Below are 57,671 nucleotides of genomic sequence, written 5' to 3'. Positions count from 1 at the left end.
CCTCCGCGGTCTGGCGCCGAGGGTGTTCAGACGCCTGCTGAACCGCTTCGGCTGACCGGGGCCGCACACTCCGTGCCCTGTGCCACCGCTTCGGCTGCTCCGGCCTCGCACCCGGGGCAGGTTCCGCCGTTCCGGTCACTTCGGCCGGATCCTCCGTTCAGGTGACCGCCTCCCCGTGGTAGGGCATGGGCATGACTCCCCGGCGTCGCGTCTTCTCCCGCCGTACGGCTCAGGCCGCCGCCCTGCCGCACCCTGGCCGCCGCGCCCTGCTGCTCGCGGCCGCGGCCCTGGCGGCGACCGGCGGCGCCACGCCCACGCCCCGCGGCGCCGACGCTCCGGACGCCGGCACCGACCCGTACGAGACCCTCCGCCGTCGCTGGCTCGGCATCGCCCTCGGCACCGGCTACGACCCGGCCGCGCAGCCGTACGCCTCCCGCCTCGCGGAGACCGGCGAACTCGCCCGCGGTCTGCACGCCACCATGGCCCCGGCGGCGGACTCCCTCTGGCCCGGCCACCCCTTCGACCCGCCGGCCGGCATCACCATGAGCTACAGACGCCTGTGGACCATGACCCAGGCCTACGTTCAGCAGGGCACCGGCTCGACCGCCGACCCGGACCTCCTCGCCGGCATCCTGCGCGGCCTCGACCACCTCTCCGCCACCGTCTACCACCCCGCCACCACCCGCTACGGCAACTGGTGGGAATGGCAGATCGGCAGCCCGCGCCTGCTCACCGACATCACGGCCGCCCTGTACGAGCAGCTGGGCGGCACCCGCGTCAACGCGGCCTGCGCCGCCGTCGACCACTTCGTCCCCGACTCGGCCCTCGGCGACTACTCCGGCACGTCCACCGGAGCCAACCGCGTCGACCTGTGCCGCTCCGTCGCCCTGCGCGGCATCCTCGGCCGCGCCCCGGACAAGATCGCCCTCGCCCGCGACGCGCTCTCCCCGGTCTTCCCGTACGTCACCCGGGGCGACGGCCTCTACGCCGACGGCTCCTTCGTCCAGCACACCTGGGTCGCCTATTCGGGCACGTACGGTCAGGTCATGCTCGACGGCCTCGGCCGCCTCTTCGCCCTGCTCGCCGGATCCGACTGGGAGGTCACCGACCCGAACCGGCAGATCATCCTCGACAGCGTCGAGCACGCCTACGCACCGCTCATCCACGACGGCCTGGTCATGGACAGCGTCAACGGCCGGGCCATCAGCCGCGGTCACCTCACCGCCGACGACCGTGAGGTCATGCGCAGCGACCACTTCCACGGCCAGCAGCTCATCGCCGCCATCGCGCTCCTCGCGGCCGGCGCGAGGCCGGCGGAACGCGACCGCTGGCACGCCCGTGTCAAGGGCTGGATCGAACGGGACACGGTCACCCCGATCCTGACGGCACGCCAGTTCGGCGTGGCCGACCTGGCCCGGCTGCACGCGATCGCGGCCTCGCCCCTCCCGGCCGCACCCGAGCCGACCGGCCACCGCCTCTTCGCCGCCATGGACCGCGCCGTCCACCGCCGCCCCGGCTTCACCGCGAACATCGCCATGGCCAGCGACCGCATCGCCCACTACGAGTGCGGCAACGGCGAGAACCCACGCGGCTGGCACACCGGCGCCGGCATGGTGAGCTGGTGGTCAGGCGCGAGCGATCAGTACACCGACTGGTTCTGGCCGACCGTCGACTGGTACCGCCTGCCCGGCACCACCGTCTCCACCAAGCGCCTCGCCGACCGGGAAGGCGGCGAGTGGGGCACGGCCCGCCCGGACGCGCGCTGGGTCGGCGGCACCACCGACGGCGAGTACGCCGCGCTCGGCCAGCACCTCAGGGGCCTCGGCTCCACCCTCCAGGCCCGCAAGTCCTGGTTCTGCGTCGCGGACGCGGTGATCTGCCTGGGCGCCGGGATCAGCTGCGCCGACGGCGTCCCGGTGGAGACGATCGTCGACAACCGCAACCTCGGCGCGTCCGGCACTCAGACCTTCGTACAGGGCCCGGGCTGGGCCCATCTGGAGAACCACGGCGGCTGGGTGCTGCTCGACGGCGAGCCGAAGGAGCTGCGCGAGGACCGCACCGGCGCCTGGTCCGACATCAACACCGGCAGCACACCCGAGCGGCGTACCCGCCGCTGGCAGACCCTCTGGCTCGACCACGGCACCGACCCGAAGGACGCCACCTACGCCTACGTCCTCATGCCCGGCGCGTCCCGCCGCGCGGTCGCGCGCCGGGCCGCCGACCGCGACTGGATGTCGGTCCTCGCCAACGACGCCGGCCGTCAGGCGGTCACCGTGCCCTCCCTCGGCCTCACGGCCGCGAACTTCTGGCAGGCCGGCACGGCGGGTCCGCTCACCGCCTCCGCCGGCGCGAGCGTGCTGACCGTCCGCCGGGGCCGTACCGCCACCCTCTGCCTGAGCGAACCGCCCCGCACGGGTGAACCACTGGACATCACCTGGAACCGCCCGGTCCGCCGGGTCGGCCACGCCGACGAGACGGTCGAAGTACTCTCCACAGGCCGTCGGCTGCGCCTGCGCGTCACTCCAGGGGAGGCATGCGCCACCCACGTATGTGAGATGACTCTCGGTTGACGGCTTTGTCCGACCCCTACAAGCCAAACGCCCCCTGAGCAGTCAGAAGGGCTGCACCCTGCCATGGTTCTGTTCAGGGGTACCAGGAAAACACGCCGGAGACTGTGAGGAGTCGACGGCCCGTAATCCTTGGTCGGCTTCGTAAGGTCACTACATGACCGTTTTGGATGAGGCGCCGGGTGAGCCGACCGACGCGCGCGGACGCGTGGCCGAACTGCACGAGATCCGTGCGCAGGCGGTGGCCGGACCGAGCGAGAAGGCGACCAAGGCGCAGCACGCCAAGGGCAAGCTGACCGCGCGCGAGCGCATCGAACTTCTCCTCGATCCGGATTCCTTCCGCGAGGTCGAGCAGCTGCGCCGGCACCGGGCCACCGGCTTCGGCCTGGAGGCCAAGAAGCCGTACACCGACGGTGTGATCACCGGCTGGGGCACGGTGGAGGGCCGGACGGTCTTCGTCTACGCCCATGACTTCCGCATCTTCGGCGGCGCGCTGGGCGAGGCCCACGCCACGAAGATCCACAAGATCATGGACATGGCCATCGCGGCCGGTGCCCCGCTGGTGTCGCTGAACGACGGCGCCGGCGCCCGCATCCAGGAGGGCGTCTCGGCGCTCGCGGGCTACGGCGGCATCTTCCAGCGCAACACCAGGGCGAGCGGGGTCATCCCGCAGATCTCGGTGATGCTCGGCCCGTGCGCGGGCGGCGCGGCCTACAGCCCGGCCCTCACGGACTTCGTCTTCATGGTCCGCGAGACCTCGCAGATGTTCATCACCGGCCCGGACGTGGTCAAGGCCGTCACCGGCGAGGAGATCACCCAGAACGGCCTGGGTGGCGCGGACGTGCACGCCGAGACCTCCGGCGTCTGCCACTTCGCCTACGACGACGAGGAGACGTGCATCGCCGAGGTGCGCTACCTCCTGTCCCTCCTGCCGCAGAACAACCGCGAGAACCCGCCGCGCGCAGAGTCCGGGGACGCGGTGGACCGCCGCTCGGACGTCCTCCTGGACCTGGTCCCGGCGGACGGCAACCGGCCGTACGACATGGCCAAGGTCATCGAGGAGATCGTCGACGACGGCGACTGCCTCGAGGTCCACGAGCGCTGGGCGCGGAACATCATCTGCGCGCTGGGCCGGATGGACGGGCAGGTCGTCGGCATCGTCGCCAACCAGCCCCAGGTGCTCGCCGGTGTCCTGGACATCGAGGCCTCCGAGAAGGCGGCCCGCTTCGTCCAGATGTGCGACGCCTTCAACATCCCGATCGTCACTCTTCTGGACGTCCCCGGCTTCCTCCCGGGCGTCGACCAGGAGCACGGTGGCATCATCCGCCACGGCGCGAAGCTCCTGTACGCCTACTGCAACGCGACCGTGCCGAGGATCTCGCTGATCCTGCGCAAGGCCTACGGAGGTGCGTACATCGTCATGGACAGCCAGTCCATCGGCGCCGACCTCACCTACGCCTGGCCGACCAACGAGATCGCCGTCATGGGCGCGGAGGGTGCGGCCAACGTCATCTTCCGCCGCCAGATCGCCGAGGCCGAGGACCCGGAGGCCATGCGGACCCGCATGGTCAAGGAGTACAAGTCCGAGCTGATGCACCCCTACTACGCGGCCGAGCGCGGCCTGGTCGACGACGTCATCGACCCCGCGGAAACCCGCGAGGTGCTGATCAAGTCCCTCGCGATGCTCCAGACCAAGCACGCCGACCTGCCCTCCCGCAAGCACGGCAACCCTCCGCAGTAACACGGAGGACATCTCTCTCACGGAGACTGACACCCATGGACACCCCTGACATCCGCGTCGAGAAGGGCCACGCCGAGCCCGAGGAAGTCGCCGCCATCACGGCGATCCTCCTGGCCCGCGCCGCCACCCGCCCCACAGACCCGACCCCGACGCACCGCGGCCGCGTGAAGGCCGGCTGGCGTCGCCTGGAGCGCGAGCCTGGCTTCAGGGCACCGCACAGCTGGCGCTGAGTTTTTCAACGCGCTCACGGCCCCGTTCTCCTCTGGGAGAGCGGGGCCATTGCGCGTTGCTAGTGGATGACGACGTGCACGTCAGGGAAGTCGAGCGCTGTGGGGTCGTCGGGGAGGACGCAATCGCGAAGGTACAGGTACGTCACGCCGGCCGGCGGGAACGATCCGGCCTCCATCCAGGCGGCTACGTCGATATGCGTGAGAAACAGGGCAGCCCGGGCAGCGCGGACAGGGCGTGGACCCCCTGTGGCAGGCATGCCTCCCCGGCCATCAGCCCCAGCCATCTGATCCGGTCGTGCCGGAGAGGGGAGAGGTCTAGGGGGGCGTCGACGTTCAGCAGGACCAGGCATTCCAGTGTCGGCGCCAGGAGCAGCCCGCGGAGGTCCGGCAGGGATCCGATGCAGAGGGTGTCCAGAGCAGGGAGCCCAGCCAGGACGTCGGCGTTGTTCAGCGACGCACGGCCGTTCAGAGCCGGCTCCACCAGTGAGTGCTGTGTCCCGATCGGCGACATGCCGACCTCACCGCGCAGGGTGACCAGGGTGAGCTGATTCAACGGGCAGTTCCGTGAGGACGGTGAGGTCCGTGACGGGGTGGCTGACCCACAGGTTGTCGATGGCAGGCAGGCGGCCGACGGCCCGCCACTGCCCCGAGTGTGTGATCCCGACCCTTCGGCCCTTCAGCGGCACCCCCGCCAGAACCTCTTCGGCATACGCATCGGCGTCGAAATACCCCCACGCCTCGACGAGCGCGTCGACCACCGCCTCCCGACTGTCCTTCGCGTACCCCGCCAACAGCCCCAGCGCCTCCGCCCCACCGATCAACGCCACCGTCCGCACCGTCTGCGCGGCAGCCTTCTCGGTCAGCTCCCCCAACGACCTCGGCAGCCTCCGCAGCAGACTCGACCCCACCGCCGCCAACGCGGGCGGCCTGCCCGCCGGACTCGTCCAGCCCCCAAAACTCGTGCTCCAGAAACGGCTCCAGCCGGTCGAACACGGCGTCGGTGATCTGCCCGAACTGCCGCTCCACACTCCGTTGCAGCCGCAGCCCGGGCACGCGTACCCGCACCAGCTCCGCCAGCGACAGATGCCGCTCCTGATGCCGCCGCCTGCCGCCCAGCCAGATGTCAGCCGCCGTCTTCGCCACGGTCGTGCCCAGCCGTAACGCCGCCGCCTCCGCGCTCATCGCGCCCCCTCCCGAGAAACACCTGCGGCCCCCACTCCTCCCACAGGAGGAACGGGGGCCGCAAGGCGAACGTGCCGATTACCGCAGGCGTGCCATCAGCGCGTGCTCCACCAGCGTGATCAGCGCCGACTTCGCGTCCGCGCGGTGGCGGGCGTCGGTGGTGATGATCGGGGTGTCAGGGCCGATCTGGAGGGCTTCCCTGACTTCGTCGGGCGTGTACGGCTGCTGGCCGTCGAAGCCGTTCAGCGCGATGACGAACGGCAGGCCGCTGTTCTCGAAGTAGTCGACAGCGGGGAAGCAGTCGGCGAGCCTCCTCGTGTCGACCAGCACGATCGCGCCGATGGCGCCGCGCACCAGGTCGTCCCACATGAACCAGAAGCGGTCCTGACCGGGGGTACCGAAGAGGTACAGGATCAGGTCCTGGTCCAGGGTGATACGGCCGAAGTCCATGGCGACCGTCGTGGTCGTCTTGTCTCCGGTGTGGGTGAGGTCGTCGATGCCCGCCGAAGCGGACGTCATGACGGCCTCTGTGCGCAGCGGATTGATCTCCGAGACGGCGCCGACGAACGTGGTCTTGCCCACGCCGAAGCCGCCAGCCACCACGATCTTCGCGGACGTGGTGGAGCGGGAAGGCCCTCCGCTAGAGCTTGCGAAGTCCACTGAGCACCCTTTCGAGCAGTGTCACGTCTGGCTGGCCGCCGGCGTTCTCGTCGCCGCCGGGCTGATGGATGGCGACCAGTCCCGCCTCCGCCAAGTCGGCGACGAGGATCCTGGCCACGCCGAGAGGGATCGTGAGGAGCGCCGAGATCTCGGCGACCGACTTGATTTCCCGGCAGAGGTTGCAAATCCGCTGATGCTCGGGCAACTGGCCCTGCATCTGGTGCGGCTGCGCAGTGGTGTGCACCAGCGCCTCGATGGCGAGCTGGTAACGCGGGCGGGTCCGGCCACCTGTCATGGCGTACGGACGCACCAACGGGTTGTGGGTGTTCGACGCCCCGCCGGGCGCCGGCTCGGGGTTGCGGCGCTGCGGCTGCACGGGCTGGATGCGCGGGGCCGGCGGCTGGTCGTACGGCGACGGGCCGGGGCCCTGGGGCGCGTACGGCTGCCGGTGGCTCGGTGCGGAGGGGAAGTTGTAACGGTTCGGGTTCTGTCCACCGTCGCCCTGGCCCTGGCCAGGGCCGTACGACCAGTTACCCGAAGACGAACCGCCTGGGGGTGTTGCCACTTTCTCCTCCTCCGACTGTGCCTGGCACCCATCGCTGTGGAGCCGCGTCCCGAAACCTTACGGCCACGGGACGCCAAAACGCACCGTCCGTCTGTTAGTTGAGCAGGCTCCCCTGGAGCTCCGCACGAAGGTCCGGTGTCAGGACCGTACCGGCTCGGTCCACGAGCAGCGCCATCTCGTATCCGATGAGGCCGATGTCCGCCTCCGGATGTGCGAGAACCGCGAGCGACGAGCCGTCGGAGATGGACATGATGAACAGGAATCCCCGCTCCATCTCCACAACCGTCTGATTGACGCTTCCACCCTCGAAGATCCGGGAGGCGCCTGCCGTCAGAGACGTCAGACCGGAGGCGACGGCCGCGAGCTGGTCGGCGCGGTCGCGGGGGAAGCCTTCGGACATCGCCAGAAGGAGTCCGTCGGCGGAGACCACCACCGTGTGGGACACCCCCGGGGTGTTGTCCACGAAGTTGGTGATCAACCAGTTCAGGTTCTGTGCCGCCTGGCTCATCGGGCTCACACTAACGCTCCTGGTTGTAGGTGCTGTCAGGACCGAAGCCCTGGCCGTTCGTTTCACTGCCTGCGCTGCGTCCGCGCTGTACGCCGCGGCGCAGGTTGCTCAGCCTGCCCCGGACGTCCTCCGGGGCACGGGAGACCTGTGGGCCTCCCTGGGGAGTGCTCTCGGCGGAACCCTCGATCAGGTTGGCCTTGGGCACCCGCCTCGGCAGGCCGGAGGAGGTGACCCCGCCCGCCTTGGGCTTCCGGAGCTGCGAGGCCTGCTGCCACCGCTCGTCGTTCGCCGAGCGCCAGTCGCGGTCGCCGTTGCTCTCCGGGGTGGAGGCCGGAGGCTCCTGGCTCGCGTGCCGGGCGCCGCCCGTGCCGTTCGCACCGCTCGCGGTGGACCCGCGGCGGGGAAGCCCGGCGTCGGTCAGCGAGGGTGCGGCGGAGTGGGCCTGTCCCGGACGGTCGAAGCCTACGCGGTCCTGCTCACTCGCGTCAGCGGCCTGCGCAGATTCCGTTTCCTGGGCCTCAGAAGGGTACTGGCTCGGGTAGCCGTTCTGGTAACCGTCCTGCTGGGGCCAGTCGTCCTGGTAGCGCCGCTGCTCGAAGGCGGCGAAGCTGCCGGGCGCGCCCGCACCCTGCGCCGAGGGCTCCTCCTGGGCCGGCTCCGCATAGGAGGAGGGGTCCGGGTAGCCGCCGTTCGGCGAGAAGGTGTCGTTCTGCGGCAGACCGCCGTTCGGCGCGTAGTACTGCTCGTCGTACGCGGCCCGCTGCGGCTCCTCGTAGGCCGTCTGCCGTTGCTCCTGGTACGACGCCTGCTGGTCCTCGTACGGCGCCTGACGGTCGTACGCGGACGGCTGCTGCTCCGGGTAGCCGGTCTGGCCGGTGTCGTAGGCCTGGCCGGTGTCGTAGCCCTGCTGCCCGTGGAACTCCTCGGGGTATCCGGGAGTCTCGCCCTGCTCCTGGGAGTTCTGGCCGGGCAGCGCGGGCTGCTGGTGGGACTGGGCCTCCAGGGCCGCCCGGCGCTCCTCGCGCATCAGGGAGCGGCCCACGGGGTCCAGCTCGCGTATGTCGTCGGGGACGTCGGTGTAGCGGCTGTCGTCGAAGCCCAGCTCCGCGGCCGTGCGCATGGGCTGCTGGTTGAAGTTCTCGCCGCCGAAGTTCTGCTCCGGGATGATCTGCGAGACGGTGAACTCGTCGCGGTCCACGTGCTGCTCGCCGCCGCCACCGTGGGTGATCGCGTCGGGCAGCATGACCAGCGATGTCGTACCGGCCTGCTCGCCCGAGGGGCGCAGCTGGACGCGGATGCCGTGCCGGTCGGACAGCCGGCCGACCACGAACAGGCCCATGCGCTGCGAGATCGCGGCGTCCACGGTCGGCGGGTTGGCCAGCTTGTGGTTGATGTCCGCGAAGTCCTCGGCGGTCAGGCCGATGCCCTTGTCGTGGATCTCGATCATCACGCGGCCGTCGGGGAGACGGGTCGCGGTGACGCGGACCTTGGTCTGCGGGGACGAGAACGTCGTCGCGTTCTCCAGCAGCTCGGCGAGCAGGTGCACGAGGTCGGTCACGGCCCGGCCGTGGATCTCGGCCTCGGGGACGCCGGACAGCTCGATGCGCTCGTACTGCTCCACCTCGGAGGAGGCGGCGCGCAGCACGTCGACCAGCGGGACCGGCTGGTCCCAGCGGCGGCCGGGCTCCTCGCCGGCGAGGACCAGGAGGTTCTCGCCGTTGCGGCGCATACGGGTCGCGAGGTGGTCCAGGCGGAAGAGGTTCTCCAGCTGGTCCGGGTCGGCCTCGTTGTTCTCCAGGTCGGTGATCAGGGTCAGCTGGCCCTCGATCAGCGACTGGTTGCGGCGCGAGAGGTTGGTGAAGATCGCGTTGATGTTGCCCCGCAGAAGGGCCTGTTCGGCGGCGAGCCGGACGGCCTCGCGGTGGACCTGGTCGAAGGCGCGGGCGACCTCGCCGATCTCGTCCGTGGTGGTGATCGGGATGGCCTGGACACGGGTGTCGACGCGGCCGGGGTCGGTGCGCGAGAGCTGGTCGACCAGCATCGGCAGGCGCTGCTCGGCGATGCCGAAGGCGGCGTTGCGCAGCTGGCGCATCGAGCGGCTCATCTGGCGGGCCACCGCGCCGGCCAGGATGAAGGCGAGGAGCAGGGCGACCACGACAGCGGCACCGGTGATGTAGGCGTCGCGCTGGGCGTCGTCGGCGATGTCGGAGGCTTCGCTCACGGCCTTGTCGGCCAGGTCCGTCTCGATCTTCTCGTAGGCGTTGAACTTGAGCGTGTTGACAGCCCACCAGTTCTCGGCGGTGATGCCCCGCTCGGCGAGGGCGGCGCGGGCGCTCGGGTCCGTGGTCTGGAGCGTCGCGACGGCCGAGACCATCGTCGTCGGGTTGGACGGCGGGGCGACGTAGTCCGGGTTCTTGGCCTTGGCCTCCCGGGCCATCGCGGCACCGTCGGTCTTGAGCTTGGCCTCGGCCGCCCTGAGCTTGGCCGCGTCCTGCTCGGTGCCGCCGCCGATGTACTCCTGCACGGCGATGCGCTCGAGGTAGGCGTACGAGGACAGGGCGATGCGCTGGCTGGCCAGGTTGCCCTCGTCCGGGCCCGGCTTGGTCAGGATGTGCATGCCGATGGAGCGCTGGAGCGACAGGGCCGCCTTGGTGAGCTCGATGGCGTACACGGTCCGGCCGTAGCTGGTGATGTTGCCGGTGCCGAGGCCCAGCTCGTTGGCGAACTCCGTCAGCGGGTGGGCGATCTCGACGTAGCCCTCCTCGGTCTGTACGCCCTTGAGCTTGGAGGTATACGCGACCTGGCGCAGGGTCTGGAGCTTCGGCTCCGCCTTGCGGAACAGGTCCAGACGGCGCTCCAGGCCTGGCTTGGCCGGCATGTTCTGGGCCGCGGCGTCGAAGGCGTCGGCCGCCTCGTCGGTGGCCTTGCGGACCTGGGTGACGGTCGCCTTGTCCTGGGAGGTCTGGGCGCTGCCCTTCAGCAGGGGCGCCGCGGAGGTGTCGCGCTCGTTGTAGAGGGCGTTGGCGTACAGCAGGGAGGCCCGCACCAGACGCGCGGTGTTCTCCGCGTCCTCGGCCTCCTGCCAGGTGTCGATGGAACTCTTCACCTGGAAGCCGCCCATGACGAGGCCGACCAGCACGGGTATGAGCAGGATCGCGTTGAGTCTGGTCGCCACACGCCAGTTGCGCGGGGAGAGACGGCCGCCGCTCTGGGCGGGCGCGGCCGATGGCTCCGAACCGGGCACGGGGGCGGGCGCCGCTGTGCGCGGCGGCGGGGTGAAGTTGCCCCGGGCCGACGGCTCGGGACTGTTCTTGCTTCGCCTCACTCGACCAACAACCTCTCGGCGGTCGGCACCAACGTTGTGCCGCAGTTTCTCAGAGCCCGGTACGCCATCGACTGACGTGTACGTCATTGACTATTGGGCAGTTCAGGCATTCCAGCACGACGACCTGCGCTCTTCCAAACAGTCCGAGGTGGGGATTCCGGGGGATGTAAGCCCCAGATAAAACGGTCATAAAGAACGAGCCCCGCCAAAAGGCGGGGCGATCGTGCGCGCAGCGAGACCGGATGTGCGCGACGCGTGGCCGTACCACCAGATTCCTCTGCCGAAACGTTATGAACACCTTGGCCGACCGTGTCAAAGGACACAGTCGGCACCGGTGCATCTACGACAACTTCCGTATGGCGCTTCTGAATTGGGTGCTACCTCAGCCGTGCCATCAGGGCGTGCTCGACCAGCGTGATCAGGGCACTCTTCGCGTCGGCCCGGTGCCGGGCGTCCGTCGTGATGATGGGGGTGTCCGGACCGATCTGGAGAGCTTCCCGCACCTCATCAGGGGTGTAGGGCTGCTGGCCGTCGAAGCCGTTGAGGGCGATGACGAAGGGCAGACCGCTGTTCTCGAAGTAGTCGACCGCGGGGAAGCAGTCGGCGAGACGGCGGGTGTCCACCAGTACGACGGCGCCGATCGCGCCGCGCACCAGATCGTCCCACATGAACCAGAAGCGGTCCTGGCCCGGCGTACCGAAGAGGTACAGGATCAGGTCCTGGTCCAGGGTGATGCGGCCGAAGTCCATGGCCACCGTGGTGGTGGTCTTGTCCCCGGTGTGCGTGAGGTCGTCGATGCCCGCGCTGGCGGAGGTCATCACGGCCTCCGTGCGCAGCGGGTTGATCTCCGAGACGGCGCCGACGAACGTGGTCTTGCCCACGCCGAAGCCGCCCGCCACCACGATCTTCGCGGAGGTGGTGGAACGACCCGCGTCAGAGCTTGCGAAGTCCACTGAGCACCCTTTCGAGCAGTGTCACGTCGGGCGCACCGGTGGCGTCGTCGCCGCCCGGCTGGTGGATGGCGACGAGCCCGGCCTCCGCGAGGTCCGCGACCAGGATCCGTGCCACACCCAGCGGCATGTTGAGCAGGGCCGAGACCTCGGCGACCGACTTCACCTCACGGCACAGGTGGCAGATGCGCTGGTGCTCCGGGAGCAGCCCCATGAGCGCCGCGGGATCGGCGGTCGTGCTGATCAGTGCCTCGATGGCCAGCTGGTAACGCGGCCGCGTCCGGCCGCCGGTCATGGCGTAAGGCCGGACCAGCGGCTGGTCGCCCTCGTCCTCGTACGGCTCCGCGTACGGATCATGAGAGGCGGGGGGCGGGGTCATGGGTCCTCCGGGCGGGACAGCAAGTCGGTCAGTCGAGCCGTCTGACGAGGCCGGTGTGGGGTGTGTGGCGGCCGGACGGTGGTGTGGTGAGACGGGTGGTGCCGGGGCCGATCAATGCAGCAGACTGCCTTGGAGCTCAGCTCGCAGGTCGGGGGTGAGGACCGCGCCCGCGCGGTCGACCAGGAGCGCCATCTCGTAGCCGACGAGGCCGATGTCGCAGTCGGGGTGGGCGAGGACCGCCAGCGACGAGCCGTCCGAGATGGACATGAGGAACATGAATCCCCGCTCCATCTCCACGACCGTCTGCGCGACATCGCCCCCCTCGAAGATCCGGGAGGCACCTGCCGTCAGGGACGTCAGGCCGGAGGCGACAGCCGCGAGCTGGTCCGCGCGGTCGCGCGGGAAGCCCTCCGACAGCGCCAGGAGGAGACCGTCGGCGGACACGACGACGGTGTGGGACACCCCGGGGGTGTTGTCCACGAAGTTGGTGATCAACCAGTTCAGGTTCTGTGCCGCCTGGCTCATCGGACTCAACTAACGCTCCTGCTGGTGAGAGGGCCGAGGGAAGCTGCCGGTCTGGGTGGACCCGGCCTGACGACCCTGTGCAATACCGCGGCGGAGATTGGTCAGCCGACCGCGTACGTCATCGGGGGCACGCGAGATCTGCGGACCGCTCTGCTGTGGCTGCTGCTGCGCCGTGCCCGGAACGAGGTTCGCCCGGGGCACCCGGCGCGGCAGGCCGGAGGTGGTGACACCGCCGGCGGCGGGCTGGCGGACGCGCTCGGCCTGGCGGACGAGGTCGTCGTTCGGCGAGCTGCGCCAGCCGGCGGGGGCGGACCGCTGCGGACCGCCGGCTCCCAGCGGCTGCTGCGGGGCCGGAGCCGAGCCGTTGCTCTGCTGCTGCTCCTGCTGCTCCTGCTGGCCGTGGAACCAGTTGGTCTCGAGCGTGTCGTACAGCGGCGTACGCCCGTCGCCCGGACCGGACGCCGGCGGCAGGGCCTCGGGCTCCTGCCGTACGGGCCGTGCCTGCGGGGCGGGCGGACGCGGGGCGCCGAAGTCGGCCCCGCCCCGGGCGCCGTTGACCTGCGGCCGCTCGAACTGGCCCGTGCCCGCCGGGTCGGCCGGGGTGGCCGGACCGGGGAGGGTGGGCCGGCCGGAGCCGTTGTCCTGCCGCGGCGCGGGGTACTGGCCGGTCGAGCCGTTGTCCTGCCGGGGTGCCGGGTACTGGCTGGTGGAGCCGTTGTCGTAGGACTGCGGAGCGGGGTACTGGCCCGTGGAGCCGTTGTCCTGGCGAGGCGCGGGGTACTGGCCGGTCGAGCCGTTGTCCTGCCGGGGTGCCGGGTATTGGCCGGTCGCGCCGTTGTCGTAGGACTGCGGAGCCGGGTACTGGCCCGTCGTGGACGAAGGGTCGCGGTGGCCTGCCGGGGCGCCGAAGACGTCCGGGCGGACGAACTGGCCCGAACCCTGCGAGCCGTCCGTGCCGGGAAGGCCGAACGGGTCCGAGTGCTGGGGGCCGCCCGTGCCGTAGTCGGCCGGAGAGCCGGGGCCCTGCCGGTCGTCATCGCGTGGGACGGCCGGGATCTCCGCCGTCGAGCCCGGGCCCTGGCGGTCGTCGATCCGCGGCATCTGAGAGGTACGGGAGACGTCCGGCTCCTCGTGTCCCCGCGGGGTGTCCAGCGAGGCACGCGGCACCGGCGGCTGGGTGTTCTCGTCGCTCCAGCTCGGCACGCGGGGCTGCGGGTCACCGCCGGGCAGCTCGGCCCGCGGACCACCGCGCGGCGGCAGCTGCGGCCGACGGCCCTGGCCCTGACCCTGCTCGGCGTTGCCCGGGCGCTGCCGGCCCCGGCCCTGCGGCCCGTTCGTACCCGCGGCCTGCAAACCCTGCGGAGCACCCGGCGCCTGACCGTACTCGGCACCGCCGGGAGCCGGACGGCCCTGCGGCGGCGCGGGCGGAGCGCTCTGCTCGAACAACGACGGGGACTTGTCGGGACCCTGCGGTCCGCGCCCTCCGCCCGGACGGCCGCCGTCCGCGTCCTGCCCGGGCAGCGCGGCGCGCGGGCCCTGGCCGGCAGCGAGCCGGCCACCGCCGGACGAAGCACCGCCACCGAAGCCACCACCGGACGCGCCGGCTCCGAGGGCGCCACCGCCCTGGCCGGCACCGGCGGCACGCCGGGCCGCGGCCGCACCGGCGGCGGCCTGCGCGGCGGCCGGACCGCCACCGCCGACCGGCGGCTGACCACCCTGCTTGGGCTGGGGCTTCCTGCCGCCCTGGGCGACGTCGACAGGCAGCATGACCAGCGCGGTCGTACCACCGGAGTCGGACGGGCGCAGCTGGATGCGGATGCCGTGCCGCTGCGACAGCCGGCCGACCACGAACAGACCCATGCGGCGGGAGACGGAGACGTCCACCGTCGGGGGAGAGGCGAGCCGCTCGTTGATCGCCGCCAGGTCCTCCGGCGACAGACCGATACCGGTGTCGTGGATCTCGATCAGCACCCGGCCGTCGGGCAGCGCGTGACCGGTGACCTTGACCTTGGTCTGCGGCGAGGAGAACGAGGTCGCGTTCTCCAGCAGCTCGGCGAGCAGGTGCACGAGGTCGTTGACCACGCGGCCGGCGACCTCGGTGGTCGGCACGGAGGCCAGCTCGATGCGCTCGTACTGCTCCACCTCGGACGCGGCGGCACGCAGCACGTCGACCAGCGGGACCGGGCGGGTCCACCGGCGGCCGGGCTCCTCACCCGCGAGAACCAGCAGGTTCTCACCGTTACGGCGCATACGCGTGGCGAGGTGGTCGAGCTTGAACAGCGAGGACAGCTGGTCCGGGTCGGCCTCGCGGGACTCCAGTTCGGAGATCAGCGACAGCTGGCGCTGGATCAGACCCTGGGAGCGGCGCGAGAGGTTGGTGAACATCGCGTTGACGTTGCCCCGCAGCAGGGCCTGCTCGGCGGCGAGGCGGACCGCCTCGCGGTGCACGTCGTCGAAGGCCGCGGCCACCCGGCCGATCTCGTCCCGGGAGTGCACACCGACCGACTCCACGGACGTGTCGACGTCCTGCGGGTCGGACTCGGACAGCTGCTTGACCAGCTCGGGCAGCCGGTCGGAGGCGACCTTGGTCGCGGTCTCCTCCAGGCGGCGCAGCGAGCGGATCATGGAGCGGGCCACGACGAAGGCGCCGACCAGCGACACACCGAGCACGATGAGGATCAGGGCACCGGAGATGATCGCGTCGCGCTCGGTGGCGCTGCGCAGCTCGCGGGCCTTCTGTTCCATCTCCTCGAGCAGCGTGTGCTCGATGTTCTTCATCTGCTGGATCTTGGTGGAGCTGTCGTCCAGCCAGTCGCGGTAGGACCGCTTGTCCTGCTGCGCGAGTCCGCTCGCGGAGACCAGGGCACGACCCGCGTAGGTGTCGGTGGCCTTGATCGTGGAGTTACCGCCGTCCTCGATCGGCTTGAGCAGCTCGGCGGCGGCGTCCTCGCCGTAGATGCTCTTGAAGCTGCGGATCTCGGACTTCTGGCTCTCCAGGGCCGACTCGGCGTAGAGCCGGTCGTTCGGCGAGAGCTTGCCGGTCGTGGTGTTGCTCGCGGGCAGCGCCGCCGCGAGGGCCGCGCGCTGGATCGAGGAGTACTCCTTGGCGGAGGAGAACGCCGCGAGCGCACGCGTGCGCTGGATCATGTCCGGGTTGCTGGTCGCCTCCGCCATGTCCTGGGAGAGGTCGATCAGGTTCTCGATCAGACGGTGGTACGCCTCGATCGTCTGCGTGGAGTTGTCCTCGGACTCGTAGGCGCCCTTGCGGATCTGCTCCAGGTCGCCGAGCTCGCCGGCGAGCTGGATGAGGTACTCGCGGACGCCCTTGAGGTTGCCGTCCTTGCTGGCGCTGTCGATCTGCTCGGAACTGTCGAGGAAGTTCTTCCTCGCGCGGTCGGTCTTCTCGCGCAGGCCCTTGACCGTGAAGTCGGTCGACTTGCCGCCGTGCGCCAGCGGGCCGGCTGACTGGTCGCGCTCCTCCTGGAGCGCGGCGGACAGCTCGGTGGCCTGCTTGGTCATGTCCGTCAGCAGCTTCATGTTGTCGAGCTGCTGGATGCTGTCCATGGAGTCGTTGATGCGCAGCGCGCCCAACGAGGTGGCCGCGACCACCGGGAGCGCCAGCAGCGACACCAGGCGGGTGGAGATGCGCCAGTTGCGCAGGGCTATTCGCGGCCCGGGGCCGGTGGGGCCCGTCGGCGGCTTCAGGGCCGGGGCCGGGCTCGCGGACCCCGTGGGGGCCGACGCGCCGGGGCGCCCGGGGCGTTCCCCGCCGTCACCCGCCGGGCCCTGGTTCTGGGCGTGCTGGGCCGAGGGACCTCGGTTGGTCCCGCCGTGCGGCTCCGGCTCCGCCGAAGCGCTGCCATCCCTCTTGAAACGTCCCTGCACTAGCGTCGCAACCTCTGGACCAGGCACCCCGTCGCATGAGCGGCGGGGCACGGTGTCGGCGTTCTGGGGACGCCCTGAGTACGCCCCCGTGGTGGTCGTGAGTGACCGGCGCTGGCTCCCCCTCCTCGCCGCCACTCGGCGCGTCTGTGCGCCCCCTGTGCGCCGGCTCGATCCTGCGGCGGTCCGTGGCATTCCAGCACAGCACAGGATCTCCAACAAGGCTCGTATGCCAGGCCGTGACATAGGTGACACCACGTGAGTGCCGAATCACCGGACGTAGAAAGTGAGTTCGCCCATTTCGGGCGTATGCCCGCGAGTCGCCGAGGCGCCACAGGTGTCCCAGTCGCCATGATCAGCAGCGGAATGAGCGCTTCAGGGAGTCAATGTCCGTTTCGGTGGGGTGGAGCGCAAGCCCGGATTGACCGATTTGCCCCCTGATTCGTGAGAAAACTCACATGCCGATCTTGAGATCCCCGCGATTGCGCCGGGAATCTCATGTTTAGCCTGACGCTTTACAGAGATGGCACATTCGACAACCCGCGCCGTGCGAGGGTCGTACGCGCCCTCCGGCGCCCGTCACAGAACAGGGTCAAGTAAACAGTGAAGACGACGACGATGTTCCACAAGATCGCCAACCCGCGACGCACGACGCTGGCGCACCTGGACGACGCCGACGAACTGCAGACGCCGGAACAGCCGGAGCACCGCGTCGAACTCCCCTCCCAGACTGCCAACCCCAAGCGCACCATCCTCACCGAGGTCCCCGTCGCGGCCGCCGCTGCCGCGGAGTGACACCAGGGAGTACGTGCACCGGCCGCCGGATGCTCACGGTGGCGGGACATCAGCATCGAAGGGGCGTCCCGGCGAAGGGACGCCCCTTCGTGATGCGCGCGGCGCGGACCCTTCCCCGCGTTAGCCTGGAGCGTCAGACTCCAGCCGCTTCAGTCAAGGGGCCAAGCATCCCGTGCGCATCGCCAGATTCTCCATCGACGGGAACGTCGCCTTCGGTGCCATCGAGGGCGAGAAGCAGGACGAACTCGTCCTGGACATCATCAAGGGCATCCCGTTCGCGGACTTCGAGCTCTCCGGCACGAAGGTGCCGGTAGGCAAGGTCAGGCTGCTGCCGCCGGTGCTGCCCAACAAGGTCGTGGCCTTCGGCCGCAACTACGCCGAGCACGCGAAGGAACTGGGCAACGAGGTCCCGCAGGCACCCTTCGCCTTCTTCAAGCCGTCCACCTCGGTGATCGGCCCCGGCGACGAGATCCAGTACCCCTCCTTCTCCGAGGAGGTGCACCACGAGGCCGAGCTGGCGGTGGTCATCGGCCGGATGTGCCGCGAGGTCCCGCGTGAGCGCGTCAAGGACGTGATCTTCGGTTACACCTGCGCCAACGACATCACCGCCCGCGACGTGCAGAAGCGCGAGAAGCAGTGGGCGCGGGCCAAGGGCTTCGACACCTCCTGCCCGCTCGGCCCCTGGGTGGAGACGGAGCTGGACCCGAGCGACCTGACCATCCAGCTCACGGTCAACGGCCAGCAGCGCCAGCTCGGCCGCACCAGCGAGATGATCCACTCCATCGAGGACCTGATCGTCAACATCTCCGAGGCCATGACGCTGCTCCCCGGCGACGTGATCCTCACGGGTACCCCGGCTGGGGTCGGCCCCCTGAACGTCGGCGACGAGGTCGCCGTCACCATCGAAGGCATCGGCACTCTCACCAACAAGGTTGTCAAGCGTGGCTAGCGCACCCGGCTCCTCCGTACGCGTCCGTTTCTGCCCCTCGCCCACCGGTAACCCCCACGTGGGCCTGGTGCGCACCGCCCTGTTCAACTGGGCGTTCGCCAAGCACCACCAGGGCACCCTGGTCTTCCGCATCGAGGACACCGACGCGGCCCGCGACTCCGAGGAGTCGTACACCCAGCTGCTCGACTCGATGCGCTGGCTGGGCTTCGACTGGGACGAGGGCCCCGAGGTCGGCGGCCCGCACGCGCCGTACCGCCAGTCGCAGCGCATGGACCTGTACAAGGACGTCGCGGCCAAGCTCCTGGACGCCGGCCACGCCTACCGCTGCTACTGCTCCCAGGAGGAGCTGGACACCCGCCGCGAGGCCGCCCGCGCCGCCGGCAGGCCCTCCGGCTACGACGGCCACTGCCGCGAGCTGACCGACGCCCAGGTCGCCGAGTACAAGGCCCAGGGCCGGGAGCCGATCGTCCGCTTCCGCATGCCCGACGAGACGATCACCTTCACCGACCTGGTCCGCGGCGAGCTGACCTTCACCCCGGAGAACGTCCCGGACTACGGCATCGTCCGCGCCAACGGCGCCCCGCTCTACACGCTGGTCAACCCGGTCGACGACGCCCTGATGGAGATCACCCACGTCCTGCGCGGCGAGGACCTGCTCTCCTCCACCCCGCGCCAGATCGCCCTGTACAAGGCGCTGATCGAGCTGGGCATCGCCCAGCAGATCCCCTCCTTCGGCCACCTGCCGTACGTCATGGGCGAGGGCAACAAGAAGCTCTCCAAGCGCGATCCGCAGTCGTCCCTCAACCTCTACCGCGAGCGCGGCTTCCTCCCCGAGGGGCTGCTCAACTACCTCTCGCTGCTCGGCTGGTCCCTCTCGGCCGACCAGGACGTCTTCACGATGGACGAGATGATCGCGGCCTTCGACATCGCGGACGTCAACCCCAACCCGGCCCGCTTCGACCTGAAGAAGTGCGAGGCCATCAACGGCGACCACATCCGCATGCTGGACGTGAAGGACTTCACGGAGCGCTGCCGCCCGTGGCTCCAGGCGCCGTTCGCCCCCTGGGCCCCGGAGGCCTTCGACGAGGCCAAGTGGCAGGCCGTCGCCCCGCACGCGCAGACCCGCCTCAAGGTGCTCTCCGAGATCACCGACAACGTCGACTTCCTGTTCCTGCCGGAGCCGGTGGAGGACGAGGCCAGCTGGGCGAAGGCCATGAAGGAGGGCTCGGACGCCCTGCTGCGCACCGCCCGCGAGAAGCTGGAGGCGGCCGACTGGACCTCCGCCGAGTCGCTGAAGGAGGCCGTCCTGGCCGCCGGCGAGGCCCACGGCCTCAAGCTCGGCAAGGCCCAGGCCCCCGTCCGCGTCGCCGTCACCGGCCGCACGGTCGGCCTGCCGCTCTTCGAGTCGCTGGAGATCCTGGGCAAGGAGAAGACGCTGGCCCGTATCGACGCGGCGCTGGCGAAGCTGGCCGCGTAACGCGCGCACGGCACACCGCAGACACGGCGAGGGCGGCGTCCGCTTAGGGCGCCGCCCTCGCCGTGTCTGCCCAGCCATCACCCGGAGTTCACCCTTCCGGGCAGCTCCTGTCCGCTGGAGAGACGTTGGATGCCTCCTGTGCACACGGTGTCCGTGTGCGTCCTGGAACCGGGGGATACATGAGCCGTTCGCGAAGACTTGTCCACGCGGTCGTCGGCGGGGTGGTGGCCCTGTCCTGCGCCGTACTGACCGCACCCGCACAGGCGGCACCCGAGGCCGACGAGCCGGTCGGCACGGTGCGGCTCGTCACCGAGAAGCGCGTGACCGTCGACTACCCGTGGGCTGGTGCGTCCGGCTTCCAGTACCGGCCGGGGACCACCTCGGTCACCACGGTGGACTACCCCGACGCGGTCCCACCCGCCCATGCCGGCCCCGACGACCTGGCCAGCGGCACCGACGTCGTGAACACCCGCGACGGCCAGACCGTCACCCAGCGGCACCGCTCCACGGGCGTCACGTCCACCGTCACGATCCCCTCCGGCCACGCCTACCGGGCCGCCGCGGGCTGGAGCGTGCTGACCATGGACGGCACCGGCGCCCTGCATGTGCTGCGCACCGTCGAGGGCACCCTCACCGTGGACACCCCGGTCACCGGCTTCCCCGCGGGCGCCCGGCCCGTCCTGTACCGCACCGGCGGCTCGGTCAGCCGTCTCGCGATCGTCTACGTGCTGGACGGCAAGACGTCGGTGGGTCTGGTCGACCTCGCCGACGGCGCCTTCCGCACGTACGTCACCAGCGACGAGGCGACCCCGCAGCTCGCCTTCAACGACCGCTGGCTCGTCGCCGACTGGAAGGCGATCCGGGTGGACGCCGAACCCGGCACCGAGCCCACCGCCGTCACCAGGACCGACGCCCAGCCCGAAGCCGTCGTGGGCGACCAACTCCTGCTCGGCAACCCGGCCTTCGTCCTGGGCGGCACCGAGGCCGCGCTCACCGCCCGCTCCCTGGTCTCCGGCGCTTCGAGCACCGTGCTCACCTCGTCGTTCGGCGGGATCGGCCCGACCCTGGACGGCGGAGCGCTGGCCACCGCTGGCCCCTCCAGCCTCGACTGGAACATCCACCGGCTCACCCTCACCGACAGCGGCGGACTCACCACCACCAAGGTGGCCCGGGTCCCCGCCGCCGCGACCGGAGTGCAGGGACTGGCCGTCGCCGGCGGCGAGTTGTTCCTCTACGGCGCGACGCCGGGCGGCTCGCTCCGCTACAGCGGCTTCCAGCTGGACGCTGACGGCCGGCCCGCCGGTGCGCAGACTCCCCGCAGCCCGGCGCTCTCCGCCTCCATCTGCCTCACCGGCGACGCCGCCTGCCCCCAGCTGGAGGCCCTCGGCGACGGCCGGGTCGGCTACCTGTGGACCAACTCCGCGGGCCAGGAGTCCGTCCTCAACGTCGGCCTCGACACCAGCACCATTCTCAGCGAGCCCACGGACGGCGAATCCGGCGGCCGCCTCGCCGGCGGCACCGGCCGCTACGTGGTCCACAACGGCGCCTCCGGCAAGCAGCGGCTCGTGGACTTCCCGCGCGCCGCGACCGGCGGCGAAACCATCCTCACCCGCGACCGCACCGCCGCCGCCGTCTGGGGCCAGACCCTGTGGACCCCGGGCGGCACCCAGGGCTCGGTCACCGGCCGCAACCTCAAGACCGGGACGACCACCACCCTCGCCACCGGCGCCCCCTGCACCCCCACCGACATCCAGGCCGTCAACACCTGGCTGTACTGGAGCTGCGGCCGCACCGCGGGCGTCTACGACCGCGCCACCAACCGAAAGATCACGGTCCCGGCCGACCACGGCCCGGCCCGCCTCGCCGACGGCTTCCTGCTCCGCGAGAACCGCACCACCCACGAACTGCTGCTCACCGACTTCCACACCGGCACGGCGACCACCCGCACCCTGGTGAAACTGCCGGCCACGGACCAGAACACCGGCGGCAGCAACGGCCGCTGGGCCGCCGACCGCTTCGGCGGCCACATCGCCTACCTCAACGGCACGTACGGCGAGGTCTCGATCGTCGCCAGCGGCGTCCCCACCTCACCGCTCGCGCAGATGGAGGCCCAGGTCTACTCGCCGTCCGTAATCGGCAGGTCGACGCCCTGGTCACCGGTGTGGCAGCTGAACAAGCCGTCCACCTGGACCCTGACCCTGACCAAGGCCTCAGGCACGGTCGTCCGCACCCTGACCGGCGCCTCCACCGGGGCCGCCGTACGCCCCGCCTGGGACGGCACCACCGACACCGGCGCCGGAGCCGGGTCCGGCCCCTTCACCTGGCGGCTCACCGCCCACCCCCGCGACGGCCGGGGCCCGGATCTCACGCTCTCCGGCACGATGACCCCGGGCTGAGAGCACCCGGCAGCGGGTACGGTCCGACCATGAGGATCCACGCCGTGGTCTGGGACGTCGACGACACCCTCTTCGACTACACCACCGCCGACCGCCTGGGCATGCGCGCTCACCTGACGGCCGAGGGCCTGCTCGACGACTACGACACCGTCGAGCAGGCCATCACCCGCTGGCGGGAGATCACCGACGCGCAATGGGCGCGCTTCGCGGCCGGGGAGGCCACCTTCGAGGACCAGCGGCGCGACCGCGTACGCGTCTTCCTCGGCCAGGACCTCACCGATGCCGAGGCCGACGCGTGGTTCCAGCGGTACATCGCCCACTACGAGACGGCCTGGGCCCTCTTCCCGGACGTCCTGCCCGTCCTCGACGCCCTCGCCGCCAGCCACAGGCACGCCGTGCTCTCCAACTCCAGCCTCCACGTCCAGGACCGAAAACTGCGCGTCCTCGGCGTCCACGACCGCTTCGAGAGCATCCTGTGCGCGGCCGAGCTCGGCGTCTCGAAACCCGAGGCCGGGGCGTTCCTGGCGGCCTGCGCCGCCCTCGGCCTGCCACCGCACCAGGTCGCCTACGTCGGCGACCACCCGGAGATCGACGGACGGGGTGCCGCCGACGCCGGGCTGCTGTCGGTGTGGATCGACCGCGGGGGTGCGTACGCCACGATCGAGCCGCCCGTCGGGCCGCACCGCATCGCCTCCCTCGCCGAACTGCCGTCGCTGCTCGGCGCGGATACTCGTTTTGGAGCCCCGTCCACCTTCGGGTAATGTTCTTCCTGCGCCGCGGGGAGCGGGCCGGAAGGCAGGAACCCCAGGCGCACTGCTAGAACAAGATCCCCCTCCGGGGCTTGCGTTCCAGTGGCCTATGGTGTAATTGGCAGCACGACTGATTCTGGTTCAGTTAGTCTTGGTTCGAGTCCAGGTAGGCCAGCTCGCAGAGCTTATCTGCATCAGCGGATTCCGATCCGCAAGCCCCCGTTGTGTAGCGGCCTAGCACGCTGCCCTCTCAAGGCAGTAGCGCCGGTTCGAATCCGGTCGGGGGTACGGTTCCGAAAGATCGACGATCCTCTCGGGACTGCTAGGGCCCCCGTTGTGTAGCGGCCTAGCACGCCGCCCTCTCAAGGCGGTAGCGCCGGTTCGAATCCGGTCGGGGGTACTGACTGGTCTAAACCACATTGGTCTATGGTGTAATTGGCAGCACGACTGATTCTGGTTCAGTTAGTCTTGGTTCGAGTCCAGGTAGACCAGCTCGGACCTGCGGAAACGCAGAGTCCAGGCCCCCGTTGTGTAGCGGCCTAGCACGCCGCCCTCTCAAGGCGGTAGCGCCGGTTCGAATCCGGTCGGGGGTACGTACAGGAAAGGCCCTCCACTTCGGTGGGGGGCCTTTTCGTACGTCCCTCAGGAGGGCGGGGGACCGCGCGAACAACCACCGACGGCCCGCACGGGACGACGAAACCGTCCCTGTCACGGCGCTCGGTCGGGGAAAGCCTGCCGCGGCGTTGAGGCCGACCCTCCCCGAGAACGTCCCGTCGGTTCAGCCGGTGCGCCGCAACGCCTCGGAGAGGCGCCCGGCCGCATCGATCACGGCCTGCGCGTGCATCCGGCCCGGGTGCCGCGTCAGCCGCTCGATCGGCCCGGACACCGACACCGCGGCCACCACGCGGTTGGAAGGGCCTCGCACCGGGGCGGAGACGGACGCGACCCCCGGCTCGCGCTCGCCGATCGACTGGGCCCAGCCCCGGCGCCGTACGCCCGACAGGGCCGTCGCCGTGAAGCGCGCGCCCTGGAGGCCGCGGTGCAGCCGCTCCGGCTCCTCCCATGCCAGCAGGATCTGCGCCGAGGAGCCGGCCTTCATCGTGAGCGTCGAGCCGACCGGGACGGTGTCCCGCAGCCCGGACAGACGCTCCGCCGCGGCGACGCAGATGCGCATGTCGCCCTGGCGACGGTAGAGCTGCGCGCTCTCGCCCGTGACGTCACGGAGGTGGGTGAGCACCGGGCCCGCGGTGGCGAGGAGACGGTCCTCACCCGCGGCCGCGGCCAGTTCTGCCAGGCGAGGGCCGAGGATGAAACGGCCCTGCATGTCGCGCGCCACCATGCGGTGGTGTTCCAGCGCCACGGCCAGGCGGTGGGCCGTGGGTCGTGCCAGTCCGGTGGCGCCGACCAGGCCCGCGAGGGTGGCCGGACCGGACTCCAGAGCGCTCAGGACGAGGGCCGCCTTGTCCAGAACGCCGACGCCGCTACTGTTGTCCATGAAACGATACTCGCGTCTCACTCTGTGAAACGCAAGTTCAAATTCTCGTGGAACCCGCCACTCTGGAAGACACGAAGTCACAGCGGCCCGTGACGTACGGGCCTGGCGGCGGTTGCCCGGAAACGCAGGGGCGCGGGCCCGCCTCTTCAAGATCTCTAGTTGGGTCGGCGGATCGTCGTCGACCGGAGGGAACAGCGATGGGTAGGACACTCGCGGAGAAAGTCTGGGACGACCATGTCGTCCGGCGCGCGGAGGGCGAGCCCGACCTTCTCTTCATCGATCTGCACCTGCTGCACGAGGTGACCAGCCCGCAGGCCTTCGACGGCCTCCGCAAGAGCGGCCGCAAGGTGCGGCGCCTGGACCTCACCATCGCGACCGAGGACCACAACACCCCCACCCTCGACATCGACAAGCCGATCGCGGACCCGGTCTCCCGGATCCAGCTGGAGACGCTGCGCAAGAACGCCGCCGACTTCGGCGTGCGGCTGCACCCGCTGGGCGACGTCGAGCAGGGCGTCGTGCACGTCGTCGGCCCGCAGCTGGGCCTGACCCAGCCCGGCATGACGGTGGTCTGCGGCGACTCCCACACCTCCACGCACGGCGCTTTCGGCGCGCTGGCGTTCGGCATCGGCACCTCCCAGGTGGAGCACGTGCTGGCCACCCAGACGCTGCCGATGTCCCGCCCGAAGACCATGGCGATCACGATCGACGGCGAACTGCCCGACGGCGTCACCGCCAAGGACCTGATCCTGGCGATCATCGCCCGGATCGGCACCGGCGGCGGCCAGGGCTACGTCCTGGAGTACCGCGGCGAGGCCATCGAGAAGCTCTCGATGGAAGCGCGGATGACCATCTGCAACATGTCGATCGAGGCCGGCGCCCGCGCGGGCATGATCGCCCCCGACGAGACCACCTTCGCGTACCTCAAGGGCCGCCCGCACGCCCCCGAGGGCGCGGACTGGGACGCGGCCGTCGAGTACTGGAAGACGCTCAGGACGGACGAGGACGCCGAGTTCGACGCCGAGGTCGTCATCGACGCCGCCGAACTGTCGCCGTTCGTCACCTGGGGCACCAACCCCGGCCAGGGCGCACCGCTTTCGGCGTCCGTCCCCGACCCTGCTTCGTACGAAGACGCATCGGAGCGCTACGCCGCCGAAAAGGCCCTGGAATACATGGGGTTGGAGGCCGGCCAGCCGCTGCGCTCCATCAAGGTGGACACCGTCTTCGTAGGCTCCTGCACCAACGGCCGCATCGAGGACCTGCGCGCCGCCGCCGAGCTGATCAAGGGCCGCAAAGTCGCCGACGGCGTACGGATGCTGGTCGTGCCGGGCTCCGCGCGCGTGGGCCTCCAGGCCGTCTCCGAGGGTCTGGACGTCGTCTTCAAGGACGCCGGCGCCGAGTGGCGGCACGCGGGTTGCTCGATGTGTCTGGGCATGAACCCCGACCAGCTGGCCCCGGGGGAGCGCTCCGCGTCCACCTCCAACCGCAACTTCGAGGGCCGGCAGGGCAAGGGCGGTCGTACGCACCTGGTGTCGCCGCAGGTCGCGGCCGCTACGGCCGTCCTGGGCCACCTGGCCTCCCCGGCCGACCTGTCCGCCGCCGACACCCGTACGCCCGCTGGAGTCTGAGAATCATGGAAGCCTTCACCACCCACACCGGCCGGGCCGTCCCGCTGCGCCGCAGCAACGTCGACACCGACCAGATCATCCCCGCCCACTGGCTCAAGAAGGTCACGCGGGACGGGTTCGAGGACGGGCTGTTCGAGGCCTGGCGCAAGGACGCGTCGTTCGTGCTCAACCAGCCCGAGCGGCAGGGCGCGACCGTCCTGGTCGCCGGCCCCGACTTCGGCACCGGCTCCTCCCGCGAGCACGCCGTCTGGGCACTGCAGAACTTCGGCTTCAAGGCCGTGATCTCCTCCCGTTTCGCCGACATCTTCCGCGGCAACTCGCTCAAGAACGGCCTGCTCACGGTCGTTCTGGAGCAGAAGATCGTGGACGCGCTCTGGGAGCTCACCGAGAAGGACCCGCAGGCCGAGATCACCGTCGACCTGGTCGCCCGCGAGGTCCGCGCCGAGGGCATCACCGCCTCCTTCGAGCTGGACGAGAACGCCCGCTGGCGGCTGCTGAACGGCCTCGACGACATCTCGATCACCCTCCAGAACGAGGCGGACATCGCCGCGTACGAGGCTAAGCGCCCGTCGTTCAAGCCGCGGACGCTGCCGGTCTGATCCGGAGCACGATCCGCCGCCCCTGAACAAGGCGACTTTCGGCCACCACAACACCCCTCTGTACCCCCGATCGGCCCGATCGGGGGTACAGCCTTTTCTGCACCCGAACGGCCCTGCCCGCCCTGAGCTCGGCAGCCAACTTCCCACGTTAAACCGGTGGTTGTTGGGGTACGCGAGAAGTACAGCCGTGACTTTCGTGTGCGCCCGGAAGACCGTTTGAGGCGGCAGTTGTCCCCTGCGCAGGCGACAACTCGCCCCAGATGGCACAATCTGTGCATGGAACACGACGGCCAACTCGAGCTCTATACGGCAGTCGCGGGCCAACTCAAGGAAGCGCACGCAAGGGTGCGCGCACTGCAAGTCCCGGAGGGCGTACGGATGGCGCTGACCCGGAAGCTGCTGGTCATTACGGCCGCGGCCAAGCACGATCTCGCCGACGCGGCAAGGCGGCTGGATCGGTTCACCGCGGACCTCGACGAGGGACGTCTCCCCGACGAGGAACGCTGAACCGGATGACACCGCCGAGTTCGTTGCGGCACAAGGGTGATAAGCCCGTTTCGTGTTTGATTTGCGGTATATATCTGCCTAACGTGCGAAAAAGCTTGAACACTTTCGTTCTGGCGATGTCTCCGAAGGGGAAGACGTGAACAAGGCGCAGCTCGTAGAAGCGATTGCCGACAAGATGGGCGGCCGACAGCAGGCCGCCGATGCTGTCGACCATGTACTGGACGCCATCGTCCGCGCGGTCGTCGCAGGTGAGAGGGTTTCCGTCACCGGCTTCGGTTCCTTCGAGAAGGTCGACCGTCCGGCCCGCTACGCCCGTAACCCCCAGACGGGCGAGCGGGTTCGGGTCAAGAAGACCTCCGTTCCGCGCTTCCGCGCGGGCCAGGGCTTCAAGGACCTGGTCAGCGGCTCGAAGAAGCTGCCGCGTGGCGGCGAGGTCTCCGTCAAGAAGGCTCCGAAGGGCAGCCTGACCGGCGGCGCCGGCGCGACGGTCAAGAAGGCCGCCGCGAAGAAGGCGACCGCCAAGACGGCCGCCGCGAAGAAGACCACGGCCAAGAAGGCTCCGGCGAAGAAGGCCACCACCAAGACGGCCGCCGCGAAGAAGACCACGGCCAAGAAGGCTCCGGCCAAGAAGACCACGACGGCCAAGACCACCGCCGCGAAGAAGACCACCGCCAAGAAGGCACCGGCGAAGAAGGCGACCGCCAAGAAGGCGCCCGCCAAGAAGTCGACGGCGCGCAAGACCACCGCGAAGAAGACCACCGCCCGCAAGAAGTAGGGGCGCTGGGGCACTCACGCGCCGGGCCGGACTCCGTACGGAGTCCGGCCCGCGGTGTGTTCAGGGAGTGGTCAGAGGGTCTGGAGGGTCACCAGAGTGATCCGGAGGTCCTCCTTCGCGCCTTCCACCTCGATCCGCACCCGCTGTCCCGGGCGCAGCAGCCTCAAGCCGCCCGCGTCGAACGCCGCCGCGTCGAAGGGCACCGGGGTGCCGTCGTCCAGGAGCACCTGCCCGCTGCGGCTTTCGGGGTCGTACGTGTACGCGGTCGCCTGCATGGCCGCAGCCTACTGCCCGGGTATCAGCAACCGCGCGGCGGCCGCGGCCGTATGAGGGCCGACCCCCAGGGCCAGCGCGGTGCGCAGGTCGTCGCCGGTGTCCACGTCCTGGCGTACCGAATCCACGGCGGCGAGCGACAGTTCCACAGCCCCGGACGCGCGGTGCCGGGCCCGGGAATCGATACCGAAAGCCGGGAACAATTGCCGGCCCGGGGCGGCGGCCAGCAGAGTCGTACCGATTGCGGCCGCATCCGGGAGAAAAGCGCGCGGGAATTCAGCGGCGCCGTCGAGCACCCGGGCCAATTCCGGCGGGCGCAGCGCCGGCAGGTCGGCGTTGAGCGCGGCCACCGGACTTTCGGGACGTGCGGACCGTACGGCTGCCGCCGCGTGCGCGAGGGCGGCGTTGAGGCCGCTTCGCGGCTCGTCGGGGATGATCGCGGCGCCCAGTGCGGCCAGCTCGCGGCCGGCCCGGACGTCGTCCGTGACGACTGACACATCCCGTACCGCCGGGCAGGCAAGCGCGGCCGCCACCGTGTCCTGGGCGAAGGCGAGCGCCAGGTCCGGCCGCAGCCCGTCGTCCGCGGTGTCCGCAAGCCTGCTCTTGGCCTGGGCCAGGGGCTTCAGGGGTACGACCAAGGTCCACTGCACAGGTGTTCCGTCCCTCTCTTGTCGCGGTCATTGTCACCCGGGGCCGACAGCACCCGGCGTGTCGGGGCGTACGGTGTTCTCGACAGACCGGCGGCCTGGGGCGACACTTGTGCGGCCCCCCGTGGCCCCCGCATCAGGCCCTAGAGGAAGGTGTCCGCGTGCCCCGCCGCAGTATCGGCTTCTGGTACCGCTTCGCTGCGGTGATCTGCAAACCGCCGCTGGTGGTTCTGCTCAGGCGGGACTGGCGCGGAATGGAGCACATTCCGGCCGAGGGTGGATTTATCACCGCGGTGAACCACAATTCGCACATCGACCCCTTCGCTTACGCGCACTTTCAGTACAACACCGGGCGCGTCCCGCGATTCCTCGCGAAGAGCGGGCTTTTCAAGAAGGGATTCGTCGGGGCCGCGATGCGCGGCACCGGGCAGATTCCGGTCTACCGCGAGAGCACGGACGCGCTGAGCGCCTTCCGGGCCGCGATCGACGCCGTGGACCGCGGGGAATGCGTCGCCTTCTATCCCGAGGGCACCCTCACCCGCGACCCGGCGGGCTGGCCCATGACCGGCAAGACCGGGGCCGCCCGCGTCGCCCTCCAGACCAAGTGCCCGGTGATCCCCGTCGCACAGTGGGGCTGCAACGAACTGCTGCCGCCGTACGCGAAGAAGCCGCACCTTCTGCCGCGCAAGACCCACCACGTGCTCGCCGGACCGCCGGTGGACCTGACGCGGTTCTACGACCGGGAGATGACCACGGAGCTCCTGAAGGAGGCCACCGAGGTCATCATGGCCGCCATCACCCGCCAGCTGGAGGAGATCCGCGGTGAGAAGGCGCCCGCGGCGCCCTACGACCCGCGCCGGGAGCGGACCGAACAGCGGCGCCGCACCCAGACGCAGACACAGCGGGGCGCGCAGCAGGCGGCATCGCAGGTGCAGTCGGCACAGTCGGCACAGGAAGAGGGGCTGGGCAAGTGAACAAGCCGGTCAAGGCGGCGGTCCTGAGCGCCGGTTCGTGGGGCACGGCCTTCGGCATGGTGCTCGCCGACGCCGGGTGCGAGGTCACCCTGTGGGGGCGCCGCCCGGAGGTCGTGGAGGCGATCAACTCCACCCGAACCAATCCCGACTACTTCCCGGGCGTCGAACTCCCGGAGAACGTGCGGGCCACCACGGATCCCGCACAAGCCGCCGCGGACGCCGACTTCACGGTCCTCTCGGTCCCCTCGCAGACCCTGCGCGGCAACCTCGCCGACTGGGCCCCGTTGCTCGCCCCCGGCACGGTCCTCGTGTCGCTGATGAAGGGCGTCGAACTCGGCTCCGCGATGCGCATGAGCGAGGTCATCGACGACGTCGCCAAGGTCGGCCCGGACCGCATCGCCGTGGTCACCGGACCCAACCTGGCCCGCGAGATCGCCGCGCGGATGCCGGCCGCCGCAGTGGTCGCATGCACCGACGAGGCCGTCGCCCAGCGGCTCCAGGTCGCCTGCCACACGCCGTACTTCCGCCCGTACACCAACACCGACGTCGTCGGCTGTGAACTCGGGGGCGCGGTCAAGAACGTCATCGGCCTGGCCGTCGGCATCGCGGACGGCATGGGCCTCGGTGACAACGCCAAGGGCTCGCTCATCACCCGCGGTCTCGCCGAGACCACCCGGCTCGGAATCGCCCTCGGCGCCGACCCGCTGACCTTCTCCGGACTCGCGGGCCTGGGCGACCTGGTGGCCACCTGCTCCTCTCCGCTGTCCCGCAACCACACCTTCGGCACCAACCTCGGCAAGGGCATGACCCTCCAGGAAACCATCGCGGTCACCAAGCAGACCGCCGAGGGCGTCAAGTCCTGCGAATCGGTGCTGGATCTGGCCCGCCGGTACGGCGTCGACATGCCCATCACGGAGACGGTCGTCGGCATCGTGCACGAGGGCAAGCCTCCGGTGGTGGCCCTCAAGGAGCTGATGTCGCGCAGCGCGAAGCCGGAACGACGCTGAGCGACGCGGGTTCGGGGGCGCTGTATCCCGGCCCTACCAACGGGTACTCTCAACGCGATATGAGCACCGAGAACCTCCCCCAGAGCCCCGAGCAGCCGTCTCGTAAGCCGCGTGTGGCCGTCGTGTTCGGCGGGCGCAGCTCCGAACACGGGATCTCCGTGGTCACCGCCGGCGCCGTCCTCAAGGCCATCGACCGGACGAAGTACGACGTCCTGCCGATCGGCATCACCCAGGACGGCCGCTGGGCGCTCACGGCGGACGAACCGGAGCGGATGGCGATCATCGACCGGCGCCAGCCGAGCGTCGACCGGCTCGCCGAGTCCGGCGAGGGCGGAGTGATCCTCCCGGTCGACCCGGCCAACCGGGAAGTCGTCTACAGCGAGCCGGGATCGGTCCCCAAGGCGCTCGGCGAGGTCGACGTGGTCTTCCCGGTGCTGCACGGCCCCTACGGCGAGGACGGCACCCTCCAGGGCCTCCTGGAGCTCTCCGGCGTCCCGTACGTGGGCTCGGGCGTGCTCGCCTCGGCCGTGGGCCAGGACAAGGAGTACATGAAGCGGGTGTTCACCTCGTTCGGGCTGAAGGTGGGCCCGTACCTGGTGATCCGGCCCCGTGAGTGGCAGCAGGACGAGTCGGCCGCCCGCAAGAAGATCGTCGACTTCGCCGGCGAGCACGGCTGGCCGTTGTTCGTGAAGCCCGCGCGCGCCGGTTCGTCGATCGGCATCACCAAGGTCGACGACCTCTCCGGCCTCGACGAGGCGATCGCCGAGGCCCAGCGGCACGACCCGAAGATCCTCGTGGAGGCCGCGCTGCGCGGCCGCGAGATCGAGTGCGGCGTCCTGGAGTTCGAGGACGGCCCCAGGGCCTCCGCCCCCGCCGAGATCCCCTCACCTCAGGCGCACGCGTACTACGACTTCGAGGCGAAGTACATCGACTCCACGCCGGGGATCGTGCCGGCGCCCCTGACGCCTCAGGAGACGGCGGAGGTCCAGCGCCTGGCGGTCGACGCCTTCGAGGCGGCCTCCTGCGAGGGCCTGGTCCGCGCGGACTTCTTCCTCACCGAGGACGGCGAGTTCGTGATCAACGAGATCAACACGATGCCCGGCTTCACGCCCATCTCGATGTATCCGCAGATGTGGCAGGCGAGCGGGGTGAGCTACCCGGAGCTGGTGGACCGGCTGGTGCAGGCGGCGCTTCGCCGTTCAACGGGCCTTCGCTAGCGCCTGCTGGGGTACTGGGAACAGTCTCAGGACGGCATTCGACGCACGGCCCTCAGGAGGCGATCCCCTTGGGGATCGCCTTCTTCACGGCCGAGGCCAGATCGATCAGGACACCGGAGCTGTCCACACCCTCCGGCACCCCGACCTCGACATACGCCTCCCGGTTGGCGGTGGTGAACCGGTACGCCCCGTCGTCCTGCTTCTCCATCAGCCAGTCGACCCCGTTCGCACCCCCGGCGACCGCATCCGGATCGTGCCCGTCGGCCACCTTCGGGTCGACCATCTTCGGCGGCTGAGGCACACCGCAGCGAAGTATGATCGCCGGGCTGCCCCAGCCCGCCGTCAGAGCCGACGCGGGCTCGGGATCCTCGCGACGCTCTCCGTCCACCTTCGCGGGCAGTACCTTGTCCAGGTTCCGGCACAGTTCCGTGACCTTCGCGTCCGGACTGGGAACCGCCGCCGACGCGCTGTCGTCTGCTGAGGAGCAGCCCGCGGCAGTGATCAACAGCGCGAGAGCGGGCAGGCGGAGGGAAACGCGGAACACGGAGCGGTGCCGGTGACGGAAAGAGTTCACCGGCACAGGGTAGACGGGGGCTACAGATGGACGACCGGGCAGGTCAGGGTGCGGGTGATGCCGTCCACTTGCTGGACTTTGGCGACCACCATGCGTCCGAGGTCGTCGACGGTGTCGGCCTGGGCCCGCACGATCACGTCGTAGGGGCCTGTGACGTCCTCGGCCTGGATGACTCCAGGAATCTTGCTGATCGTCTCGGCGACGGTCGACGCCTTGCCGACCTCCGTCTGGATCAGGATGTACGCCTGTACCACGGAACCTCCAGGGCGGCCACGAGGATCATGTGGGGAAAAGGAACGCCACGGTATCGCGTCGCCGCTCGCCGCGGGGAGACCTGCGGGGACCGGGTCTTGCGCGCCGGGGTGCAGGTCCGGCAGAACTTGACGGTCACTTCGACCGTAACGAGGACCGAGAGGCCTCGCGACCGGGCACAGACAGGGACAGAAGGGGAGAAAGGGCAATGAAGGGCACTGTTGGTGAGCTCGGTGAGTTCGGGCTCATCAGGGAGCTCACCTCCCGTCTGACCACCACCCCGGCGGTCCGGGTCGGCCCCGGCGACGACGCCGCCGTGGTGGCCGCGCCCGACCGCAGGGTCGTGGCCAGTACGGACATCCTGGTGGAGGGCCGGCACTTCCGCCGGGACTGGTCGACGGCCTACGACGTGGGCCGCAAGGCGGCGGCGCAGAACCTCGCCGACATCGCCGCGATGGGCGCCGTACCGACCGCGCTGCTGCTCGGCCTGGTCGTTCCGGCCGAGCTGCCGGTGACCTGGCCGAGCGAGCTGATGGACGGCCTGCGCGACGAGTGCCAGGTGGCGGGCGCCGCCGTGGTCGGCGGTGACGTCGTACGCGGCGACTCGATCGTGGTGTCGATCACGGCGCTCGGCGACCTGCGCAACCAGGAGCCGGTGACGCGGGCGGGCGCGCAGCCCGGCGACCTCGTCGCGGTGACGGGCTGGCTGGGCTGGTCGGCGGCCGGGTACGCGGTGCTCTCCCGGGGGTTCCGCTCGCCGCGCGCCTTCGTGGAGGCCCACCGGCGGCCCGAGCCGCCGTACCACGCGGGTCCGGCCGCCGCCGGGCTCGGGGCGACCGCCATGTGCGACGTGAGCGACGGGCTGATCGCCGACCTGGGGCATATCGCCGAGGCCAGCAAGGTGCGGATCGACATCCGCTCCGGGGCGATCGACATCCCGTCCCAGATGAACGACATCGGGCAGGCCGTCGGCGTCGACCCCATGCAGTGGGTGCTGACCGGGGGGGAGGACCACGCGATCGTGGCGACCTTCCCGCCGGACGTGAAGCTGCCCGCCCGCTGGAAGGTCATCGGCGAGGTCCTCAACCCGTCGGCGCTGCCCCAGGTGACGGTCGACGGGGCGCCGTGGACCAGCAAGGGCGGCTGGGACCACTTCGGGGACATGGAGTCATGATCCCCAACGTCCTCACGGTGGCGGGCTCGGACTCGGGCGGCGGCGCCGGCGTCCAGGCCGATCTGAAGACGATGCTCGCACTCGGCGTGCACGGCATGAGCGTCCTCACGGCGGTGACCGCGCAGAACTCCCTCGGCGTGCAGGGGGCTTGGGAGCTGCCGGTGGAGGCGGTGCGGGCCCAGTACCGCAGTGTCGTCGACGACATCGGCGTCCAGGCGGTCAAGACCGGGATGCTGGCCTCCGCCGAACTCGTGGAGACGGTGGCCGAGTTGCTCGCGGGCACGGACGCCCCGGCGGTCGTCGACCCGGTGGGCGTCTCCAAGCACGGCGACTCCCTGCTCGCCGCCTCGGCCCTGGACTCCGTCCGTACGAAGCTGCTGCCGGTGGCGACGGTCGCCACCCCGAACCTCGACGAGGTGGCCCAGCTGACGGGCGTGCGCGTCGAGTCGGAGGAGCAGCTGCGGCGGGCCGCGGCGGCCGTGCTCGGGTACGGGCCGCGGTGGGTGCTGATCAAGGGCGGGCACCTGTCCGGGGACGCCGTGGACCTGCTCACCGACGGCTCCGAGGAGCACTGGCTGCGGGCGCCTCGCCACGACAACCGGCACACCCACGGCACGGGCTGCACCCTCGCCTCCGCGATCGCGTCACAGCTCGCCAAGGGGCACTCGGTGCCGGAGGCGGTGGCGGCGGCCAAGGAGTACGTCACCGGGGCGATCGCGGCCGGGTTCGCGCTCGGCGGGGGGATCGGGCCGGTGGATCACGGCTGGCGGTTCCGGGCCGGTTCCTGAGCACCATGACAGTGTCCGGACACGACAGAGAGCCGGTCCACCTGAGGTGGACCGGCTCTCTGAGCGAACCAGCAGTGGCCGCGCGCTAGCTGAGCGTCAGCGCGAGACCTTGCCGGCCTTGATGCACGAGGTGCAAGCGTTCACGCGCTTCGGCGTCCCGCCCACCACGGTACGCACACGCTGGATGTTCGGGTTCCAGCGGCGGGACGTACGGCGGTGCGAGTGCGAGATGTTGTTGCCGAAGCCCGGCCCCTTGCCGCAGACGTCGCAGTTGGCAGCCACGGGTCACTCCAAAGACTTCAGATGCACTTACGGTTGATCCCGGCATGCCGGGATCCGGATCAGAGGATCTGAGTGGCGCTGCCAGGGGAATGGCCCGATTTGGATCGGGCAACCGGAGCAGCATACAACGACTGCGCCCGTGCAATGAAACTACCATGGCCGGCCCGGGACCTGTCCCGGCCCACTTCCGGTGGACACCGCCCCGCGGTCTACGCTGCGTGCCACGTCCAGCAGCTCAGGGAGGCGCAGTGGCGCAGGTGCCGCAGACATTCTTCGATGCTCTCGCGGTGCGCACCTGGTGCGGTCTCGCACTCGAGACGCTGGGGCGGGCGCGTGAGGAGATCGACGCGATCAACGTCTACCCCGTGGCGGACGGGGACACCGGCACGAATCTGTATCTGACCGTGGAGTCCGCCGTGGCGGCGGTCGAGGCCGTGTTCGCGGGGCATGCGGCACGGTCGGGCCCCGAGGGGCCGACACTGGCCGACGCCGCCCGGGCGATGGCGCACGGGGCGCTCATCGGGGCCCGTGGGAACTCCGGGACGATCCTCGCCCAGCTGCTGCGCGGCATGTCCCAGGTGCTGGCCGAGGGCGGGACCACGCAGGCCGGCGGCGAGAGCGCGCACGCCGATGGCCAGGGGCTGCGGCGGGCCCTGCGGCACGCGGCCGACTCCGCCCGGCAGGCCGTGGCCCACCCCGTCGAGGGCACGGTCCTCACGGTCGCCTCGGCCGCTGCCGATGCCGCCGACGCGGCCGGCGGCGCCGAGGGCGACTGCGGGACGGTGGCCCGGGCGGCCTATGAGGGAGCGCGCGCGGCCCTGGCCGCGACGCCGGGCCAGCTGCCCGTCCTGGAACGCGCCGGGGTGGTCGACGCCGGTGGGCGGGGGCTGGTGGCGGTGCTCGGGGCGCTGGTGGAGACGTTCACGGGGGAGCGGCCGCAGGGGGCGGCCGCGACGGTGACGGCGGGTGCGCTGCGGGTGGGCGCGGCGCCGCCGAGCGCGGTGGTGTCCGAGGCCGGGGTGCCCGGAGTCCTGGCGGCTGGGGACCCTGGGGGGCCGCACGCACGCGTGGTGCCCGGTCAAGCGGACGGTTCGGCATCGGGTGTGCTCGCAGGGCCGGCCGAGGACTCGCAGTGCTTGTGCGCGGACTCGGCCGGCCCGCACGCACGCGTGGAAGCCGCCGAAGGGCTCGCCCCGGTCGTCGGAGCCCCGCGCGGGGAGTGTGCCGACAGTGCCGCCGTGGCCGCCGAGGACGGCCCCGCCTTCGAGGTGATCTACCTCCTGGAGGCCGAGGACACGGCCGTGGCGCGGTTGCGGGAGCGGCTCGACGCGCTCGGGGACTCGCTCGTCGTGGTCGGCGGCGACGGGCTGTGGAACGTCCACGTTCATGTCGACGACGCGGGCGCCGCCGTCGAGGCCGGTATCGAGGCCGGGCGGCCCTACCGGATCCGGATCACGCACTTCGGTGCCGGGGACGTGCACACCACCGGCGCCGAGCGGCCTCCCCGCGAGCGCGCCCAGCGTGCCGTCGTGGCCGTGGTGCCCGGCGAGGGCCTGGCCGGGCTGTACACCGAGGCCGGCGCGACCGCCGTGCTCGCACGCCCCGGGGAGCCGCCCGCGAGCGGCGAGCTCGTGCTGGCCGTGCGGCGGGCCCACGCGCGCGAGGTCGTGCTGCTGCCCAACGACGCCGAGCTGCGCCACACCGCCGCGGCGGCGGCCGAGCAGGCTCGTACCGAGGGCATCCGCGTGGCCCTCATCCCGACCCGCTCGGCGGTCCAGGGCATCGCGGCGCTGGCCGTGCACGAGCCGGAGCGCCGCTTCGACGAGGACGTGGTGTCGATGACCTCGGCGGCCGGCGCGACCCGCTACGCCGAGGTCACCGTCGCCGAACGCCAGGCCTGGACGATGGCCGGCATCTGCCAGGCCGGTGACGTACTCGGCCTGATCGACGGCGACGTGGCCGTGATCGGCTCGGACGTCACGGCCACCGCCGAGACCGTCCTGGACCGCATGCTCGCGGCCGGGGGCGAGATGGTCACCCTGGTGCTCGGCGACGAGGCTCCCGGCACCATCGCCGAGCACTTGGAGGGCCGGGTCCGCGAGGGGTACCTCGCCGTCGACACGGTCGTGTACCGGGGTGGACGGCAGGGGGCCGTGCTGCTCATCGGCGTGGAGTAAGTGGAGCGGAGCAACAGGAGCGGAGCCGGAGGAGCGGAGTAGGAGGAGCCGTTCATTCCGGATGCTCCTACTCCAGGAGCTGGAGCATCTGCTCCGCCTCCGCCCGCCGGGCCCGCACCGCCTCGCCGTCGGCGTCCCCGTCGTCGGTCTCCGACGGGTCGCGTCCGTCGTACGCCGCCAGCACCGCACGCGCGCGTGCCGCCGCTTCGTCCAGGCGGCCCAGGTCGGCCTCGAGCCAGCCCGCGGCGAGCTCGGCGCCGGTGCGGTTGTGCAGGGCGGCGTCCCCGAGGGAGGCGAACGCCTCGGCCGACCGCAGCATTTGGGACAGGGCCTCCTCGAACACGGCCCGGGTCGAGGCGACGTCGGCGTCGTCGGAGACGGACCGGGCCAGCAGGTCGCCGAACTGCCGGTGGGTGTGGCCGAGTTCGGCGGCGAGCTGCTGCCGGGACTCCGCGTCGGCGGCCGTGTCCCGTGCCGCCTCGCCCTCCCGGACCGCGTCCGTCATCAGGGCGCGTGCCTCCTCAAGGCCGTCCTGCGCGCGCAACGCCAGCCAGGCGCGGGCGCGCAGGGAGCGGATCAGCCCGTGGATGTTGCCGAGTTCGCGCCACAGGCCGCCCGCGCGTGCGTAGGCCCGGTCCGCCTCCTCGGCCAGCCCGGCCTGCCCCAGGGACTCCCCGGCCAGGTGGGCCAGGGTCGCGTGGTCGTGCTGTTCGGGCCAGTGCCGGGCGATCTCGGCGGCCTGGAGACGCCGTTCGGCGGCGGCGCGGTGCTCGCCGAGCTCGCTCAGGCAGTCGCCGAGCCACCACTGCGTCTGCACGATCGCCCCGTCGCCGTGCGTCTCGGCGGTCAAGTCGGGCAGGGCCGACTCCAGCACCTCCGCGGCCTCGGCCCACCGTCCCTGCCGCAGCAGGAATCCGCCGAGCTGCTGCCGGGCCCAGGCGCCCAGCGTTGCGCTCTCACCCGCCTCGTCGGCCCAGTGTGCGGCCTCCAGGGCGTGCTGGGCGGCCTCCACGGCCTCGTCCCGGCCGCCGGCCAACTCGGCGAGCTGGAGGTGCAGCTGGGCCCGTCCGGTCGCCTCCAGTTGGGCCCCGCCGTGCTCCAGGGCCGCCCGCAGCGCCCGTTCCGCCTCCGCCATGTCGCCGAGGTGGTGGGCCAGGGAGGCCAGCCGGGCCTCGTACTCCACCGCGAACCACGGCAGCCCCGCCGCGACGAACGCCGCCGCGCCCCGCGCGAACAGCCCTGCGGCCGCCTTCAGATCCCCGCGCAGTCCGGCCAGCTCGGCGAGCATCGCCTGCGCCTCGGCGGCCCGCGCGGCCAGCCGTACGTCCTCCCCGGCCCGTCCGTCGACGAGTGCCAGGACCTCCCGGACAGCGGCTTCGGCCTCGCCGAGTACCGCCTCCGGGCCGTCGCGCTCGGCGTCACCCTCTGCGAGACCTTCCCCGGCCTCGTGCGCCCGGCGCATCAGGATCCGGGCCCGGCCCATCAGGACGGACGCCGTCTGCCGTGTTCCGGTGCCGCCGGCGGCGTACAGCGCGAGGATCTCGTCGTAGAGGCCGGACACCGCCGCGAGCGCCGCGTCCACGCCACCCCCGAGGGCGCGTACGTACGCCGCACGCGCGCGTGCCGCCAGGGCCTCCCCGGGGTCGCCCGCCGCCGCGTACAGCTCCGCGGCCCGTTCGAAGAGGGCGGTGCCCTCCGGGCCGAGGCCCATCGCCTCGTGGTCGGCCAGCTCGGCCCGGTCGCGCGGTTCCAGGTCCACGCCCGCCGCGGCTTCGGCGACCGCCGCCCACGCCTCCACGGCGCCCGGCCGCAGGTTGTCCGACAGCCGCCGTGCCTCGGCCAGCAGGGCGGGCAGATCCGGCTTCTCGGCGGTGGCCGTGACCACCGGGGGAGCGGACGGCGGCACCGGCTGTACGGACCGCACCCCCAGCGGCAGCCGTTCCACCAGCGGGCGCTGCTCCATACGCGCGCGTGCCCGCTCGCTGACGTACGTCGTGCCGTTGCGCTCGTCGAAGCGGGCCGCCAGGGCGAGGGCCTCCGCACGCGCGTGCGCGGCCAGTCCACGCGCGGTCCACTCGCGGCCGGCCGGACCGGGCACCTGCCGGTCGCCCAGCCCCAGCCCGGTCAGACGGTCCATGAGCAGGGCCACCACGCTCATGAAATCCAGCCTGCTCTGCGGCTGCCCGTCGTCGGTGAAGTACGCCGGCCGCTCCGCGAGCAGTTCGAGACCGCGCGCCTCGTTGCCGGTCAGCGCGCAGAACTCCACGTGCTGCGCGTAGGCGCCGCGCATGCTCTCCATGGCCCGTACGAGCCGCAAGCCCCGCAGATGGTTCGCACGGGCCTCCTCCAGCCGGCCCAGCCGCAGCAGCGGCACCAGGGAGGACGCGAGGGCGGCGTGCGGCTCGTGGGCGCAGGCGTACTCGTCCTCCAGCACCGGCCGCCACAGCTCCAGCGCCTGCGCGTCCCGGCCCCGCTCCGCCTGCCACCAGCCCTGCCCGTGCAGTTCGCAGGCGTGGCAGTCGGCCATGCCGTCCCGGTCGGCGGCCAGCCACGCGGCATACGCCCGCTCGGCCCGCGCCAGGTCCCCCACATGCGCGGCCACGCTGTGCTCGGCGCTGCGCACCGCCCGTTCGGAGTAACCGGCGAGCCGGTAGCGGTGCTCCATCTCGCCGAGCCACTTCTCGATCGACGCGAGCGGGATGTGCGGCTGGTCGAGCATGCCGGACGACACCCACTTGAAGACCCAGTGCAGCGAGTGGGTCTCGTACTCGTCGAAGTCCTCGGGGCGTTCGTCCCACATGCGCAGCAGGCGCGCGAAGGGGACGAACATCTTCCCCTTCTCGGAGCTGTAGTTGTAGACCTTCAGCTGGTGTCCGAGCGCCTCGATCACGGCGAGCGGGACGTTCAGCTTCTCGGCGGCGGCCAGCAGTTCCTCGGCACGCGCGTTGCGGGACGGGCCCTCCGGCTGGTCGGCGTTCTCCGCCATCGCCCGGCGCAGCGCGTCGATGTCCGTGATCTCGCTCATGCCTGACCGTCCTCGCTGTGCGTGGCCCACTCCAGGAGGCCGATGAACGCGCGGTTGAGCAGCGCCGAGTCGGCGGGCCTGAGCGGCCGCTGCGCCATCAGCAGCGCCTGCCCGTACAGCGACTCCGCGGCGGTGCCGATCAATTCCGGGTCGTGCAGCGAGCTGATCCGCCGGACGAGCGGGTTGAGGTGGTTGAGCACCAGACGCGCGCGTGGAGCGCTGCCGCGCAGGGAGCCGAGGATGCCCGCCCAGAGGTCGTCGGCCTGTGCCTCGGCGTCGGCCCGGGCCTGTTCGTGCCGGGCGTCCCGGTCGTCGAGGTGCAGGGCGGGCAGAGACAGCGGGTGGAAGGCCCTCAGCACCACGTCGCAGCCCAGCGGGTCGAGCCGGGCCCGCGCCGCCGCCAGGAAGCCGGACAGGGCCAGCTCCTCGGCCGGGTCGACCGCGTCCAGGTGCGCGGTCACCGTCTCGGCGTCCAACTCGGCGACCACGGTCCCCGGCCGTACCGAGGGCAGCGCCTCCACCAGCTCGCTGTCGTACGTGTAGCCGCCGTTGATCACGCCGATGCCCTGCGCGGACGCGATCGGCGCGACCTGCCGGTACTCCTCGACGGTCCTCGTGAAGTGCACCACCGGGTGCCGCTGTGCGAACTCCTCCAGGGACAGCCGCCCGTCGGTCGTCTCGAAGGGCAGCCACGGCAGCATCGTGCGCAGCATCTCCCGGTCGTGCCGGGCCAGGGACTTCACGCCCAGGTGGTGCACCGCCAGGAACGCCGCCAGCCGCTCCGGATCACCGGCCGCCAGCCCCGTCAGCCAGGCCCGGACCCGCTCGCCCAGCGCCTCCCGCACGGCGGCCAGCGTCTCGTCCTCGTACAGCGCCTCGCGCGACGCCGTCGGCCGCAGACTGTCCGTGTCCAGGACACAGCGCACGAAGAACGCCCAGTCGGGCAGCAGATGTTCGGCCCGCTCGGTCAGCAGCATGCCCTTGAGATGCACGCGGTGCCCCGCGCGCTGAGCCGGGCTGACGGCCGACGGCAACACGTACGCCACCCCGCGGACGCCGGCCACCGGTACGGACAGGTCGATCGTGTCGAGCGGGGTGAAGCCGAACAGCTCGTGGCAGTGCCGGGCGAGGGCGACACGGCGGGTTGCCGGGCTCGGATACGACCGGTCCCAGGGCGCCGGGAGATCGGTGACCGCCTCGTCGCCCACCCGGACGTCGTACGGCAGCAGCGATCCGAAGTCCCGGGCCAGCGCCTCGACCCGCTCGGGCGCGAGCCACTCCGCGGCTCCGGCCCGCGCCACCAGATGCACGGTGGTGCCCGGTTCGGGGCGCTCGGCGTCCGGCAGCGTCCGCACGGTGTACGAGCCGTCGTCGGACGCCGTCCACTCCACCGGCGGCGCCCCGGGCGTACGGGCGCTCCGGCTGACCACCCGGATCCGCTCGGCGACGACGAAGCAGGCCAGCAGGCCGATGCCGAACTGCCCGAGAAACTCGGACCGCGCCTCCTGAAGGCCCTCGGCACGCTTGGAACTGCGCCCGATCGTGGCGAGCAGGTCGTGCACGTCCGCCTCGGTGAGCCCGACACCGGTGTCCTCGACGTGCAGGGCGCCGCCCTCCGCGGACAGCCGCACCCGGGCCGGAGCGTCGGGTTCCGTCGTGCGCCTGGCGGTGATGGCGTCCACGGCGTTCTGCAGCAGCTCCCGCAGGTACACCTTGGGACTGGAGTAGAGGTGGTGGGAGAGCAGGTCAACCAGACCACGCAGGTCGACCTGGAACGTATGAGGTGACTGGGGCGGATGGGATGCCTGGGATGCCTGTGAGGTCTGGGAGTCCATCTTCACGGCGCCGGTGGGGGACTCGCGACGGCGCGGGGTCGGGCGGTCCCGGTGAGGAGGTGACCGCGGAAGGAGGGCCGGGAGCGCGTCATCCTAAGGCCCGAACCAGCCGCCTGACCAGGGGTTTCCGGGACGTATACGGCGACGTGCGCCACGGCCTCTACGGCATTGTCAGTGGGGTGGTGTGCAATGGATCTCGTGCCCGCACTTCACGAACCGCTGCGACAACCACTGAAGTCGGTGCTCGGCCCCGCCACCGCGAAGGTGATGGCCGAGCACCTCGGCCTGCTCACCGTCGGCGACCTCCTCCACCACTACCCGCGCAGATACGAGGAGCGCGGCCAGCTCACACACCTCGCCGACCTCCCCATGGACGAGCACGTCACGGTGGTCGCCCAGGTCGCCGACGCCCGCCTGCACACCTTCGCCTCCGCCAGGGCCCCGCGCGGCAAGGGCCAGCGCCTGGAGGTCACGATCACGGACGGCAGCGGCCGCCTCCAACTGGTCTTCTTCGGCAACGGCGTTCACAAGCCCCACAAGGAGCTTCTGCCGGGCACCCGCGCGATGTTCGCGGGCAAGGTCTCCGTCTTCAACCGCCGCCTCCAACTGGCCCACCCTGCCTACGAATTGCTGCGAGGGGACCCGGAGGAGTCCGTCGAGACATGGGCCGGCGCCCTGATCCCGATCTACCCGGCCACCGCCAAGCTGGAGTCCTGGAAGATCGGCAAGGCGCTCCAGACGGTCCTGCCCACCGCCCAGGAAGCGGTCGACCCGCTGCCGGACTCGCTGCGCGAGGGCCGCGGCCTGGTCTCCCTCCCCGAGGCCCTTCTGAAGATCCACCGCCCGCACACCAAGGCGGACATCGAGGACGCCCGCGCCCGCCTCAAATGGGACGAGGCCTTCGTTCTCCAGGTCGCCCTCGCCCGCCGCCGCCACGCGGACGCCCAGCTCCCCGCGGTCCCCCGCAAGCCCAGCCCCGACGGCCTCCTCACGGCCTTCGACGCCCGCCTCCCGTTCACCCTCACCGAGGGCCAGCAGCGCGTCTCCCGGGAGATCTTCGAGGACCTGGCGACCGAGCATCCGATGCACCGGTTGTTGCAGGGGGAGGTCGGATCGGGCAAGGCCCAGCCCCTCGACTCGCTGGTGCTCACACCCACGGGCTTCCGAGCCATGGGGGATCTGCGGGTGGGCGACGAGGTGGTGGTGCCGGACGGGGACATCGCGCTGATCGATGGCGTCTTTCCTCAGGGGGAGCGCGATGTGTGGCGCTTGGTTCTGTCCGACGGGAGTTCCGTCGAGTGCGACGACGAGCATCTCTGGATCGTCGGTACGAGCTGTGGCTGGCACCGCGGCCAGGCTCCCAAGGTCATGACGACCCGGGAGATCCGTCTCGACACGTTCAAGGCCAACGGGACGTCGAAGTGGTACATCCCGCCGGCAAAGCCGGTCGATCTCGGCGGCGACGCCGGGCTGCCCCTCGACCCGTACCTGATCGGACTGCTGCTGGGGGACGGTTCGTTCCGGCACGATCTCCGCCTTTCCATCATCGACGACGAGATCCATGACGCGGTAGCGGCGGCAGTAGCGCCCGAATGCCGGCTGGTACCGGTGAAGGGATCGCACTGTGACTACACGATCCAGCTCAAGCAGCGTGCCAAAGGAGTGCGCAACCCAGTGATCCAGGTCCTGCGCGAGTTGGGCCTCTGGGGAACGACGTCCCACGACAAGTTCGTCCCTCAGGATTTCAAGAACGCTCCGATCAAGGACCGTCTCGCCGTGTTGCAGGGACTTCTGGACACGGACGGCACTGTCCAAGCCGACGGCATGAACATCTCCCTCTGCTCGGCTTCGCGCCGACTCGCGGAGGACGTCGCATGGCTCGTACGTTCTCTGGGCGGCCGGGCGCGAGTGCTGCCGAAGAAGGCCGCGTACGACGTGCAGGTGTCCCTGCCGGACGCTTACGCCCCGTTCCGGCTCACCCGCAAAGCAGAACGCGTGCGTCCGAGGCCGAAGTCCACCACGTTCCGACGCGGCATCCGGGCGGTCGAGTACGTGGGGCGGAAGCCCGTCCAGTGCATCAGCGTCGCCCACCCGAGCCGTGCGTACGTCACCGACAACTTCACCGTCACCCACAACACCATGGTGGCCCTGCGCGCCATGCTCGCCGTGGTCGACGCCGGTGGCCAGGCCGCCATGCTCGCGCCCACCGAAGTGCTCGCCCAGCAGCACCACCGGTCGATCGTCGAGATGATGGGCGAGCTGGCCGAGGGCGGCATGCTGGGCGGGGCCGAGCAGGCCACCAAGGTGGTGCTGCTCACCGGATCCATGGGCGCGGCCGCCCGCCGCAAGGCCCTGCTCGACCTGACCACCGGCGAGGCCGGCATCGTCATCGGCACGCATGCGCTGATCGAGGACAAGGTGCAGTTCCACGACCTGGGCCTGGTCGTGGTCGACGAACAGCACCGCTTCGGCGTCGAGCAGCGCGACGCCCTGCGCGGCAAGGGCAAACAGCCCCCGCACCTCCTGGTCATGACGGCCACGCCCATCCCGCGCACGGTCGCCATGACGGTCTTCGGCGACCTGGAGACCTCCGTCCTCGACCAGCTCCCGGCCGGCCGCTCGCCGATCGCCAGCCATGTCGTCCCGGCCGCCGACAAGCCCCACTTCCTGTCCCGCGCCTGGGAACGGGTCCGCGAGGAAGTGGGCAACGGCCATCAGGCGTACGTGGTCTGCCCCCGCATCGGCGACGAGGAGGACGACCCGAAGAAGGCCGGCAAGAAGAAGTCCCCGGCGCCCCCGGAGTCCCCCGAGGACGCCGCCGAGAAACGCCCGCCCCTCGCCGTCCTCGACGTCGCCGAACAGCTCTCCAAGGGCCCCCTCCAGGGCCTCCGCGTCGAGGTGCTGCACGGCCGTATGCACCCTGACGACAAGGACGCGGTCATGCGCCGCTTCGCCGCCGGGGAGACGGACGTCCTGGTCGCCACGACGGTCATCGAGGTCGGCGTCAACGTCCCCAACGCCACGGTGATGGTGATCATGGACGCCGACCGCTTCGGCGTCTCCCAACTCCACCAGCTACGCGGCCGCGTCGGCCGTGGCTCGGCCCCCGGCCTGTGCCTCCTGGTCAGCGAGATGCCCGAGGCGAGCCCCGCCCGCCAGCGCCTGAACGCGGTCGCCTCCACCCTCGACGGCTTCGAACTCTCCCGCATCGACCTCGAACAACGCCGGGAGGGCGACGTCCTAGGCCAGGCCCAGTCGGGCGCCCGAACCAGCCTGCGGATGCTCGCGGTCATCGAGGACGAGGAGATCATCGCGGAGGCGAGGGAAGAGGCAGCAGCGGTGGTGGCCAAGGACCCGGAGCTGACCGATCTCCCGGCACTGCGGACAGCACTGGACGCCCTTTTGGACGAGGAGAGGGAGCAGTACTTGGAAAAGGGGTGAGTTATGCCAGCCAGGGAGCGCGGGGCTGTAGTCCATATGCGGCTACCGCCGCGCGGGCGCGACCAGCCACAATGAACTTGAAGCCGCTCACGACCAAGGACCGAAGATGACCCGCGTGATCGCCGGCACAGCCGGCGGACGTCGCCTGGCAGTACCCCCAGGCACCGGCACCCGCCCCACCTCCGACCGCGCACGCGAAGGTCTCTTCTCCACCTGGCAGTCCCTCCTCGGCGGCCCCCTGGAAGGCGAACGCGTCCTCGACCTCTACGCGGGATCAGGGGCCGTAGGCCTGGAGGCCCTCTCCCGAGGCGCAGGCCACGCCCTCCTGGTCGAGGCCGACGCCAAAGCCGTCCGCACGGTCCGCGACAACGTGAAGTCCCTCGGACTCCCCGGCGCCGAGGTCAGATCAGGCAAAGCGGAACAGATCATCCGCACGGCACCCCCCGGCGCCCCGTACGACCTCGTCTTCCTCGACCCGCCGTACGCCGTCACGGACGACGATCTTCGCGAGATCCTGCTCACACTCCGCTCGGAAGGGTGGCTCGCCGAAGAAGCCCTCGTCACCGTGGAGCGCAGCACCAGAGGCGGTGAATTCCGGTGGCCCGAGGGTTTCGAAGCCCTCCGGGCCCGTCGGTACGGCGAGGGAACGTTTTGGTACGGTCGCGCCGCCTCTACGTGCGAAGACGCACGATGACCGGACCGGAGAGCGAGGGATCACAAGTGCGCCGCGCCGTATGTCCCGGGTCGTTCGACCCGATCACCAACGGACACCTCGACATCATCTCCCGCGCCTCCAGGCTGTACGACGAGGTCTACGTCGCGGTGATGATCAACCAGTCGAAGAAGGGCCTGTTCGAGATCGAGGAGCGGATCGACCTGATCCGCCGGGTCACCGCCGAGTACGGCAACGTCCGCGTCGAGGCCTTCCACGGCCTGCTCGTCGACTTCTGCAAGCAGCGCGAGATCCCCGCCATCGTCAAGGGCCTGCGCGCGGTCAGCGACTTCGACTACGAGCTCCAGATGGCTCAGATGAACAACGGTCTCTCGGGCGTGGAGACCCTCTTCATCCCCACCAACCCCACCTACAGCTTCCTGTCGTCCTCCCTGGTCAAGGAGGTCGCGACCTGGGGCGGCGACGTCTCCCACCTGGTCCCCGCGGAGGTACTCCAGGCCCTCGGCGAGCGCCTGCGGAAGGACTGAACGCGCCCCGGGCGCCGCACGGGACCCTGACACCCCGTCACCCGGTGTCCCCCGGGAACCCCGTGGCCGTACAGTCGTCCCGTCCGTCTCCAACGCATCTGTAGAGAGTGGCGAGCACACGGTGGACGTGCAGAAGAAGCTCGACGAGATCGTCGCCGCGGTCTCCGGCGCCCGGTCCATGCCCATGTCGGCCTCGTGCGTGGTCAACCGCGCCGAACTGCTCTCCATGCTGGAAGAGGTGCGCGCGGCTCTGCCCGGCTCCCTCGCCCAGGCGCAGGAGCTGATCGGCGACCGCCAGCAGATGGTCGAACAGGCCCGCCAGGAGGCCGAGCGGATCATCCAGAGCGCACACGCCGAGCGCGGCTCCCTGATCTCCGACACCGAGGTCGCCCGCCGCTCCCAGGCCGAGGCCGACCGGATCCTCGCCGAGGCCCGCCGGGAGGCCGAGGAGATCCGCGCCGAGGCCGACGACTACGTCGACTCCAAGCTCGCCAACTTCGAGGTCGTCCTCACCAAGACCCTGGGCTCGGTCGGCCGCGGCCGCGAGAAACTCCTCGGTACCGGCCCCGGCACCGACGAGCAGGGCTACGAGGACGAGGACGCCCCCGAGCGCAGCCACGACCCGCAGACCCAGCGCCGTACGGCCGACGAGTACGTCGACGTCAAGCTCGGCGCCTTCGAGGCGGTCCTCGCCAAGACCCTGGAGGCCGTCGGCCGCGGCCGGCAGAAGCTGCACGGCCGGATCGCCGCCGACGACCTCGGCGCCCTCGCCGACGACACCGGCACCGTCCAGCACACCAGCGACGCCGACTACCTCGCCGGCCTGGCCGCCCTCGCGGAGGAGAAGCCCCCGGCCGAGCAGCCCGCCCAGCAGCAGGACTACGGCCAGCCGCAGCCGGCCTACGCCTACCAGCAGCAGCCCGGCCCCTACGAGGGCTACCCGCAGCAGCAGGCGTACGCCGCCCAGCAGGACCCGTACGGCTACCAGCAGGCCGATCCCTACGCCTACCAGGGCTACGACCCGCAGCAGGCCGCGTACGACCCGAATCAGGCCCAGCAGGACCAGCAGGCGCAGCAGCCACAGCAGGGGCGCCAGAGCCACCAGGGATACGCCCTGGACGAGACCAGCCTCTTCGACACCGGCATGATCAGCGCCGAGCAGCTCCGGGCGTACGAGCAGGGCCGCGGCAACGGCTGAGCACCGGATTGGGCCGACAGGCAAAGGTCCAGTATCCTGGCTCTTCGGTCGCGCGTACGTCCGCGATCAACGCTGCCCGGGAACACCGAAGGGCGGCGTCCCCCTCAGCTCGGCAGATCGAAAGCAGGAATGGCCCTGAACGCCCGCCTCGACCACCGCAACCCCCTCGTGTTCGACACGCACGAGCTGGGCCGGCGGCCCGGTGCGCTACAGCGCCTGACCCGCACGGTCGACGCTCCCAAGGACTTCGGCATCAAGGAAGTCATCGGAGTGCCGGAAGGCGCCCCGGTGGAGCTCGAACTCCGTCTGGAGTCGGTCATGGAAGGGGTGCTCGTCACAGGCACCGCCCGTGCCGCCGCCGAGGGGGAGTGCGTAAGGTGTCTGGAGCCGCTTCAGCTCGACGTCGAAGCGGAGTTCCAGGAGATGTTCTCGTACCCTGACGCCGACGACCGGGGCCGCGTGATCGCGGAACCGGGCGACGACGCCGAGGACGACGAGGACAGGCTCTTCCTCGAGGACGGCCTGTTCGACCTCGAGCCCGTGCTGCGGGATGCGGTGGTGCTCGCACTGCCGATGCAGCCGGTGTGCCAGGAAGACTGCCCTGGTCTGTGTGCCGAGTGCGGCGCACGGCTGGCGGACGACCCGGACCACCACCATGACGCCGTCGACATCCGTTGGGCGGCATTGCAGGGACTCGCCGACACCATGTCGGACGGCGAGAAGGACGAGATGAGCGGCGCCGAACCTGGCGTCGACGAGAAGCAGGAGAAGTAGCCGTGGCTGTTCCGAAGCGGAAGATGTCGCGCAGCAACACGCGCCACCGCCGGTCGCAGTGGAAGGCTGCGGTCCCCACCCTGGTTGCGTGCGAGCGCTGCCACGAGCCCAAGCAGCAGCACATCGCGTGCCCCTCGTGCGGCACTTACAACAAGCGCCAGGTCCTCGAGGTCTGAGCGGCTGGTGAGAGGCACTGTGTCCACGCCTAAGAACAAGTCTTCCCGCGTGAGCGGGAGCGCAACGGCGGACAACCAGGCCTCGTCCCACACGCTTCTGGAAGGGCGGCTCGGCTACAAGGTCGAGTCCGCCCTTCTGGTGCGAGCACTGACCCACCGGTCGTACGCATACGAGAACGGCGGTCTGCCGACCAACGAGCGCCTGGAGTTCCTCGGGGACTCCGTGCTCGGCCTGGTCGTCACGGACACGCTGTACCGCACCCACCCCGACCTGCCCGAAGGCCAGCTAGCCAAGCTGCGGGCCGCGGTGGTGAACTCGCGTGCGCTTGCGGAGGTGGGGCGCGGGCTCGACCTGGGCTCCTTCATCCGGCTCGGCCGGGGTGGAGAGGGCACAGGCGGCCGGGACAAGGCGTCCATCCTCGCCGACACCCTCGAAGCGGTGATCGGCGCGGTCTATCTCGACCAAGGGCTGGACTCGGCGGCGGAGCTGGTGCACCGCCTGTTCGATCCCCTGATCGAGAAATCCTCGAACCTCGGAGCCGGCCTGGACTGGAAGACCAGTCTCCAGGAGCTCACCGCGACCGAGGGGCTCGGCGTGCCCGAGTACCTGGTCACGGAGACCGGCCCCGACCACGAGAAGACCTTCACTGCTGCCGCCCGCGTCGGAGGCGTCTCGTACGGCACCGGCACCGGCCGCAGCAAGAAGGAGGCGGAGCAGCAGGCCGCCGAGTCCGCGTGGCGGTCCATCCGGGCCGCGGCGGACGAGCGCGCCAAGGCGGCCAAGGCCGCAGAGGCGACGCAGACGGCGGCGGCTCAGGCCGCTCACACGGCCGTCGACGGCAGCGTCGACGGCTGACAGCCACCACCCGGCGCTCCAGCCGGGCGGCCGGCACAGCACAGCGCACCCGAGCGCCCGCCCCTGCCCGGGGGCGGGCGCTCGGTCATCCACAGGTTTGTGACGGGGGACCCCATGCCCGAGTTGCCCGAGGTCGAGGTCGTACGGCGCGGACTTGAGCGGTGGGTCGCCCACCGGACCGTCGCCGAGGCCGAGGTGCTGCACCCGCGCGCGGTACGCCGCCACTTCGCGGGCGCCGACGACTTCGCGCACCGCCTGAAGGGCCACCGCATCGGCATCCCGAGCCGTCGCGGCAAGTACCTGTGGCTGCCCCTGGAGGACACGGACCAGTCGATCCTGGCCCACCTCGGCATGAGCGGCCAGCTGCTGGTCCAGCCGCACACGGCCCCGGACGAGAAACACCTGCGCATCCGCGTCCGCTTCAGCGACGCCCTGGACACCGAACTCCGCTTCGTCGACCAGCGCACCTTCGGCGGTCTGTCGCTGCACGACAACACCCCCGAGGGCCTGCCCGACGTCATCGCGCACATCGCCCGCGACCCGCTCGACGAGCTCTTCGACGACGAGGCCTTCCACCGGGCGCTGCGCCGCAAGCGGTCCACGATCAAGCGGGCCCTGCTCGACCAGTCGCTGATCAGCGGTGTCGGCAACATCTACGCGGACGAGGCCCTGTGGCGCGCCCGCATCCACTACGAGCGCCCGACCGCGACCTTCACGCGCCCGCGCACCCTGCTGCTCCTCGGCCATGTGCGGGACGTCATGAACGCGGCCCTCGCGGTGGGCGGCACCAGCTTCGACAGCCTGTACGTCAACGTCAACGGCGAGTCGGGCTACTTCGACAGGTCTCTCGACGCGTACGGCCGTGAGGGCCTGCCCTGCCGGCGCTGCGGCACCCCGATGCGCCGACGACCCTGGATGAACCGGTCGAGCTACTACTGCCCGACGTGCCAGCGGCCCCCGCGGATCACGCCCTAGCGGCGTCGTACCGCTCCCGCGCGGCCAGTACGTCGTCCATGCTGCCCTCCACGAAGTGGATCAGGGCGAGCAGCCGCTCGGCCACGCCGTGTCCCAGCGGCGTCAGTTCGTAATCCACGCGGGGCGGGTTGGTCGGCTGCGCCTCGCGGTGCACCAGGCCGTCGCGCTCCAGCGCGTGCAGCGTCTGGGACAGCATCTTCTCGCTGACGCCGTCGACGCGGCGACGCAGCTCGTTGAAGCGGAGCGAGCCCTCGTACAGGGCGCCCAGCGTCAGTGCGCCCCAGCGGCCCGTGACGTGCTCCAGCGTGCCGCGCGAGGGGCAGGCCTTGGCGAACACGTTGTACGGGAGGTCGTCCAGCCCCGCCGTGAGCTCCTGGGTGGTGGTCATATGCCCAGCCTACGCCAGCACAGCGCTAACCAACAGATTGCGCTAACTGGTGGTTAGTGGCGGGGGTCTAGTAACCGAAATTCTGGGTCCACCACGGGCCGCCCGACCCGAACTCGACACCGACGCCCAGCGTCTTGAAGTCGCAGTTCAGGATGTTGGCGCGGTGGCCGGGGCTGTTCATCCAGGCGTCCATCACGGCCGCGGCGTCGGCCTGGCCGCGGGCTATGTTCTCCCCGCCGAGGTTGGATATCCCGGCCTTCTCGGCCCGGTCCCACGGCGTCCTGCCGTCCGGGTCGGTGTGGTCGAAGAAGCCCCGCGCGGCCATGTCCTCGCTGTACTTCTGTGCCAGCTCGGTCAGCGCGCTGTTCGCGGCGACCGGGCTGCAGCCCACCTTCGCCCGCTCCTCGTTCACGAGCTTGAGCACCTGGGCCGCGGTGGCGGACTCCTCCGAGAGGGCGGCGGGCGCGCTGGGCTTCTGCGGCGCCTTGGTGGCCGTACGGGAAGGGGTGTTGTCCGGCTTCTCGCGGGGGGTGGCCGCCGGCTTCTTCTTCTCCGGGGTCTTCTCCTGCGTCTTCTCCGGCTTCTCCGGCGTCTTCGTCGGTGCGGCCGACGACTTCGAGGCGGACGGCGACGGTGAGAGGGAGCGCTCGGCGTCCCGGCTCGTGGGCGCGCCGTCCCGGCCGTCGGCGCTGCCGGTGGTGCCGCCCTGCTCGGTCGGGCTGTTCGTCGGCGTGTCCCCGGCCTGCACCTTGTCGGCGGCGCCGTTGCCGCCGCCGAGCTGGTAGTTCTCGAGGCCGGGGACCGCGCCCGTGGCGACCGCGACCGTACCGAGGGCGACCGCCGCGGACACACCGAGCAGCCCGGTGCGCATCGGCCGCGCGGTCTTCTTCCGGCGGCGGTGCGAGCCCGCGCGCCGGGCGCCGCCGTCGGGCGTGAAGCCGTCGCCGGCGAAGACGGCTGTGTCGGCCGTCCGGGCGTCATGGCCGTCACCCGGCTCGGAGGCGCCCGTGGCGAACAGGTAGGCCTCGCTCTTCGCGTAGGTGTCGGCGTGCGCCTCGGGGTTCAGGTAGGGCGCGATGCCTATCGTCGGGCCGTCTCCCGCGGTGGGGTGCAGCGGGTCCTGGCCTGCCGCGGAGCCGTCGGCGTGCGTGATCCCCGTGGCGCGGCCCGTGGCGGCGCGGCCGGCGGCGGAGCGTCGGTGGCGTCCCATGTCCTGGCCTTCCTCGTCCTGGCGGTCGACTCGTCCTCGAGATCAACACCAAACTCACTCGATCGTGTGAGTTTCATATGAGATTCGTTGGGTGGGGACGGTACCGCATGGCGCAAGTGGAGGAAGTGTCCGGAGGGAAGATCGGGCGGTTAGGTTGCAGTCATGAGCGAGGATGTGCGACTGGTCGCCTGGGTGCGTGGACGCGTCCAAGGTGTGGGTTTCCGCTGGTTCACCCGGGCCAAGGCCCTGGAGATCGGCGGCCTGAGTGGTTTTGCTCTCAATTTGGGCGACGGGCGCGTCCAAGTGGTCGCGGAGGGCGCGCGAGAGGGCTGTGAAGGTCTGCTGGAGTGGCTCCGGAGTGACGACACGCCCGGCCGCGTGGACGGCGTCACCGAGATCTGGGACACACCGCGTGGCGGCTATGAGGGCTTCGCCATCCGCTGATCCCATACCGCCGGCGGCCCCGCGGACCGGTCGCCGACGGCCGCTCAGGACGGAAACTTGCTGGTGATTGCAAGAATCACTTGCCTTGGCAGGCCGCACACGCAAGGATGATCGCCACGCCCCGAGGGCCCCGCAGAAGTCGCAGCACCGCCGTTCCAGGCCGTGTGCGCCGGGTCGCTCGCCAATACGGGGCGTGATCGTGTTGACCGTCAAACTTTTTGGTGAGACGCTGAAAGCACCCCGCGCACCTAGCTGTTTGGCATGGCTGAACGGCAGCACAACTCCAGGCCCTGCCAAGACTGCGGGTGCGGAATCCCTCACGACCCACACCGCATCGGTCGGTCACTCATTGTGGAGGACCATCCATCATGGCAAAGGCGCTTCTCGGTTACGTCGGCGGCTCCGACCCTCGACTCCTCGCCGAGATGCGACGGCTCCAGCAGCGCGTCCAGGACCTGGAATCCGAACTCGTACGGATCCAGGCCGAGAACGAAGCGCTGACGGCTGCCGCTTCTCACGACAGGATCATGGAGCGCGTTGACGCACACCAGGCGGAGCCTGCGCTCACCTGATCACTGCACCGCTCCACAACAGCACCGCAGTGGTTGGGCCGCCCGTCATAACCGCTGAGTTGTCAGAAGTACAAGGGACGCCGCTGGCGTCCCTTCTTTCTTGCCCCCGCATCCTTTCACCGTCTTTAACGTCTGGTGTGCCCTGCGCGTTCAGTCGCGAAACCGTGGGTTCATGGAGTGAGACGAACCCGAGCGGTAGAGTCCGGCGGCGTGCACCTCAAGGCCCTGACCCTCCGCGGGTTCAAGTCGTTCGCCTCGGCGACCACACTCCGGTTCGAGCCGGGAATCACGTGCGTCGTCGGACCGAACGGCTCGGGCAAGTCCAACGTCGTCGACGCGCTCAGCTGGGTCATGGGCGAGCAGGGCGCCAAGTCGCTGCGCGGCGGCAAGATGGAGGACGTCATCTTCGCCGGCACCACCGGCCGCCCGCCGCTGGGCCGGGCCGAGGTGTCCCTGACCATCGACAACTCCGACGGGGCTCTGCCCATCGAGTACGCCGAGGTCACCATCACGCGGATCATGTTCCGCAACGGCGGCAGCGAGTACCAGATCAACGGCGACACCTGCCGCCTCCTCGACATCCAGGAACTGCTCTCCGACTCCGGCATCGGCCGCGAGATGCACGTCATCGTCGGCCAGGGCCAGCTCGACTCCGTGCTGCACGCCGACCCGATGGGCCGCCGCGCCTTCATCGAGGAGGCCGCCGGCGTCCTCAAGCACCGCAAGCGCAAGGAGAAGGCGCTGCGCAAGCTGGACGCGATGCAGGCCAACCTCGCGCGCGTGCAGGACCTCACCGATGAACTGAGACGGCAGCTCAAGCCCCTCGGCCGCCAGGCCGCCGTCGCGCGCCGGGCCGCCGTCATCCAGGCCGACCTGCGCGACGCCCGGCTGCGCCTGCTGGCCGACGACCTCGTACGGCTCCGGGAAGCCCTCAAGGCAGAGGTCGCCGACGAGGCCGCGCTGAAGGAACGCAAGGAGGCCGCCGAGCAGGCGCTGCGCAAGGCGCTCCAGCGGGAGGCGCTCCTGGAGGACGAGGTACGGCAGCTCACGCCGCGCCTCCAGCGCGCCCAGCAGACTTGGTACGAGCTCTCCCAGCTCGCCGAGCGGGTGCGCGGCACGATCTCGCTGGCCGACGCCCGCGTGAAGAGCGCCACCTCCGCGCCCCCCGAGGAACGGCGCGGCCGCGACCCGGAGGACATGGAGCGCGAGGCCGCCCGCATCCGCGAGCAGGAGGCCGAACTGGAAGCGGCCCTGGAGGCGGCCGAACGCGCCCTGGAGGACACGGTCGCCCACCGCGCCGAGCTGGAGCGCGCCCTGACCCAGGAGGAACGACGCCTCAGGGACGCCGCCCGCGCCATCGCCGACCGGCGCGAGGGCCTGGCCCGGCTCAGCGGCCAGGTCAACGCGGCCCGCTCCCGCGCCGCCTCCGCCCAGGCCGAGATCGAACGCCTGGCCGCCGCCCGCGACGAGGCGCAGGAACGTGCCGTCGCCGCGCAGGAGGAATACGAGGCACTCAAGGCCGAGGTCGACGGCCTCGACGCAGGCGACGCCGAACTCGCCGAGCAGCACGAGGCCGCGAAGCAGCAGCTCGCCGAGGCCGAGGCCGCCCTCACGGCAGCCCGCGAGGCGACCACGGCGGCGGAACGCAAGCGCGCCGCGACCCAGGCCCGCCACGAGGCCCTGGCGCTCGGACTGCGCCGCAAGGACGGCACCGGGATACTGCTCGCGGCGAAGGATCGTCTCTCCGGCATCCTCGGCCCGGCGGCGGAACTCCTGACGGTGACCCCCGGGTACGAAGTCGCCCTGGCAGCCGCCTTCGGAGCGGCGGCGGACGCGATCGCCGTGACGTCCCCGGCCTCGGCGGCCGACGCGATCAGACTTCTCCGCAAGCAGGACGGGGGCAGGGCGACGCTGCTCTTGGCGGGAGCTTCCGACCCTGGGGGCGCGGGGAACTGCGCGACCGGCCACAACGAACCCGCAGACACACGACACGCCTTCGCCGCAGATCTGGTCCGCGGTCCCACCGACCTCATGCCTGCCGTACGCCGTCTCCTGCACGGCATCGTCGTGGTCGGCACCCTCGAAGACGCCGAGGATCTCGTCTACGCCCGCCCCGACCTCACGGCGGTGACGGCCGAAGGCGACCTCCTCGGCGCGCATTTCGCCCACGGCGGCTCCGCGGGCGCGCCCAGCCTCCTCGAAGTGCAGGCCTCCGTCGACGAGGCCGCCGCCGAACTCGAAGAGCTGGCCGTCCGCTGCGAGGAGCTGACCGAGGCCCAGCACGCGGCCGGGGAACGGCGCAAGGAGTGTGCCGCCCTGGTCGAGGAGCTGGGGGAGCGGCGCCGGGCCGCCGACCGGGAGAAGTCGGCCGTCGCCCAGCAGCTCGGCCGGCTCGCCGGGCAGGCACGGGGAGCCGCGGGGGAGGCCGAGCGGTCCACCGCCGCCGCGGCCCGGGCACAGGAGGCCCTCGACCAGGCACTCGCGGAGGTCGAGGAACTCGCCGAGCGGCTCGCCGTCGCCGAGGAGATGCCGATCGAGGAGGAGCCCGACACCTCCGTACGCGACCGGCTCGCCGCCGACGGGGCCAACGCCCGCCAGACCGAGATGGAGGCCCGACTCCAGGTCCGTACGCACGAGGAACGGGTGAAGGGTCTGGCCGGACGGGCCGACTCGCTGGACCGGGCCGCCCGTGCGGAACGCGAGGCACGCGCGCGTGCCGAGCAGCGGCGGGCCCGGCTGCGGCACGAGGCGGCGGTCGCCGAGGCCGTCGGCTCGGGTGCCCGGCAGCTGCTCGCCCACGTCGAGGTCTCCCTCGCCCGCGCCGACGAGGAGCGCACCGCTGCCGAGGCCGCCAAGGCCCGCCGCGAACAGGAACTCGCCCGCGCCCGCACCGAGGGGCGCGATCTCAAGGCCGAACTCGACAAGTTGACGGATTCGGTCCACCGCGGCGAGGTACTCGGCGCCGAGAAGCGGCTGCGGATCGAGCAGCTGGAGACCAAGGCGCTGGAGGAGCTGGGTGTCGAACCGGCGGGGCTGGTGGCGGAGTACGGACCGCACCAGCTCGTGCCGCCCTCGCCCCCCGCCGAGGGCGAGGAGCTGCCGGAGGACCCGGAGCATCCGCGCAACCGGCCCAGGCCGTTCGTCCGGGCCGAGCAGGAGAAGCGCCTGAAGGCCGCCGAGCGCGCCTACCAGCAGCTCGGCAAGGTGAACCCGCTCGCCCTGGAGGAGTTCGCGGCGCTGGAGGAGCGTCACCAGTTCCTCAGCGAGCAGCTCGAGGACCTCAAGAAGACGCGGGCGGATCTCCTCCAGGTGGTGAAGGAGGTCGACGAGCGCGTCGAGCAGGTCTTCACGGAGGCCTACCGGGACACGGCCCGGGAGTTCGAGGGCGTCTTCAGCCGGCTGTTCCCGGGTGGTGAGGGGCGGCTGATCCTGACCGACCCCGACCACATGCTCACCACCGGCGTGGACGTCGAGGCCCGGCCGCCGGGCAAGAAGGTCAAGCGGCTGTCGCTGCTCTCCGGCGGGGAGAGGTCGCTGACCGCCGTGGCGCTGCTCGTGTCGATCTTCAAGGCGCGGCCCAGCCCGTTCTACGTCATGGACGAGGTCGAGGCCGCTCTCGACGACACCAATCTCCAGCGGCTCATCAGGATCATGCAGGAGCTCCAGGAAGCCTCCCAGCTGATCGTGATCACCCACCAGAAGCGCACCATGGAGGTCGCCGACGCGCTCTACGGCGTCTCCATGCAGGGCGACGGTGTGTCGAAGGTCATCAGCCAGCGCCTCCGCTAGATGGATGCGGTCTACACCGGTCTCACCTGCAATTCTCGGCGCCTTCAATACTTGAACACATTACGGGCACACTCCTGCCTCAGATTCACAGCTGCTGATCTATTGACTTCGAAACTTGAAGGCATAGTCTCGGCAACGTTCCTTTTACCTTCAGGTACCTTCAGGTGGCACCTCGAAGGCTGATTCGCTCCGGCAGCGTTGCCGGTGGCCCGAGGAGTACACGTGACCAGCACAGCGCAGGCACCCAAGTCAGGAGCCAGGGCGGCTCATCCCGAGCATCTCGGGCATGTCATCTTCATCGCGGCGGCGGCCGCGATGGGTGGTTTCCTCTTCGGCTACGACAGTTCCGTGATCAACGGCGCCGTCGAGGCCATCAGGGACCGCTACGACATCGGCTCCGCAGCCCTCGCCCAGGTCATCGCCATCGCCCTCATCGGCTGCGCCATCGGTGCCGCGACCGCCGGCCGCATAGCCGACCGCATCGGCCGCATCCGGTGCATGCAGATCGCCGCGATCCTCTTCACGGTCAGCGCCGTCGG

Annotated in this window: 50 protein-coding genes, 5 tRNA genes and 2 pseudogenes (1 of these 57 running past the window's edge); 36 read left to right on the top strand and 21 right to left on the bottom strand. The window is 70.8% G+C overall.

Going from position 1 to position 57,671, the window contains the following annotated elements; genetic code table 11:
* The 4 genes from AOQ53_RS29925 to AOQ53_RS29910 all read left to right on the top strand — a co-directional run.
* Positions 1-55, top strand: the 3' portion of a protein-coding gene (locus tag AOQ53_RS29925) for an SDR family NAD(P)-dependent oxidoreductase (protein WP_059421967.1). The gene continues 797 nt to the left of window position 1, outside the view; the window shows 55 of its 852 coding nt (coding positions 798-852); its start codon lies off the left edge, out of view; it ends in the stop codon at positions 53-55.
* Between the two features lie 136 nt (positions 56-191).
* A complete protein-coding gene (locus AOQ53_RS29920; RefSeq protein WP_099054724.1) occupies positions 192-2,570 on the top strand; it encodes a polysaccharide lyase 8 family protein in 2,379 nt (792 codons plus the stop codon).
* Positions 2,571-2,724: 154 nt separating this feature from the next.
* Positions 2,725-4,308, top strand: a complete 1,584-nt coding sequence (locus AOQ53_RS29915) for an acyl-CoA carboxylase subunit beta (RefSeq protein ID WP_059421966.1) — start codon at positions 2,725-2,727, stop codon at positions 4,306-4,308.
* 35 nt (positions 4,309-4,343) lie between these two features.
* Positions 4,344-4,538 carry an acyl-CoA carboxylase subunit epsilon gene (locus AOQ53_RS29910; protein WP_059421965.1) on the top strand — a complete coding sequence of 65 codons (195 nt, stop codon included), beginning with the start codon at positions 4,344-4,346 and terminating at the stop codon, positions 4,536-4,538.
* A 184-nt stretch (positions 4,539-4,722) separates the two neighbouring features.
* On the opposite strand, the gene AOQ53_RS29905 is transcribed toward AOQ53_RS29910, so the two are convergent.
* The 11 genes and pseudogenes from AOQ53_RS29905 to AOQ53_RS29860 form a co-directional block, all read right to left on the bottom strand.
* The gene (locus AOQ53_RS29905) at positions 4,723-5,091 is read right to left on the bottom strand and encodes a hypothetical protein (RefSeq protein ID WP_059421963.1); all 369 of its coding nucleotides are present in this window, start codon (positions 5,089-5,091) and stop codon (positions 4,723-4,725) included.
* Positions 5,057-5,410 carry a hypothetical protein gene (locus tag AOQ53_RS29900; RefSeq protein WP_148640390.1) on the bottom strand — a complete coding sequence of 118 codons (354 nt, stop codon included), beginning with the start codon at positions 5,408-5,410 and terminating at the stop codon, positions 5,057-5,059. Before AOQ53_RS29900 ends, AOQ53_RS29905 begins: the two co-directional genes overlap by 35 nt.
* A gap of 61 nt (positions 5,411-5,471) precedes the next feature.
* A pseudogene (locus AOQ53_RS48185) lies at positions 5,472-5,720 on the bottom strand (NACHT N-terminal Helical domain 1-containing protein); the annotation flags it as partial.
* A gap of 78 nt (positions 5,721-5,798) precedes the next feature.
* Positions 5,799-6,380, bottom strand: coding sequence for a GTP-binding protein (locus tag AOQ53_RS29895; protein ID WP_014675207.1), 582 nt, complete (start codon positions 6,378-6,380; stop codon positions 5,799-5,801).
* Complete coding sequence (locus tag AOQ53_RS29890) at positions 6,361-6,945, bottom strand: DUF742 domain-containing protein (protein WP_059421961.1); 585 nt, start codon at positions 6,943-6,945, stop codon at positions 6,361-6,363. The genes AOQ53_RS29895 and AOQ53_RS29890 overlap by 20 nt, the downstream gene beginning before the upstream one ends.
* A 94-nt stretch (positions 6,946-7,039) precedes the next feature.
* Positions 7,040-7,453, bottom strand: a complete 414-nt coding sequence (locus AOQ53_RS29885; protein ID WP_004983065.1) for a roadblock/LC7 domain-containing protein — start codon at positions 7,451-7,453, stop codon at positions 7,040-7,042.
* A gap of 10 nt (positions 7,454-7,463) precedes the next feature.
* A complete protein-coding gene (locus AOQ53_RS29880; protein WP_059421960.1) occupies positions 7,464-10,778 on the bottom strand; it encodes a sensor histidine kinase in 3,315 nt (1,104 codons plus the stop codon).
* A gap of 377 nt (positions 10,779-11,155) precedes the next feature.
* On the bottom strand, positions 11,156-11,731 hold the full coding sequence (locus AOQ53_RS29875) for a GTP-binding protein (RefSeq protein WP_020271455.1): 576 nt from the start codon (positions 11,729-11,731) through the stop codon (positions 11,156-11,158).
* On the bottom strand, positions 11,712-12,107 hold the full coding sequence (locus AOQ53_RS29870; RefSeq protein WP_053668780.1) for a DUF742 domain-containing protein: 396 nt from the start codon (positions 12,105-12,107) through the stop codon (positions 11,712-11,714). The genes AOQ53_RS29875 and AOQ53_RS29870 overlap by 20 nt, the downstream gene beginning before the upstream one ends.
* A gap of 111 nt (positions 12,108-12,218) precedes the next feature.
* The gene (locus AOQ53_RS29865; protein WP_029181510.1) at positions 12,219-12,632 is read right to left on the bottom strand and encodes a roadblock/LC7 domain-containing protein; all 414 of its coding nucleotides are present in this window, start codon (positions 12,630-12,632) and stop codon (positions 12,219-12,221) included.
* A 9-nt stretch (positions 12,633-12,641) separates the two neighbouring features.
* Positions 12,642-16,517: a nitrate- and nitrite sensing domain-containing protein gene (locus AOQ53_RS29860; RefSeq protein WP_059421958.1), complete on the bottom strand. Its 3,876-nt coding sequence runs from the start codon at positions 16,515-16,517 to the stop codon at positions 12,642-12,644.
* A gap of 600 nt (positions 16,518-17,117) precedes the next feature.
* Here AOQ53_RS29860 and AOQ53_RS43105 point away from each other — a divergent pair.
* The 10 genes from AOQ53_RS43105 (at position 17,118) to AOQ53_RS29815 (ending at position 23,473) form a co-directional block, all read left to right on the top strand.
* Complete coding sequence (locus AOQ53_RS43105; RefSeq protein WP_167745778.1) at positions 17,118-17,309, top strand: hypothetical protein; 192 nt, start codon at positions 17,118-17,120, stop codon at positions 17,307-17,309.
* Positions 17,310-17,481: 172 nt separating this feature from the next.
* Positions 17,482-18,258: a fumarylacetoacetate hydrolase family protein gene (locus AOQ53_RS29855; protein ID WP_059421957.1), complete on the top strand. Its 777-nt coding sequence runs from the start codon at positions 17,482-17,484 to the stop codon at positions 18,256-18,258.
* Complete coding sequence (gene gltX / locus AOQ53_RS29850; RefSeq protein WP_078945570.1) at positions 18,251-19,735, top strand: glutamate--tRNA ligase; 1,485 nt, start codon at positions 18,251-18,253, stop codon at positions 19,733-19,735. Before AOQ53_RS29855 ends, gltX begins: the two co-directional genes overlap by 8 nt.
* A gap of 179 nt (positions 19,736-19,914) precedes the next feature.
* On the top strand, positions 19,915-22,131 hold the full coding sequence (locus tag AOQ53_RS29845) for a hypothetical protein (RefSeq protein WP_059421954.1): 2,217 nt from the start codon (positions 19,915-19,917) through the stop codon (positions 22,129-22,131).
* 29 nt (positions 22,132-22,160) lie between these two features.
* Positions 22,161-22,892, top strand: a complete 732-nt coding sequence (locus AOQ53_RS29840; protein WP_059421953.1) for an HAD family hydrolase — start codon at positions 22,161-22,163, stop codon at positions 22,890-22,892.
* 91 nt (positions 22,893-22,983) lie between these two features.
* A tRNA-Gln gene (locus AOQ53_RS29835) sits at positions 22,984-23,055 on the top strand.
* A 40-nt stretch (positions 23,056-23,095) separates the two neighbouring features.
* Positions 23,096-23,168 (top strand) — tRNA-Glu (locus tag AOQ53_RS29830).
* 39 nt (positions 23,169-23,207) lie between these two features.
* Positions 23,208-23,280, top strand: a tRNA-Glu gene (locus AOQ53_RS29825).
* Positions 23,281-23,300: 20 nt separating this feature from the next.
* A tRNA-Gln gene (locus AOQ53_RS29820) sits at positions 23,301-23,372 on the top strand.
* A 28-nt stretch (positions 23,373-23,400) separates the two neighbouring features.
* A tRNA-Glu gene (locus tag AOQ53_RS29815) sits at positions 23,401-23,473 on the top strand.
* Positions 23,474-23,658: 185 nt separating this feature from the next.
* Here AOQ53_RS29815 and ndgR read toward each other — a convergent pair.
* On the bottom strand, positions 23,659-24,375 hold the full coding sequence (gene ndgR / locus AOQ53_RS29810) for an IclR family transcriptional regulator NdgR (protein ID WP_010044585.1): 717 nt from the start codon (positions 24,373-24,375) through the stop codon (positions 23,659-23,661).
* A gap of 197 nt (positions 24,376-24,572) precedes the next feature.
* Between ndgR and leuC the strand changes: the two genes are divergently transcribed.
* From leuC to AOQ53_RS29790, 4 genes are all read left to right on the top strand, one after another.
* The gene (leuC, locus tag AOQ53_RS29805) at positions 24,573-26,003 is read left to right on the top strand and encodes a 3-isopropylmalate dehydratase large subunit (protein ID WP_059421951.1); all 1,431 of its coding nucleotides are present in this window, start codon (positions 24,573-24,575) and stop codon (positions 26,001-26,003) included.
* Between the two features lie 5 nt (positions 26,004-26,008).
* Positions 26,009-26,602 (top strand): 3-isopropylmalate dehydratase small subunit, encoded by a 594-nt coding sequence (gene leuD / locus AOQ53_RS29800; protein ID WP_059421950.1) that lies wholly within the window; start codon positions 26,009-26,011, stop codon positions 26,600-26,602.
* A gap of 276 nt (positions 26,603-26,878) precedes the next feature.
* Positions 26,879-27,109, top strand: coding sequence for an SCO5555 family protein (locus tag AOQ53_RS29795; RefSeq protein WP_020270054.1), 231 nt, complete (start codon positions 26,879-26,881; stop codon positions 27,107-27,109).
* A 136-nt stretch (positions 27,110-27,245) separates the two neighbouring features.
* Positions 27,246-27,884 carry an HU family DNA-binding protein gene (locus AOQ53_RS29790; protein WP_059421949.1) on the top strand — a complete coding sequence of 213 codons (639 nt, stop codon included), beginning with the start codon at positions 27,246-27,248 and terminating at the stop codon, positions 27,882-27,884.
* Between the two features lie 71 nt (positions 27,885-27,955).
* On the opposite strand, the gene AOQ53_RS29785 is transcribed toward AOQ53_RS29790, so the two are convergent.
* Together AOQ53_RS29785 and cofC are read right to left on the bottom strand one after the other, a co-directional pair.
* On the bottom strand, positions 27,956-28,159 hold the full coding sequence (locus AOQ53_RS29785) for a hypothetical protein (protein ID WP_010044574.1): 204 nt from the start codon (positions 28,157-28,159) through the stop codon (positions 27,956-27,958).
* 9 nt (positions 28,160-28,168) lie between these two features.
* A complete protein-coding gene (gene cofC / locus AOQ53_RS29780; RefSeq protein ID WP_059421948.1) occupies positions 28,169-28,807 on the bottom strand; it encodes a 2-phospho-L-lactate guanylyltransferase in 639 nt (212 codons plus the stop codon).
* 158 nt (positions 28,808-28,965) lie between these two features.
* On the opposite strand from cofC, the gene AOQ53_RS29775 reads away from it, so the two are divergent.
* The 3 genes from AOQ53_RS29775 to AOQ53_RS29765 are packed head-to-tail and all read left to right on the top strand — an operon-like array spanning position 28,966 to position 32,002.
* Positions 28,966-29,778 (top strand): lysophospholipid acyltransferase family protein, encoded by an 813-nt coding sequence (locus tag AOQ53_RS29775; RefSeq protein WP_059421947.1) that lies wholly within the window; start codon positions 28,966-28,968, stop codon positions 29,776-29,778.
* Complete coding sequence (locus AOQ53_RS29770; RefSeq protein ID WP_059421946.1) at positions 29,775-30,785, top strand: NAD(P)H-dependent glycerol-3-phosphate dehydrogenase; 1,011 nt, start codon at positions 29,775-29,777, stop codon at positions 30,783-30,785. Before AOQ53_RS29775 ends, AOQ53_RS29770 begins: the two co-directional genes overlap by 4 nt.
* A 59-nt stretch (positions 30,786-30,844) precedes the next feature.
* A complete protein-coding gene (locus AOQ53_RS29765) occupies positions 30,845-32,002 on the top strand; it encodes a D-alanine--D-alanine ligase family protein (protein ID WP_059421944.1) in 1,158 nt (385 codons plus the stop codon).
* 52 nt (positions 32,003-32,054) lie between these two features.
* Here the strand turns inward: AOQ53_RS29765 and AOQ53_RS29760 are convergent, their stop codons facing one another.
* Both AOQ53_RS29760 and AOQ53_RS29755 read right to left on the bottom strand, forming a co-directional pair.
* Positions 32,055-32,576: a DUF3515 domain-containing protein gene (locus AOQ53_RS29760; protein WP_059421943.1), complete on the bottom strand. Its 522-nt coding sequence runs from the start codon at positions 32,574-32,576 to the stop codon at positions 32,055-32,057.
* A gap of 20 nt (positions 32,577-32,596) precedes the next feature.
* Positions 32,597-32,830 carry an Lrp/AsnC family transcriptional regulator gene (locus AOQ53_RS29755; RefSeq protein WP_003997603.1) on the bottom strand — a complete coding sequence of 78 codons (234 nt, stop codon included), beginning with the start codon at positions 32,828-32,830 and terminating at the stop codon, positions 32,597-32,599.
* Positions 32,831-33,036: 206 nt separating this feature from the next.
* Here AOQ53_RS29755 and AOQ53_RS29750 point away from each other — a divergent pair, with 206 nt between their 5' ends.
* Positions 33,037-34,002 carry a thiamine-phosphate kinase gene (locus tag AOQ53_RS29750; RefSeq protein WP_059421942.1) on the top strand — a complete coding sequence of 322 codons (966 nt, stop codon included), beginning with the start codon at positions 33,037-33,039 and terminating at the stop codon, positions 34,000-34,002.
* Positions 33,999-34,790 carry a bifunctional hydroxymethylpyrimidine kinase/phosphomethylpyrimidine kinase gene (gene thiD / locus AOQ53_RS29745; RefSeq protein ID WP_059421940.1) on the top strand — a complete coding sequence of 264 codons (792 nt, stop codon included), beginning with the start codon at positions 33,999-34,001 and terminating at the stop codon, positions 34,788-34,790. Before AOQ53_RS29750 ends, thiD begins: the two co-directional genes overlap by 4 nt.
* Before the next feature lie 96 nt (positions 34,791-34,886).
* Here thiD and rpmB read toward each other — a convergent pair whose 3' ends face one another.
* On the bottom strand, positions 34,887-35,072 hold the full coding sequence (gene rpmB, locus AOQ53_RS29740) for a 50S ribosomal protein L28 (protein WP_003993230.1): 186 nt from the start codon (positions 35,070-35,072) through the stop codon (positions 34,887-34,889).
* A 248-nt stretch (positions 35,073-35,320) separates the two neighbouring features.
* Here rpmB and AOQ53_RS29735 point away from each other — a divergent pair, with 248 nt between their 5' ends.
* Positions 35,321-37,249 (top strand): DAK2 domain-containing protein, encoded by a 1,929-nt coding sequence (locus AOQ53_RS29735; protein WP_059421938.1) that lies wholly within the window; start codon positions 35,321-35,323, stop codon positions 37,247-37,249.
* Between the two features lie 67 nt (positions 37,250-37,316).
* On the opposite strand, the gene AOQ53_RS29730 is transcribed toward AOQ53_RS29735, so the two are convergent.
* On the bottom strand, positions 37,317-40,274 hold the full coding sequence (locus tag AOQ53_RS29730) for a hypothetical protein (protein WP_059421937.1): 2,958 nt from the start codon (positions 40,272-40,274) through the stop codon (positions 37,317-37,319).
* Positions 40,271-42,109: an HSP90 family protein gene (locus AOQ53_RS29725; protein WP_059422070.1), complete on the bottom strand. Its 1,839-nt coding sequence runs from the start codon at positions 42,107-42,109 to the stop codon at positions 40,271-40,273. The genes AOQ53_RS29730 and AOQ53_RS29725 overlap by 4 nt, the downstream gene beginning before the upstream one ends.
* Before the next feature lie 189 nt (positions 42,110-42,298).
* On the opposite strand from AOQ53_RS29725, the gene AOQ53_RS29720 reads away from it, so the two are divergent.
* From AOQ53_RS29720 to mutM, 8 genes are all read left to right on the top strand, one after another.
* Entirely contained in the window at positions 42,299-45,550 is a 3,252-nt protein-coding gene (locus AOQ53_RS29720; RefSeq protein WP_059421936.1) for a helicase-related protein, read from the top strand.
* 106 nt (positions 45,551-45,656) lie between these two features.
* The gene (gene rsmD, locus AOQ53_RS29715; protein ID WP_059421935.1) at positions 45,657-46,244 is read left to right on the top strand and encodes a 16S rRNA (guanine(966)-N(2))-methyltransferase RsmD; all 588 of its coding nucleotides are present in this window, start codon (positions 45,657-45,659) and stop codon (positions 46,242-46,244) included.
* Between the two features lie 26 nt (positions 46,245-46,270).
* Complete coding sequence (gene coaD / locus AOQ53_RS29710) at positions 46,271-46,750, top strand: pantetheine-phosphate adenylyltransferase (RefSeq protein ID WP_059421933.1); 480 nt, start codon at positions 46,271-46,273, stop codon at positions 46,748-46,750.
* Between the two features lie 121 nt (positions 46,751-46,871).
* The gene (locus AOQ53_RS29705) at positions 46,872-47,948 is read left to right on the top strand and encodes an ATP synthase F0 subunit B (protein ID WP_059421932.1); all 1,077 of its coding nucleotides are present in this window, start codon (positions 46,872-46,874) and stop codon (positions 47,946-47,948) included.
* 129 nt (positions 47,949-48,077) lie between these two features.
* A complete protein-coding gene (locus tag AOQ53_RS29700) occupies positions 48,078-48,722 on the top strand; it encodes a YceD family protein (RefSeq protein WP_059421930.1) in 645 nt (214 codons plus the stop codon).
* A 2-nt stretch (positions 48,723-48,724) separates the two neighbouring features.
* Positions 48,725-48,898 (top strand): 50S ribosomal protein L32, encoded by a 174-nt coding sequence (gene rpmF / locus AOQ53_RS29695; protein WP_003951102.1) that lies wholly within the window; start codon positions 48,725-48,727, stop codon positions 48,896-48,898.
* A gap of 19 nt (positions 48,899-48,917) precedes the next feature.
* On the top strand, positions 48,918-49,754 hold the full coding sequence (gene rnc, locus AOQ53_RS29690; RefSeq protein WP_408055202.1) for a ribonuclease III: 837 nt from the start codon (positions 48,918-48,920) through the stop codon (positions 49,752-49,754).
* Between the two features lie 114 nt (positions 49,755-49,868).
* Positions 49,869-50,729 carry a bifunctional DNA-formamidopyrimidine glycosylase/DNA-(apurinic or apyrimidinic site) lyase gene (gene mutM, locus AOQ53_RS29685; protein ID WP_059421928.1) on the top strand — a complete coding sequence of 287 codons (861 nt, stop codon included), beginning with the start codon at positions 49,869-49,871 and terminating at the stop codon, positions 50,727-50,729.
* Here the strand turns inward: mutM and AOQ53_RS29680 are convergent.
* Both AOQ53_RS29680 and AOQ53_RS29675 read right to left on the bottom strand, forming a co-directional pair.
* On the bottom strand, positions 50,719-51,117 hold the full coding sequence (locus AOQ53_RS29680; protein ID WP_059421926.1) for a winged helix-turn-helix transcriptional regulator: 399 nt from the start codon (positions 51,115-51,117) through the stop codon (positions 50,719-50,721). The genes mutM and AOQ53_RS29680 overlap by 11 nt on opposite strands.
* Positions 51,118-51,184: 67 nt before the next feature.
* Positions 51,185-52,327, bottom strand: a complete 1,143-nt coding sequence (locus AOQ53_RS29675; RefSeq protein ID WP_059421924.1) for a CAP domain-containing protein — start codon at positions 52,325-52,327, stop codon at positions 51,185-51,187.
* Between the two features lie 162 nt (positions 52,328-52,489).
* Between AOQ53_RS29675 and AOQ53_RS29670 the strand changes: the two genes are divergently transcribed.
* The 4 genes and pseudogenes from AOQ53_RS29670 to AOQ53_RS46700 form a co-directional block, all read left to right on the top strand.
* Positions 52,490-52,771, top strand: coding sequence for an acylphosphatase (locus tag AOQ53_RS29670; protein WP_059421923.1), 282 nt, complete (start codon positions 52,490-52,492; stop codon positions 52,769-52,771).
* 368 nt (positions 52,772-53,139) lie between these two features.
* Positions 53,140-53,343, top strand: a complete 204-nt coding sequence (locus AOQ53_RS29665) for a hypothetical protein (protein WP_059421921.1) — start codon at positions 53,140-53,142, stop codon at positions 53,341-53,343.
* 210 nt (positions 53,344-53,553) lie between these two features.
* Positions 53,554-57,132 carry a chromosome segregation protein SMC gene (gene smc, locus AOQ53_RS29660; RefSeq protein WP_059421919.1) on the top strand — a complete coding sequence of 1,193 codons (3,579 nt, stop codon included), beginning with the start codon at positions 53,554-53,556 and terminating at the stop codon, positions 57,130-57,132.
* A 222-nt stretch (positions 57,133-57,354) separates the two neighbouring features.
* A pseudogene (locus AOQ53_RS46700) lies at positions 57,355-57,671 on the top strand (MFS transporter); the annotation flags it as partial.

This window comes from Streptomyces azureus, from assembly GCF_001270025.1.
Lineage (GTDB): Bacteria > Actinomycetota > Actinomycetes > Streptomycetales > Streptomycetaceae > Streptomyces > Streptomyces azureus.
This window is presented reverse-complemented; position numbering and strand designations above follow the sequence as displayed.

Coding starts and splice junctions, on each gene's coding strand:
- AOQ53_RS29920 (WP_099054724.1), top strand. CDS start 192: ATGACTCCCCGGCGTCGCGTCTTCTCCCGCCGTACGGCTCAGGCCGCC.
- AOQ53_RS29915 (WP_059421966.1), top strand. CDS start 2,725: ATGACCGTTTTGGATGAGGCGCCGGGTGAGCCGACCGACGCGCGCGGA.
- AOQ53_RS29910 (WP_059421965.1), top strand. CDS start 4,344: ATGGACACCCCTGACATCCGCGTCGAGAAGGGCCACGCCGAGCCCGAG.
- AOQ53_RS29885 (WP_004983065.1), bottom strand. CDS start 7,453: ATGAGCCAGGCGGCACAGAACCTGAACTGGTTGATCACCAACTTCGTG.
- AOQ53_RS29870 (WP_053668780.1), bottom strand. CDS start 12,107: ATGACCCCGCCCCCCGCCTCTCATGATCCGTACGCGGAGCCGTACGAG.
- AOQ53_RS29865 (WP_029181510.1), bottom strand. CDS start 12,632: ATGAGCCAGGCGGCACAGAACCTGAACTGGTTGATCACCAACTTCGTG.
- AOQ53_RS29845 (WP_059421954.1), top strand. CDS start 19,915: ATGAGCCGTTCGCGAAGACTTGTCCACGCGGTCGTCGGCGGGGTGGTG.
- AOQ53_RS29840 (WP_059421953.1), top strand. CDS start 22,161: ATGAGGATCCACGCCGTGGTCTGGGACGTCGACGACACCCTCTTCGAC.
- ndgR (WP_010044585.1), bottom strand. CDS start 24,375: ATGGACAACAGTAGCGGCGTCGGCGTTCTGGACAAGGCGGCCCTCGTC.
- leuC (WP_059421951.1), top strand. CDS start 24,573: ATGGGTAGGACACTCGCGGAGAAAGTCTGGGACGACCATGTCGTCCGG.
- leuD (WP_059421950.1), top strand. CDS start 26,009: ATGGAAGCCTTCACCACCCACACCGGCCGGGCCGTCCCGCTGCGCCGC.
- AOQ53_RS29795 (WP_020270054.1), top strand. CDS start 26,879: ATGGAACACGACGGCCAACTCGAGCTCTATACGGCAGTCGCGGGCCAA.
- AOQ53_RS29785 (WP_010044574.1), bottom strand. CDS start 28,159: ATGCAGGCGACCGCGTACACGTACGACCCCGAAAGCCGCAGCGGGCAG.
- AOQ53_RS29765 (WP_059421944.1), top strand. CDS start 30,845: ATGAGCACCGAGAACCTCCCCCAGAGCCCCGAGCAGCCGTCTCGTAAG.
- AOQ53_RS29750 (WP_059421942.1), top strand. CDS start 33,037: ATGAAGGGCACTGTTGGTGAGCTCGGTGAGTTCGGGCTCATCAGGGAG.
- thiD (WP_059421940.1), top strand. CDS start 33,999: ATGATCCCCAACGTCCTCACGGTGGCGGGCTCGGACTCGGGCGGCGGC.
- AOQ53_RS29730 (WP_059421937.1), bottom strand. CDS start 40,274: ATGAGCGAGATCACGGACATCGACGCGCTGCGCCGGGCGATGGCGGAG.
- AOQ53_RS29725 (WP_059422070.1), bottom strand. CDS start 42,109: ATGGACTCCCAGACCTCACAGGCATCCCAGGCATCCCATCCGCCCCAG.
- AOQ53_RS29720 (WP_059421936.1), top strand. CDS start 42,299: ATGGATCTCGTGCCCGCACTTCACGAACCGCTGCGACAACCACTGAAG.
- rsmD (WP_059421935.1), top strand. CDS start 45,657: ATGACCCGCGTGATCGCCGGCACAGCCGGCGGACGTCGCCTGGCAGTA.
- AOQ53_RS29700 (WP_059421930.1), top strand. CDS start 48,078: ATGGCCCTGAACGCCCGCCTCGACCACCGCAACCCCCTCGTGTTCGAC.
- mutM (WP_059421928.1), top strand. CDS start 49,869: ATGCCCGAGTTGCCCGAGGTCGAGGTCGTACGGCGCGGACTTGAGCGG.
- AOQ53_RS29680 (WP_059421926.1), bottom strand. CDS start 51,117: ATGACCACCACCCAGGAGCTCACGGCGGGGCTGGACGACCTCCCGTAC.
- AOQ53_RS29675 (WP_059421924.1), bottom strand. CDS start 52,327: ATGGGACGCCACCGACGCTCCGCCGCCGGCCGCGCCGCCACGGGCCGC.
- AOQ53_RS29670 (WP_059421923.1), top strand. CDS start 52,490: ATGAGCGAGGATGTGCGACTGGTCGCCTGGGTGCGTGGACGCGTCCAA.
- AOQ53_RS29665 (WP_059421921.1), top strand. CDS start 53,140: ATGGCAAAGGCGCTTCTCGGTTACGTCGGCGGCTCCGACCCTCGACTC.